The 51,255-nt window shown below is 42.0% G+C and carries 46 protein-coding genes and 5 pseudogenes (1 of these 51 cut by a window edge); 20 read left to right on the top strand and 31 right to left on the bottom strand.

Translation table 11 applies throughout. The features are described from left to right. The first annotated feature begins 805 nt into the window (after positions 1-805). Positions 806-1,557, top strand: a protein-coding gene (locus F967_RS13505; RefSeq protein WP_155756392.1) for an IS5 family transposase whose coding sequence is annotated in 2 segments (ribosomal slippage) — positions 806-1,142 and positions 1,142-1,557 — 753 coding nt in all. Because the reading frame shifts where the segments join, the coding sequence is not laid out codon by codon here. Positions 1,558-1,719: 162 nt separating this feature from the next. On the opposite strand, the gene F967_RS02485 is transcribed toward F967_RS13505, so the two are convergent. The 15 genes from F967_RS02485 to F967_RS02415 form a co-directional block, all read right to left on the bottom strand. Beyond that, a complete protein-coding gene (locus F967_RS02485; RefSeq protein ID WP_004797978.1) occupies positions 1,720-2,382 on the bottom strand; it encodes a hypothetical protein in 663 nt (220 codons plus the stop codon). A gap of 59 nt (positions 2,383-2,441) precedes the next feature. After that, positions 2,442-4,967: a DUF927 domain-containing protein gene (locus F967_RS02480; protein ID WP_004797976.1), complete on the bottom strand. Its 2,526-nt coding sequence runs from the start codon at positions 4,965-4,967 to the stop codon at positions 2,442-2,444. Next, entirely contained in the window at positions 4,964-5,296 is a 333-nt protein-coding gene (locus F967_RS02475) for a CHC2 zinc finger domain-containing protein (RefSeq protein WP_004797972.1), read from the bottom strand. The genes F967_RS02480 and F967_RS02475 overlap by 4 nt, the downstream gene beginning before the upstream one ends. 4 nt (positions 5,297-5,300) lie before the next feature. After that, positions 5,301-5,840: a hypothetical protein gene (locus tag F967_RS02470; RefSeq protein ID WP_004797971.1), complete on the bottom strand. Its 540-nt coding sequence runs from the start codon at positions 5,838-5,840 to the stop codon at positions 5,301-5,303. Continuing rightward, positions 5,833-6,174, bottom strand: coding sequence for a hypothetical protein (locus F967_RS02465; RefSeq protein ID WP_004797970.1), 342 nt, complete (start codon positions 6,172-6,174; stop codon positions 5,833-5,835). The genes F967_RS02470 and F967_RS02465 overlap by 8 nt, the downstream gene beginning before the upstream one ends. Beyond that, positions 6,171-6,806, bottom strand: coding sequence for a hypothetical protein (locus tag F967_RS02460; RefSeq protein WP_004797968.1), 636 nt, complete (start codon positions 6,804-6,806; stop codon positions 6,171-6,173). Before F967_RS02460 ends, F967_RS02465 begins: the two co-directional genes overlap by 4 nt. Before the next feature lie 3 nt (positions 6,807-6,809). After that, positions 6,810-7,115, bottom strand: a complete 306-nt coding sequence (locus tag F967_RS02455; RefSeq protein ID WP_004797966.1) for a helix-turn-helix transcriptional regulator — start codon at positions 7,113-7,115, stop codon at positions 6,810-6,812. Between the two features lie 166 nt (positions 7,116-7,281). Next, entirely contained in the window at positions 7,282-7,947 is a 666-nt protein-coding gene (locus F967_RS02450; protein WP_004797964.1) for a hypothetical protein, read from the bottom strand. 8 nt (positions 7,948-7,955) lie between these two features. Beyond that, a complete protein-coding gene (locus F967_RS02445) occupies positions 7,956-8,459 on the bottom strand; it encodes a GNAT family N-acetyltransferase (RefSeq protein ID WP_228127264.1) in 504 nt (167 codons plus the stop codon). After that, on the bottom strand, positions 8,443-8,706 hold the full coding sequence (locus tag F967_RS02440) for a type II toxin-antitoxin system TacA family antitoxin (protein ID WP_034430959.1): 264 nt from the start codon (positions 8,704-8,706) through the stop codon (positions 8,443-8,445). The genes F967_RS02445 and F967_RS02440 overlap by 17 nt, the downstream gene beginning before the upstream one ends. A gap of 497 nt (positions 8,707-9,203) precedes the next feature. Then, the gene (locus tag F967_RS02435; protein ID WP_034430993.1) at positions 9,204-10,487 is read right to left on the bottom strand and encodes a tyrosine-type recombinase/integrase; all 1,284 of its coding nucleotides are present in this window, start codon (positions 10,485-10,487) and stop codon (positions 9,204-9,206) included. A 201-nt stretch (positions 10,488-10,688) separates the two neighbouring features. Further along, a complete protein-coding gene (locus F967_RS02430; protein WP_004675452.1) occupies positions 10,689-11,693 on the bottom strand; it encodes a putative solute-binding protein in 1,005 nt (334 codons plus the stop codon). Between the two features lie 288 nt (positions 11,694-11,981). Beyond that, on the bottom strand, positions 11,982-12,989 hold the full coding sequence (locus F967_RS02425) for a putative solute-binding protein (protein WP_004797956.1): 1,008 nt from the start codon (positions 12,987-12,989) through the stop codon (positions 11,982-11,984). A gap of 206 nt (positions 12,990-13,195) precedes the next feature. Next, positions 13,196-14,197 (bottom strand): putative solute-binding protein, encoded by a 1,002-nt coding sequence (locus tag F967_RS02420; RefSeq protein WP_004797954.1) that lies wholly within the window; start codon positions 14,195-14,197, stop codon positions 13,196-13,198. Positions 14,198-14,414: 217 nt separating this feature from the next. Then, positions 14,415-14,873: a putative solute-binding protein gene (locus tag F967_RS02415; protein WP_004675447.1), complete on the bottom strand. Its 459-nt coding sequence runs from the start codon at positions 14,871-14,873 to the stop codon at positions 14,415-14,417. A gap of 337 nt (positions 14,874-15,210) precedes the next feature. Here F967_RS02415 and F967_RS02410 point away from each other — a divergent pair, with 337 nt between their 5' ends. Continuing rightward, positions 15,211-17,139: an ATP-binding cassette domain-containing protein gene (locus F967_RS02410; protein ID WP_004797944.1), complete on the top strand. Its 1,929-nt coding sequence runs from the start codon at positions 15,211-15,213 to the stop codon at positions 17,137-17,139. A 248-nt stretch (positions 17,140-17,387) separates the two neighbouring features. On the opposite strand, the pseudogene F967_RS02405 reads toward F967_RS02410, so the two are convergent. The 5 genes and pseudogenes from F967_RS02405 to dnaA form a co-directional block, all read right to left on the bottom strand. After that, positions 17,388-17,513 (bottom strand): annotated as a pseudogene (locus tag F967_RS02405) (transposase); the annotation flags it as partial. A 141-nt stretch (positions 17,514-17,654) separates the two neighbouring features. Continuing rightward, a complete protein-coding gene (gene gyrB / locus F967_RS02400) occupies positions 17,655-20,123 on the bottom strand; it encodes a DNA topoisomerase (ATP-hydrolyzing) subunit B (RefSeq protein WP_004797942.1) in 2,469 nt (822 codons plus the stop codon). A gap of 47 nt (positions 20,124-20,170) precedes the next feature. Continuing rightward, positions 20,171-21,265 (bottom strand): DNA replication/repair protein RecF, encoded by a 1,095-nt coding sequence (gene recF / locus F967_RS02395; RefSeq protein ID WP_004797940.1) that lies wholly within the window; start codon positions 21,263-21,265, stop codon positions 20,171-20,173. A 28-nt stretch (positions 21,266-21,293) separates the two neighbouring features. After that, complete coding sequence (dnaN, locus tag F967_RS02390) at positions 21,294-22,442, bottom strand: DNA polymerase III subunit beta (protein WP_004797939.1); 1,149 nt, start codon at positions 22,440-22,442, stop codon at positions 21,294-21,296. 89 nt (positions 22,443-22,531) lie between these two features. After that, complete coding sequence (gene dnaA, locus F967_RS02385; RefSeq protein WP_004675436.1) at positions 22,532-23,923, bottom strand: chromosomal replication initiator protein DnaA; 1,392 nt, start codon at positions 23,921-23,923, stop codon at positions 22,532-22,534. Between the two features lie 665 nt (positions 23,924-24,588). On the opposite strand from dnaA, the gene rpmH reads away from it, so the two are divergent. The 6 genes from rpmH (at position 24,589) to F967_RS02355 (ending at position 29,351) form a co-directional block, all read left to right on the top strand. Further along, positions 24,589-24,723 carry a 50S ribosomal protein L34 gene (rpmH, locus tag F967_RS02380; RefSeq protein ID WP_000831329.1) on the top strand — a complete coding sequence of 45 codons (135 nt, stop codon included), beginning with the start codon at positions 24,589-24,591 and terminating at the stop codon, positions 24,721-24,723. A 27-nt stretch (positions 24,724-24,750) separates the two neighbouring features. After that, complete coding sequence (gene rnpA, locus F967_RS02375) at positions 24,751-25,146, top strand: ribonuclease P protein component (RefSeq protein ID WP_004675434.1); 396 nt, start codon at positions 24,751-24,753, stop codon at positions 25,144-25,146. A gap of 9 nt (positions 25,147-25,155) precedes the next feature. Further along, complete coding sequence (yidD, locus tag F967_RS02370; RefSeq protein ID WP_004675433.1) at positions 25,156-25,479, top strand: membrane protein insertion efficiency factor YidD; 324 nt, start codon at positions 25,156-25,158, stop codon at positions 25,477-25,479. Positions 25,480-25,481: 2 nt separating this feature from the next. Continuing rightward, the gene (yidC, locus tag F967_RS02365; RefSeq protein ID WP_004683887.1) at positions 25,482-27,242 is read left to right on the top strand and encodes a membrane protein insertase YidC; all 1,761 of its coding nucleotides are present in this window, start codon (positions 25,482-25,484) and stop codon (positions 27,240-27,242) included. Between the two features lie 114 nt (positions 27,243-27,356). Beyond that, the gene (gene mnmE, locus F967_RS02360) at positions 27,357-28,712 is read left to right on the top strand and encodes a tRNA uridine-5-carboxymethylaminomethyl(34) synthesis GTPase MnmE (protein WP_004797936.1); all 1,356 of its coding nucleotides are present in this window, start codon (positions 27,357-27,359) and stop codon (positions 28,710-28,712) included. Positions 28,713-29,003: 291 nt separating this feature from the next. After that, entirely contained in the window at positions 29,004-29,351 is a 348-nt protein-coding gene (locus tag F967_RS02355; protein WP_155756391.1) for a hypothetical protein, read from the top strand. A gap of 134 nt (positions 29,352-29,485) precedes the next feature. Here the strand turns inward: F967_RS02355 and F967_RS02350 are convergent. Further along, positions 29,486-30,651 (bottom strand): annotated as a pseudogene (locus F967_RS02350) (PilT/PilU family type 4a pilus ATPase). A 498-nt stretch (positions 30,652-31,149) separates the two neighbouring features. Between F967_RS02350 and F967_RS02345 the strand changes: the two are divergent. After that, positions 31,150-31,848, top strand: a complete 699-nt coding sequence (locus F967_RS02345; RefSeq protein ID WP_004797929.1) for a DsbC family protein — start codon at positions 31,150-31,152, stop codon at positions 31,846-31,848. 50 nt (positions 31,849-31,898) lie between these two features. Here the strand turns inward: F967_RS02345 and F967_RS02340 are convergent, their stop codons facing one another. The 7 genes and pseudogenes from F967_RS02340 to F967_RS02305 all read right to left on the bottom strand — a co-directional run bounded on the left by F967_RS02340 (position 31,899) and on the right by F967_RS02305 (position 37,383). Then, complete coding sequence (locus tag F967_RS02340; RefSeq protein WP_004683884.1) at positions 31,899-32,150, bottom strand: GlsB/YeaQ/YmgE family stress response membrane protein; 252 nt, start codon at positions 32,148-32,150, stop codon at positions 31,899-31,901. Between the two features lie 200 nt (positions 32,151-32,350). Continuing rightward, a complete protein-coding gene (gene hpt, locus F967_RS02335; protein WP_004797927.1) occupies positions 32,351-32,881 on the bottom strand; it encodes a hypoxanthine phosphoribosyltransferase in 531 nt (176 codons plus the stop codon). A 224-nt stretch (positions 32,882-33,105) separates the two neighbouring features. Next, positions 33,106-34,422: a guanine deaminase gene (gene guaD, locus F967_RS02325; protein WP_004797921.1), complete on the bottom strand. Its 1,317-nt coding sequence runs from the start codon at positions 34,420-34,422 to the stop codon at positions 33,106-33,108. Positions 34,423-34,603: 181 nt separating this feature from the next. Next, positions 34,604-34,798 (bottom strand): annotated as a pseudogene (locus F967_RS02320) (glutathionylspermidine synthase family protein); the annotation flags it as partial. Positions 34,799-34,869: 71 nt separating this feature from the next. After that, positions 34,870-35,067: pseudogene (locus F967_RS02315) on the bottom strand (hypothetical protein); the annotation flags it as partial. A gap of 139 nt (positions 35,068-35,206) precedes the next feature. Then, a complete protein-coding gene (locus F967_RS02310; RefSeq protein WP_004797916.1) occupies positions 35,207-36,163 on the bottom strand; it encodes a TerC family protein in 957 nt (318 codons plus the stop codon). A 269-nt stretch (positions 36,164-36,432) separates the two neighbouring features. Beyond that, entirely contained in the window at positions 36,433-37,383 is a 951-nt protein-coding gene (locus F967_RS02305; protein WP_004797914.1) for a LysR family transcriptional regulator, read from the bottom strand. Positions 37,384-37,489: 106 nt separating this feature from the next. Here F967_RS02305 and F967_RS02300 point away from each other — a divergent pair, with 106 nt between their 5' ends. The 4 genes from F967_RS02300 to F967_RS02285 are packed head-to-tail and all read left to right on the top strand — an operon-like array spanning position 37,490 to position 41,314. Continuing rightward, the gene (locus F967_RS02300) at positions 37,490-38,719 is read left to right on the top strand and encodes an acyl-CoA dehydrogenase family protein (protein ID WP_004797911.1); all 1,230 of its coding nucleotides are present in this window, start codon (positions 37,490-37,492) and stop codon (positions 38,717-38,719) included. A 14-nt stretch (positions 38,720-38,733) separates the two neighbouring features. Then, a complete protein-coding gene (locus F967_RS02295) occupies positions 38,734-39,855 on the top strand; it encodes a phosphotransferase family protein (RefSeq protein ID WP_004797909.1) in 1,122 nt (373 codons plus the stop codon). Next, positions 39,852-40,550 (top strand): histidine phosphatase family protein, encoded by a 699-nt coding sequence (locus F967_RS02290; RefSeq protein ID WP_004797907.1) that lies wholly within the window; start codon positions 39,852-39,854, stop codon positions 40,548-40,550. The genes F967_RS02295 and F967_RS02290 overlap by 4 nt, the downstream gene beginning before the upstream one ends. A gap of 20 nt (positions 40,551-40,570) precedes the next feature. Beyond that, a complete protein-coding gene (locus tag F967_RS02285) occupies positions 40,571-41,314 on the top strand; it encodes an SDR family oxidoreductase (protein WP_004675409.1) in 744 nt (247 codons plus the stop codon). A gap of 248 nt (positions 41,315-41,562) precedes the next feature. Here F967_RS02285 and mpl read toward each other — a convergent pair whose 3' ends face one another. Next, the gene (gene mpl, locus F967_RS02280) at positions 41,563-42,924 is read right to left on the bottom strand and encodes a UDP-N-acetylmuramate:L-alanyl-gamma-D-glutamyl-meso-diaminopimelate ligase (protein WP_004683869.1); all 1,362 of its coding nucleotides are present in this window, start codon (positions 42,922-42,924) and stop codon (positions 41,563-41,565) included. Between the two features lie 184 nt (positions 42,925-43,108). On the opposite strand from mpl, the gene F967_RS02275 reads away from it, so the two are divergent. From F967_RS02275 to F967_RS02260, 4 genes are all read left to right on the top strand, one after another. Next, the gene (locus tag F967_RS02275) at positions 43,109-43,462 is read left to right on the top strand and encodes a DMT family protein (protein WP_004760281.1); all 354 of its coding nucleotides are present in this window, start codon (positions 43,109-43,111) and stop codon (positions 43,460-43,462) included. Between the two features lie 134 nt (positions 43,463-43,596). After that, complete coding sequence (gene purE / locus F967_RS02270) at positions 43,597-44,109, top strand: 5-(carboxyamino)imidazole ribonucleotide mutase (RefSeq protein ID WP_004797904.1); 513 nt, start codon at positions 43,597-43,599, stop codon at positions 44,107-44,109. 11 nt (positions 44,110-44,120) lie between these two features. Continuing rightward, positions 44,121-45,242 (top strand): 5-(carboxyamino)imidazole ribonucleotide synthase, encoded by a 1,122-nt coding sequence (locus F967_RS02265; RefSeq protein WP_004797902.1) that lies wholly within the window; start codon positions 44,121-44,123, stop codon positions 45,240-45,242. Positions 45,243-45,703: 461 nt separating this feature from the next. After that, positions 45,704-47,005, top strand: coding sequence for a lytic murein transglycosylase (locus F967_RS02260; RefSeq protein WP_004797896.1), 1,302 nt, complete (start codon positions 45,704-45,706; stop codon positions 47,003-47,005). 46 nt (positions 47,006-47,051) lie between these two features. On the opposite strand, the gene F967_RS02255 is transcribed toward F967_RS02260, so the two are convergent. Beyond that, positions 47,052-47,435 (bottom strand): hypothetical protein, encoded by a 384-nt coding sequence (locus F967_RS02255; RefSeq protein ID WP_171062072.1) that lies wholly within the window; start codon positions 47,433-47,435, stop codon positions 47,052-47,054. Between the two features lie 221 nt (positions 47,436-47,656). On the opposite strand from F967_RS02255, the pseudogene F967_RS14435 reads away from it, so the two are divergent. Further along, a pseudogene (locus F967_RS14435) lies at positions 47,657-48,112 on the top strand (IS3 family transposase); the annotation flags it as partial. Positions 48,113-48,165: 53 nt separating this feature from the next. Here the strand turns inward: F967_RS14435 and F967_RS02245 are convergent. Beyond that, on the bottom strand, positions 48,166-49,077 hold the full coding sequence (locus tag F967_RS02245; RefSeq protein WP_004797892.1) for a matrixin family metalloprotease: 912 nt from the start codon (positions 49,075-49,077) through the stop codon (positions 48,166-48,168). A gap of 181 nt (positions 49,078-49,258) precedes the next feature. On the opposite strand from F967_RS02245, the gene F967_RS02240 reads away from it, so the two are divergent. Both F967_RS02240 and F967_RS14030 read left to right on the top strand, forming a co-directional pair. After that, positions 49,259-50,137: an MBL fold metallo-hydrolase gene (locus F967_RS02240; RefSeq protein ID WP_004675399.1), complete on the top strand. Its 879-nt coding sequence runs from the start codon at positions 49,259-49,261 to the stop codon at positions 50,135-50,137. Positions 50,138-50,217: 80 nt separating this feature from the next. Then, positions 50,218-51,255, top strand: a protein-coding gene (locus F967_RS14030) for an IS4-like element ISAba33 family transposase (RefSeq protein ID WP_155756395.1) whose coding sequence is annotated in 2 segments (ribosomal slippage) — positions 50,218-50,758 and positions 50,758-51,255 — 1,092 coding nt in all; it runs 53 nt beyond the window's last position. Because the reading frame shifts where the segments join, the coding sequence is not laid out codon by codon here.

Raw genomic sequence — 51,255 nt, 5'->3', positions numbered from 1 at the left:
ACCTGACCACCTGACCACCTGACCACCTGACCACCTGACCACCTGACCACCTGACCAAAAGGATAGGTGCGCCGTGCCATTGGTCAAGGGGGTATGGGGGTTGAAAGTCTAAACGCCTATGCCTGAATAGACCGTCCCCCAATAAAAAAAACTCTCTCGATAATTTTTTGAAGGTTATAGGGGGGGTATCGGGTCAAAAGTCTAAACGCCCATACATGAAAGGACCGTCCACCCATGAAATTTTTACGTGGTCATAAGTCCATATAGGGGTATACCCTTTTAATTCATATAGTTAAGTTAAACTAATGAGTTTTTAAAATCATTCATTTTTTAGGGGTTACGTGGTGTTACAGGGGTTACAGCTTTGTATTTAAAAGCTTTTTATAGTTTTATCTAAAATACACATAGGCTAAATAATAGTATTTAATATATTATATATTTATAAATTTTATTATATATCAATAAGTTACATTTATTCTATTCTTTATTACTACTCTATTTACTTACAGTATTCATTATATGTATTTTTTTAGGTGTTACAGGTGTTACAGGTGTTACAACATTGAATATAAATAAGTTTTAGTGTAACACTTTTAGATTTTTAGCGTGTTACATGGGTTACTTATCAGGCTTTTGAATAGGCGTGAATCGTTTTAGCCAATGCTATAGCTAGGCTGGGGGGTACAAAAATTATTTAGGATTGCCCTAATCGGACACCGCCCTATACTCTCATTTATAAAAAACTTCCTGATTCTAGGGCTTGTTGAGAATTAACAAAGGCTACTGATTAATTTATAATAGTACTATGGATAGATACATACTTACTGATGCCCAATGGGCAAAAATGGAACCTTTTTGCCTAGGTAAAGTGACCGATCGAGGTCGTAGTGGAAAAGATAATCGATTATTTTTAGAAGCAGTCCTATGGATTGCCCGTACAGGCAGTCCATGGCGTGATCTACCTGCTCATTTTGGTAAATGGAATACCGTCTTTAAAAGATACCGTGACTGGGTGAAAGCTGGTGTATTTGAAACTATTTTTGCATCTGTAAATGAAGATGTTGATTTGGAATACGCCATGATTGATGGAACGATTGTTAAAGTTCATCGACATGGGCAAGGTGCAAAAGGGGGACTTTCAAACAGTCTATAGGTAAATCTCGAGGTGGAATGACCTGTAAAATTCTTGCCTTAGTGGATAGTCTAGGCAACCTCATTAAGTTTCGATTAATGCCTGGTCAATATCACGATTTAGTAGAAACTAAACCTTTAATTGAAGATGTTGATTTTCAAGCATTACTAGCGGATAAAGCATTTGATGCAGATTGGCTCATCCAAGAACTCAATGAACGTAAAGTGAAAGTGGTGATCCCACCCAAATCTAATCGAAAAGTAATAAGAGCATTTGATACGACTATGTATAAATGGCGTCATCTCATTGAAAACTATTTCTGTAAGTTAAAAGAATTTAAACGTATAGCGATGCGTAGTTGTAAAACAGATACGAGTTTTGAAGCCATGATTCAATTGTGCGCGAGTGTAATTAACTCTCGATAATTCTCAACAGACCCTAGTAAAAGTAAATAAATAACAGGCTGAATTTTAATAATTTTTATGTTTTCTTCATGTTTTAGAGTCTATCTCTATAGGCACAGTGCCAGTGTGTGCAAATTTGGCGGAAAAGATAACCCCTCCGCCTACGGCTTTAACACGGCGTTTTTATGGTTGTAGTTTGTCCAGGTTGTAGTGGCTAAATGGCTGTATCGCTGAATGGTCATAGTTTGGAAATAGATAGAACTTGAAACGGCTGTCATAATTAAACATACCTTGACCGATCATATTGTCTAAATAGCTTTGTGCCTGATATTGCTGAATACCAAGTTTGCCCATCAGGTCGCCCATGTAATCCTTTGGCGTAACTAAAGCATTTTGGATACTGCCATTAATCTTTCTTAAATTTTGCCGTTTGTGATCAAGGCGATCAAAGAACACTTGTACAAGTTGATGTTCAAAATCTCGCAATTGTGCTTGCCCTTGCTGGTCTTGTTCTGTGGACGGCGTTAAATATGCCAGTATCTGCGGTTTTAGCTGCTGTATCTGGGTAATCAATTGATCAGGAATATGGTAGGCATGGTCGAGTCTCAATTGCTGCCCATCAATCACCTCAATATTTGCTCCATATTGGTAAATGCTATCAATCAGGTCAGATATGGCACATTGCTGTAAATATTGGATGATTTCAGGTTTAAATTGGCGGATTTGTGTAATTAGGGCATCAGGGACATGATCAGCATGATTTAAGCGTAAACCTTGCCCCTCATTTAATTCAAATTTTGCCCCATATTGCTGTGCCGATTCATAAAGCTGCTGTGCAATGTTCATATTTAGGATAATCCATACAAAAGCACGGCGGGGTAGTCCCTGCCGTGCATTGGTTTTGGTTAAATATCTACGGTTTTGCCTATACTTGGTGGCTGTGTATAAGGGTTGGTTGCCTGTTCAATGTCATAGGTAAATACCGATTCATTAAAAACATACATCCTTACAGGTTTATTGGTTTCAATCCCTTGTATGCGTGTAGCTTTGCTGCTTTTGCCCTTTTCATGGTCTAACCACTTATGTTTCACAAGGGTTTTGGCGACTTTTTTAGGATTAAAATCACCACAAATGACCTCCTTAAACTGTTCGGGATGGACAAGGAACGCAATCAATTTACCTTGTTGGTTCAGTTGCCGATAACCGACACGGTACAAGGTTTTTGCTCGGATGGTTTGCTCGCTCTCAACACTTTCATTCATTTCAGAATATTCAGTCGGCGTGATTCGCCCTTGTCTCAAGGTATCAAAGCGTGCGTTGCCGTTTGCTTCAAAGAATGAGCGTACACGTTGCAATATTTGCCGATCTTCAAAGTCGCCGACCTGTTCAAAGTTGCTAATCCATAACTGGAATACAGCATAAGCTGCTTCAAACGCTCGCCCCTGTCGCCATCCCGTGATACCTGCCTGTGTTGCCAGTTCACCTGCTACGGCGATAATGGCAAAGGTATTGGCTACACGCTGAATATGTCCCTCTGGGTAACTGCTACTTAGGTCATGCTGGTATTGCTTTAGCAGTTGTTTTGCCTGTTTGGTCACAGCATCTTTATGACTGGTTAAATATTCAAGCCATGCAATGCCAGCCACGCCATAATATTGATTTGCTCGTTCGGTAATCAATCGTGATTGCTTTGCGCCATCCTGTGCAAAGTTGATCTGATCAAATACACCGTATGGCGAATGATCTACATCAATATCCAGTAAACGGATTTCTTGCCCTAGCTTGGTTCGCTGCCCATGTTGTTCCATGATCTGCTTTAGGCTTTCCTCTCCAGTCGATAAAAACATGATCAGCCATTCATAGGTCGCTTTAGCGGTTAAGCTGCGACTCATTCGGGATTTGCCTAAACCGTTCGCCAATGAATAGGCAAGGTTGCCAAGTTCTTTCGGGTTGGAGATTTCGCCAATCTCGTCCAGCCCTAAAAATCCATCATTGTGCATGTGTGCAGTATGATCTAGGGCGTTGCCTGTGGCTTTCCATGTCCGATAAAAACGGCGTGGCGAACCCCATACGCTATTGGCTACATACAAAGCGGTTGTTTTACCTTTAGATGAACCGCCTTTATAGTGAACCCCTGCCCCTTGTGTCTGCTCTAACAGGGTTAAAAGCTGCCCTGAAAATGCCGTACTAAGTGCAAAAACAAGCTTACTATGGCTCTGTGCCAGTTCAGATACTTCCGTTCGCCATTGCTCCAATGTGCCACTACACTGATAACGGCTGTCTATGCCACTCATGGACTGGTAAACAATCAATTCACCATCTTTGGGCTGTCCGATCACCTTGTTAGGCAATACAAACGCCTGCCCACTCCATCCCACACGATCAACACATAACGCCATTTTTTCGGCTGGGTAGCTCATCAGGTAGCATTGCAGTAAATCACGCCCACGTTTGTCAGGTACGATCTTCAAGCCATTGCTTGCCAATGTTTTACGCAATTCTGCCCCATCGGTTTGAAATAGTTCGGCTGGAACTGCCCATGTATGTAAATGGTTGGCATCATCTCGCCACTGGAGTAGGTTGCCCCATCCACCTGAATCTTTATCCCTTGTTTTGGCTAGGACTAAAATCGGGCTGGAAATGTATTTTTCGTGGTAATTGCCATTTTTATCCACGTCCACAAAAAACAAGCCTTTTTCAGTCACTTCAAAATGTCCGCGTTCCCACTCCATTGATTCAGCCAGTAAACCATTAGGCAAGGTTTTAGTTGGTTCAGGTGGCATGTAAGGAATGCGTTTAAGCTGCTGTAAATCGTCTAGGGTTGGATGCAATCCATTGGTTTGCTGGGCGTTGTGCCAGTCCACAATATCGCCTTTTTCGGGCAATTTAAGTGGGTCTAGGTCAACAAACTGCACCTTACAGCCAATTTGCTGCAATGCCTGTGCTAGTTCGTCACGGCATTTAAACCCAGCTTTGTCATTGTCCGCCCATATCACTACGGTTTTATCCGCTAATGGCTGTAGGTGGGTTGCTGCTACGTTGCCACTTCCGCCGCACGTGGATGCAATAACGCCTAATTGCTGGGCTAAATCTGCCTTTTGCTCGCCCTCAAATAACCATATTTCCGCATCTTTTGGGGCTTGGTCAATCTGTGCCAGTGCATACAACGGCTTTTTACCGTTGGCCACTGGATACAGGGCGTTAAAATCAGGCTCTTTGGTGATAAAACCACGTTGACCTTGTGAAAATATCCGTATCCATTTATCACCTGTATTGTGATTCTTGAGGCGTATTTTCCAGTAAATCGGCGTGTTTTGTTCATCGGCATAGGTGAATAGGTATTCATACTCAAAACCGTTCTGTGCTTCACGCTGTGCCATTTTAAGGGCATGTTGTTCCGCCTTTACCTGAATAGTGCTATGGTCGGTCATGCGTTATTCTCCCATGCGCCTAAGTCCTTACATGCCTCAATGAATGGCTTGCCTGTTAGCTTTTGATGAAAGGCGATCAAGTCGCCGCCTTTGGCTTCACACGCCATACATTTAAAGCAACCTTTACGGCTGTTTATGCGTAGGCTGGGCTTGCTGTCATCATGGAATGGGCAAACCATCTCACGCCATTCGCCACGCCCTTTGACGGCGTAACCTCTAGCGGTAAGGTATTCGACCACATCGGGAAGTAAGGCACGGTTTAAGCCAAACTTAGCCCCATCTGTGCCATTGTTTTTATATTTCCCTAGCGTAGGGTGCGCTTGTTTCATAGTTTTACACCCCTGCATTAAACATGGTTGGGTGTAACTGCTCTAAAACATCACATTCAGAAAAAATATCGGATTGTAATTGGTTCGTCATGTGCTTAATGGCGCTGATCATCCATTGAATAACGCTAATTTCAACGCCAACATGATTAAAGCAAGCTGGATTGATCTGCAAAATTGCATCATTGGCGATCTTGATTAGATTTTTTAAATGCTGTACGTCTACATCAAGGTGTTGAAAATCGTTGTAAATGGCACGGATCAAGGCGGTTGGGTCTGCTGTTTCTGCAATATCGGCAATGGCATCAATCTGCTGGTCTAACTGATCAATCCACGGGCTAATAATTTGCAATGAACCATATAAAACAGAATGCACCGTTTGAATGTCTTTTTTAAATTGTGGATTGCTTTCGTTGCCAATGAAATGGATCACGGCGTTATGTAGTGCCTGAATTTCTTTTAGGGTAAAGAAATAGTCTTTTGTTGGCTTATCTAGCTCTGTAAGCACTTGAAAGGCATTGTTTTTAGAAATGGTTTGATTAGGCATGATTATGCGCTCCTAACGATTGTTTAGAAGCCTTGCCGATTACTGTCAAATAATGGTGGCAAAGCTGAAAAGGGTTGACAGACAGGCTCGTTAGAAAACCTGCACATCCGAAGATGTCCCTCTCCAGCTTCGCCATAACATGCGAATGCATAGAGATATTACACATACAAAAAAAGCCCATGAAGCGGACTGTATGCGCTAACGAGTTGTAGCCTGTCAAAGCTAACCCAGCTGCTTTTTGTTGGGCATGTTTAGGATATAAAGCTTTGGCTTGCTTTGCAAGGCTTGAGTGCAACAATGCACCCAATCCATAGCCATCTTTTAAGAGGTTCATACTGGTAAACCTCCGTTAGTATTGGTTTTTACTGCATTATTCAGGCGTTTAACGGCTCTCAAGTGAAAGGCAATGCTATCTTGTCCTTGAATATAGTATTTTCTTGCATCTGCCCGTAACGTATGGGTAATCAGATTGAATAAATACCCATATACACCAATACAAGGGCTGTCACAACGTGGGGTTTTATACATCGTATGACCTAAATGGATATAATCGTTATAGTCCTGTGCAAACTCTGCATAACTGGAAAGCGTTTCGATCACATCCAATGGCAAAATAATGGCTTTATCCCAGTTATAACGCCCTTGATTATTGCGCCAATCCATTAAAATCTCTGCATCATAAACAGGAATACAATCAATGATCTGAATGGCTTTCCTGTTTCCAGCCCTAAATATAAAACCATCTTGGATATAGTTTAAATTAGGGTTGAACAAGGCATATTCTTGGTGTGCAAAGGCTGAATGGGATTCATGGGGTAAATCCTTATACGTCACCAGTAAACAGAATGGCGATTTATTGCCTATGTTTAAGATAGCCGTAGCTAGATAGTAATAGCCTTTTGCTTTGAATTTATCACCTGTATTTACTGCACTGTATTTAATCTGTTTTGGAGTCTCATTTTTCATCGTTCAGCCCTCCAATCCCTGTGCTTGCATCCAGTTATTAATATCAGATACACGCCAAACGGTAATATTTCCGCCTATGCGTATAGGTTGAGGAAAAGCTCCTGTTTTCACCCATTCCCAGATTGTTTTCTCAGATACGCCAATAATGCCCTTGCTTGCTGGGCGTGCGCCAATCACTCGCACCTTGCCCTTGTTTACACCTGTTTTATAGGTGTGTGTCTTGGGTTGGCGTTCAGGAATATTGGCAAGGTCTTTCATGCGTAAATAAGCATCTACGCCACTTGGATTGTATAAATTTGAGGTTGTCATATTTGCACCTATCAAAAGCTATGTATTGCTTTGTGTGAAACTTGGATACATTCCCATGTTTCGATAGGTGCATTTTCTTCTTGTTTTTTAATAATAAAAATATATGTTGCTAGTAGCTACTACTAGCTGCTGGTAACTTTGGGTTTTTGCTAGCAGAATCCCAAAACTAATCTGTATTTTTTGATTTATGGTATTTGCTTATATGCTTCCTTATAGCCTCATGTCCTAAGCCATCATTTTCTTCACTATGTATTGCCCAATTGGCAAAATTTTCATAACCTTTCTTTTTACCCCGCCAGTCCCATTTACCACTATCCCATATTTGTTCTAATTTTTGATATATTGGAGCTTTGCGTTCTGCTTCTTTCTTTGCCTTTGCTATTCCGCCCTCGCTTGCAACTGTATATTTATGATCACTGTCTACAATATGGACTAAATCAGCATGTTTAAATATTTTGCTCGCTCCAAGACATTCTTTAGCATCCATTAAAGCTTGTATAGCTTCATTGTATTGTTGTAATTCTAAAAATTTTTCTGCATGGGTGTAAAATATTACCATTCTAAAAAAATGATATTCTGCATATTTATCTCTTTTTTTTGTTGGATTATCATATTCCAGTTCACATTCATTTAAACATGATACAAAAATACTTTTAATGTCATTTACAGACACACCATCATGATCACCAATTTGACCTTTAATTCTCTGACTAAATAATAAGTAAGCTGATATATAACGAACATCAAAAGATTTATTACTACGCAATAAGTCTCCAAACATACTATCGTGAGCTTTTTTTATCTGATTTCTTACAAAATCATCAATATTCATTGATATACCTATGCAATACTTTTAACCAATAAAAACAGTCTTAAATCTGAATCATTGGCTGCAAAAAATCCGAACTTTTTATAAAACGCTGCTACATCTTGATTCTTTGCATCAATCACTACCACAGCAAGCCCAATAACATCTGATAAGCGTTTAATGGTTGCTAGCGCATGTGCCAATAAATAACGCCCTACACCTTGCCCTTGATGCGCTTCATTAATTGCCAAACGTCCAATTAATGCTGCTGGTATCGGCTGATAGGCTGAAAACTGCTTTAAATGATCTGGAGAATCATCACGGTGAATCTGGGTTGTAGAAAGACTGTAGAACCCTGCTATTTGCTCATTTTCATCTATGGCTAAATAGGTACGACTGACTGAACGCTTTTGCAATTGGCTCGCCTGTTGCTGCAAAAAACGATTGAGTAATGGCTCTCCACAATCAAAAGCGTTCTTGTCATACTTACTGCTTAATGGTTCAATCGAAAACAATAACTTAGACAAGCTGATCACCTAATGCCATCAATGCCTTGAGTTCTTCATTGGCTGGGCTTGGGTTTTCCAGTCGCTCATTCAGCATTTCCCAATCTTTTGCGCCTAAAGTAATACGCTGTTGCTGTGCGATCAGACTTAATGCCTTTTCATAAGACTGCTGCAACATAAATGCGCTGACTGTCGTGCCTGTTAAGGCTGCTGCCTGCTCAATAACCTGTTTCGCTTCACGTGTTGCACGTAAATTAATTCGTTCCATAGCACTCATATAAGAACCCATAGTGTACGTTAGTATTAAGTACATTATAGGAGCTATTTAACTACAGTGCTATACATTGCAATAACTGATTACTTTTTAGCTAAAAATGAGAAATAATAGATACCTAAAATTCTGTCATTTTGGTCAATTTAATATTTTAAAAGCCTAATAGGTAGCTTGTTTTAAGATTACGCTTAATTGGCTCGCCTATGCGTTTTTACCGTCTTTTTTATGATTAGGTGTTACGTTTGGATTAAAAATCCGTGTTTTCCCTATATCCATTTTGACATAAAATTATTATAAATCAGCTATGTAACCTGTGTAACACGTAGCAATTTACAACCAATTAATAAAAACTTATTAAAATACAAAGCTGTAACACCGTTACACCTGTAACACTTAAAAAAAGGCTATATCTGAAAAATAATAAATTTAGTGATTTTAGAAATAGGTGAAAAAATGGATAATTTAGTTCTCTGTCATTTCAGTCAATTCATACAATCCAATTAAGCCGATTCTCTACGTGTAAATTGAATAATATTATCCATCTCATCATCTTGAGGCTTGAACCTAGTTACATCCTGATCCAATCTCAGGGCATCCAGATAATCCGCCCATAGTTGCATCATCTTTTGCCGTTTCTTGAGAAATTTAGTGCGGTTGTATGCTGTGCCATTCGGGTCTCTCACCTTATGGGCTAGTTGATGCTCAATAATATCGCTTCGGGTATCCAGTTCTTCATCTAGTAACGTTCTCGCCGTTGCCCTAAAACCGTGTGCCGTTTGCTTACCTCCAAAACCCATACGCTTTAGCGCCCCTCCCATTGTGCTAGGGGAAAGGCAATAAGCATTGTTTTTAGGACTAGGAAAAACATAAATTGAATTGGTGTTCATTTCCTGAATCTGTTTGAGGATTTCATAAGCCTGACTAGATAAAGGGACTATGTGCGGTTGCTTGGTCTTACTTGCTGTAAATGTCAAATAGCCCTTATCAAAGTCCACATGCTCCCATAACAATCCTCTAACCTCATTAGGGCGCTGAAAAATATAGACTGCAAGCTTAATGGCTAGCTCAGTAATCTTATAGTTTCGGTGATTGTCCTCTGTGTATGACCATATTTTTTTAAGTAGGAATGTTAGCTCTAGCTCGCCTGTTATGGCTGGATTATTGCCTTTCTGTGGTCTCGGTAATGATATGTTTTCTGCTGGGTTATATTGAATGAGCCGCTTTTTTAAAGGAATATTTAAAACCATCTTCATGACTTTCTTCGCCTGTATAGCAACAATAATTGCGCCCCTAGCTACAATTCTATTAGTTACATCTTTTTCTAGTTGCTCTGGGGTCATTAATGTTATTGGCATATCACCAATATAGGGCAATATATCAATATTCAACATTCTAATGTTTTCAGCATCCTTTCGCCCCTCTATTGCTCGCTTATCCAGCCAATCTCGGACATATCGGCTAAATACATTTTCTGCCTGTGCTTTTTTCTTCTCTTTATTGGCATTACGATCTTCGGCTGGATCAATTCCATTCATCAGCATCTTTTTAGCGTCATCACGTTTTATACGTGCCTCTTCCAAACTAATGACAGGATATGTACCTAATGCAAGCGTATTTCTTTTTTGGGTGACTGGACGGCGGTAATCCATCCGCCAATGCTTTGAGCCATTCGCCGTAATCAATAAATATAAGCCACTACCATCAGCATATTTGTTACTGCCCTCAGTGTCATAGCTCAGATTTTTGACCGCTTTGGCAGTCAGTTTATTTGATAATCTTGTCATGTTGTGTTTGGCGGTATATGAATTGATACCGTCAAATATACCGTCAAAAGTTAAGTGATAGCAATGCACTTGCATACAGGCAACCACATTGCAACCACAAAAAATATTTTTATCAATCAACATCTTAGCAACTGCATCACATGATATTACACTGCAAAGCTGCTAAGAAGTTTAAAGGGAGTTTAAAGACTTTTTACAAGATTATTTATAGTTTTCATCTTGTAGCGCACACTCAAAGTTCTTGGCATCCTCACGACAGCGGAATTGCCATAACAATTTCATCATACGCTTGTCATAAATACCTTTTGCAGTCAGGTTGATACGCGCTTCACGCATCAGCTTTTGGTAGCCAGGCTTGTCAGCCGCAGGAACTTCCATCCAGTATTTTTGTGGAATATCCGCTTTCATCTTGCCAAGTATGCCAAAAGCACGTGGTAACTGTCCCTTGACCCATTCTCTTGATTTTTGACCAAAACCAGCAGGGAATTTCTCAGGATGAATAATCAGGTTACCCGTCACCTGCAAGATTGGGTAATTGACAATTGCACCCTTAGTACCCAGACCTTTGTGAAGTTCTAAAGGCTTAAATGCTGCTGCTGGCGCACCAATGATATCAACCTGACCATTGTTGAATTTCGCACCAAAGTTGGTGATGTCAGAACTAACCGCCTGAGCACCCACCTGAGAAGCCATAATTTTTTGCGCTTCATCATAGTCCAGTACCGCAATTTTCTTACCTGCCGCTTTGGCGACAGTATTGATATTACGGTCATTAACCAGCAGATAAGCATCCCCAATCGGAATCACGCCCACAACCTCATATTTGCCATTCACCATGGCCTTGGCAAATGCTGGGCTTGCCAATCCCTGCATCACTTTTACCGCAAGTTTTAGGTCTGTGATCGCACCAATCGCATCCAATGAGCCTGTAAACTGGTTAAACTGGCGACCACGCATGCCTGTGATGCTGACCCCATCACATTTACCTGCCTTGAAATCTTCCGCTATCACTGCTTCATTGGTGCCCACTTTCAACTCAATGTCCGCACCCCAGGTTTTTGCGGCAAGCTGATAGTCTTTCATCAGTGCATAGACATCGCCACTTTTACCGACAATGTCAAATACACAAATGGTCTGTTTTGCCTGAGCGCCCGCAGATACCGCAGCAATACCTGTCGCCAGTAGGAGTGTTTTAAACCATTGCATCTTATTTTTTCCTTTGCATCCATGGTGATTGTTGTTACATAACATTCAACACTAAAAAGTGCGTTATATCTTTCCAATATCTTCAAATGAACAATAGATTTGAAAATAGCCATCATTGCTTTTGATGGCTTTAATATATTCTTAAATCTTCTCTATTCCATTTGATTTCTTATGTCTCTGTATAATCATAATCTTAGCAGCTAAAGACAATGACTTAAATGACAATGCATAAAAAACAAAAAGCCTAGATAAATCTAGGCTTTAAGTGTTTACTTTAGCAATTACTGATTATTCACCAGGTAAAGCACATTCAAAGTTCGCCTTATCTACTGAACAACGAGCTTTCTTCAATACAGACATCATGCCTGCATCGTAAATACCACGTTTAGTTAAGTCCATACGACCATCACGCATTAATTTTTGATATTTTAATTTGTCTTCAGCAGTTAAGTTCATTTTGTATTTTGCTGGGATTTCAGCTTCATAACGTTTGATCATTGCGAAAGATTTTGGAAGTTGCTTCACAAAATAATCACGCGATTTTTGACCAAAACCAGCTGGGAATTTTTCTGGGCGTAACACAAGATCCGCAGTTACTTGTAATACTGGGAAGTTAAACATCGCACCGTTAGCACCTAAACCTTTGCTCAACTCTAATGGCTTATATGCATAAGCAGGAGCGCCTACCATATCTACTTGTCCGTTGTTAAATTTAGCAGCAAAGTTAGAAATATCAGAAAGTACAGCTTGTGCACCTACGCGTTGTACCATAATTTTTTGCGCGTCGTCATGACCCAATACCGCGAATTTTTTACCCGCTGCTTTTTCGATTGAGCTAATGCTCTTATCACGCACGAAAATATAAGCCGCACCTAATGGAGCAATACCACCAATTTCGTATTTATTACCACCAAGATTGGTGGTCATTTTTGCTGCATTACGTGCATCCAGTACATAGGTAATCGCACGTTGAGCAATCTCATTACTTGGCGCACCGCCTAAAGAGTCAATAGAACCCGCAAACTTGTTGTACGGACGTGCACGCATTGCTGTCATTGCTACAGCATCACATTTACCCGCCTTAAAGTTGTTGTCCGCCACCTGTTCATCAGTAATTGCCTGAAGGTTAACGTCAGCACCCCAGCTTTTTGCAGCCAGTGCCCAGTCCTGCATCATTTTGTATGATTCACCTGACTTTCCTAATAAGTCGAATACACACACATCAACTGCTGCCTGAGTAGAGGCAGATACACCTAAGATTGAAGTTGCTGCAATAGCTAACGCAATTTTTTTCATATTTTTCATCCTTTCACAAACTTTATGTTTGTTTCCTTGTTCGAAGCAAATATTAATCATGTTTATTGAAAAAAAATAGAGCTCGTACTCTATTTTTATATCAATATTGTTTATTTTTTGTCCTGCTTTATCTTATTCACTTATTTCCATGGGTAAATTTGTTATAAGCCGCACAATTTTTTTTAAATTGATAATTTTTACAAGTCTTATTCACCACTGAGTGAACACTCAAAATTGGTCCGCTCCACCGTACAGCGTGCACGCTTCAGCACGTTCATCATGCTGGCATCGTACACTCCCTGTCTGGTCAAATTCATGCGTCCATCACGCAGTAGTTTCTGATAGCGGATCTTGTCTTCATTGGACAGGGTGATTCTTCTGGCATCCATGCCAGCCTCTAGACGATGTACTGTTGCGAAGTTGCCTGGTAATTTGTTGATGAACCATTGGCGTGACTGGGTACCAAAATTTGCAGGGAATTTTCCAGGCTTGATAATTAAGTCGCCTGTGATGTTCACAACTGGAAAATTAAATAATGCACCATTTGCCAATCCCTTGCTAATTTCCAAGGGTTTATAGGCATAGGCAGGTGCGGCAATCACATCAACCTGTCCACTATTAAACTTTTTCACAAAATCTGAAATATCAGAGGGTACAGCAACAAGATTTATGCTTTCAACAATCGTCTTTTGTGCCTGGTCATAGTGGAGGTAGGCGAATTTTTTGCCTTTGGCCTTTTCAATGGTGTCAATATTTTTGTCCCGAACAAAGATATAGGCCAGTCCGACCTGAATAATCCCTGCAACCTCATGTTTCTCACCCCCAACTGACGCGGTTAGACGGTGCTTGTTGCGATTATCCAACACAAAGCTAATGGCTTTTTGGGCAATGGCATTACTGGTAACCGCGCCCACAGCATCAATTGAACCCGCAAACTTGTTGTATTTACGGGCACGCATGGAGGTCATATAGACACCGTCACACTTCCCTGCATCGAAATCCTGTTCTGCTTTTTTCTCATCCTGATAAGGAATCAGCTCTATATCACCCTGCCAGTTTTTGGCGGCCAGCTTCCATTCCTCGATCAGTTTGTAAGACTCTCCAGCCCTACCCAACAAATCGAATACGCAAATTTCTTGTTTTGCCTGTACAGGAGTAGTCATGACAAATAGAGTCGCAGCACTCAATGCCAAAAGTCCTTTTTTCATTTTGTTTTCCCTTATTTGCTGTTTTTGCATATTTTTCCACCAGCGAGAGACGAATATAGTCAGATCTTGACTAAAAGCCTAGTCCTTTTATTTACATACATCGGGTTTTATTGATTTTTAATAGCCCTCATCATATTTTACTCATTGATGAAATATCTATTTTCCCTATCAAATGATTTGTTCAAATCACCACACAATTCAATCTGGATTCAGATTTTTATTCACCTCCCAATGAACATTCAAAACGGGTTCTTTCCACTGAACAACGTGCCCGTTTCAAAACGCCCATCATCACTGGGTCATAAATACCATCTTTGGTAAAACGAATTCGTTGCTCCCTGAAAAGTTTTTCATAATTCTCAACCTCTTCCTTAGAAATCGAATATTTATATTTTGTTGGAATGGCATCCTCAAGCCGTTTAATAATGGCAAAACTTGTTGGAATTTGTTGTATAAACCATTCCCGTGAATTCAGAGAGAAACCTGCGGGAAAAGATTTTGGGCGAATAATCAACTCAATCGTAATATTCACAACAGGAACGTTGTCAAACATTGCCCCTGTTGTTCGCAGTCCTTTCTCAATTTCCAGAGCTTTATAGGCCTCACCAGATTTTCCTAAAAAGTCAAAAACACAAATTATAGCGTCTGCGTTGGCCTGCATACTTGCCCCCAGCATCAGCATTGCCCCACGGCAAAAATCCCTTTCCTCATCCCTAATCCTGTCACTATACTTCTAATCTTGTTACTTACTTTTGCATTAAAACTCAATAATAATCTGATTTGCATCACAAAAATAGAGTAAAAACTCTATTTTTAATGATTGAATTGCTGGATTCAATCGAATTGATCTTTAGGGCAGATGGATTACGGTATTTAGATTTCATAACACACTCGACAAGGTTTGAAGCCAGAATATAATTTATGAATGAATATTGAATGGCTACCAGATAAAAATTTGCTTTCATGCACGTTCACCTTAAAATGCAGCCAACTCTTTGTAATTTTGCATGCTCATGATCCAGTTTGACCAAGTTTCATTGCGCCGTGGTGGGCGAGTCCTCTTTCAGAAAGCATCAATGCAGCTCCATCCTGGCTGGAAAATTGGCCTTACAGGCGTGAATGGTGCGGGTAAATCGACTTTGTTTGCCGCATTTCTGGGTGGCTTGGTTGCAGATGAAGGGAATCTAACTCGTCCAGCAGTTTGGACTGTGGCACACATGGCTCAGGAAATTAAAGCCTTAGAAATGCCAGCGATTGACTTTGTTTTATCTGGTGACGAAGAATATTGGGACATTCAAGAAAAATTAGCACATCCAGATCAACTGAGTAATGATGATTTAGCCAAATTGCATGGTCGTTTTGATGAAATTCATGGCTATGCAGCACCTGCGAAAGCAGCCCAATTAATGGCAGGTTTAGGATTTCTTGATCATCAAATCCGTTTAAATGTGGCAAGCTTCTCTGGTGGTTGGCGGATGCGTTTAAATCTTGCACGCACCTTAATGAGCCGTTCAGACTTACTATTATTAGATGAGCCAACGAACCATTTAGACTTAGATGCTATTTTATGGCTAGAAGATTGGCTCAAAGCCTATGAAGGAACGCTGGTGCTGATTTCACATGACCGTGATTTTCTCGATGCCATTACAGATCATATTCTTCATATTGAAAATCAGGAATTGACGTTATATACAGGCAACTACTCCACCTTTGAAACGACACGTAGCGAACGCTTGGCACAACAGCAACAGGCTTTTGAGAAACAACAGGAAACACGCGCACATATTCAAAAATATATTGACCGCTTTAAAGCCCAAGCAACTAAGGCTCGCCAAGCGCAAAGCCGTATCAAACAGTTGGAACGCATGCAACAGCTTGCGCCTGCGCATGTGGATACGCCATTTACCTTTAGTTTTCGTGAACCCACGAAAATGAGTTCACCCTTGCTGAGTTTAGATGCAGCGACCATTGGTTATGGCGATAAAGTGATTGCTGAAAAAATTCGCCTGCAAATCACACCAAGTTCTCGGATTGGTTTACTGGGGATGAACGGCGCGGGTAAATCAACCCTGATCAAAACATTGGTGGGTGATTTACCGCTCTTGGCAGGCGAGCGCAAAGCCTCTGAACTCTTGAACATCGGTTATTTTGCCCAACATCAAATGGATGCACTGGATGCCAATGCCAGCCCAATGCTGCAATTGGCCCGCATTGCAGATAAACAAATCAGTGAAGCTTCCTTGCGCGCTTTTTTGGGTGGGTTTGGCTTTAGTGGCGAGCGTATGGACACCGCATGCGAGAGCTTTTCAGGTGGTGAACGTGCACGTCTGGCATTGGCCCTGATTGTATGGCAACGCCCAAATGTGTTGATTCTGGACGAACCCACCAACCATCTGGACCTCGATATGCGTCATGCATTAAGCATGGCTTTACAGGATTTTGAAGGCGCAGTGGTTCTGGTTTCGCATGAACGCCAGTTGATCGCCAGTGTCTGTGATGACCTGTTACTAGTCCATGCAGGTCGATGTACAGAATTTGAAGGCGATTTACAGGATTATGCCAAATGGTTGCGTGAGGCGCGTCAGCAGCAGATCAATGCCCAAAATGCCCTACAGCAGCAAAGCAGCAATACACCATTATCAACAGCAAAGGTGGATAAGGAAGCCCAGCGCAAAGAGGCTGCCCGTCGCCGTGAACTGACTCGCCCGATTCGTAAGAACATTGAAAAGGTTGAGGGACAGATTGACAATATTCAACCACGCTTGGCAGCAATTGAACAGGCTCTGGCAGAGAGCGCATTATATGAAGCCCAACGCAAAGATGAGTTGATCAAACTGATGAATGAGCAAAATGATTTAAAGGCAAAATTGGAACAATTCGAAGAACAGCTTTTAGAATTGATGATGGAGCTGGAAGAACTAGAAAGTTCATTCGAAACCTAAAAACTAAAAAAATATCAGCCTAACTGGCCAACATCGTCTGGTTAGGTTGGCGCTACTTAAACACCAATAAACATGCCATGCAACCACCAATAATTTCAGCTAAGCTGGAACTGGAATTTGCCCTTAAAATTGAGCTTTGGGTTCAGGCTCACTATATAGTCAAACTACTTTATTATTCATACAGGATTCGAAAAAAACTCGAAATAACTCATCGACTGAGTTGTATTAGTTTTATAATGATTTGACTATATACGTTTCTTCCATTCAACAATGGTATTTTTATTAATTTCAAATTGTGCAGCTACCGCTCGAATAGAATAACCTTCCTCAAGCTTAGCTAAAATTTTACGTCTAAAATGTTCTGAATAACTCATTGCACCATTGTATTGGTTTTATAATGATTTGACTATAAGCCACAAACCTCTCAATAATTTCCAATAAAACAAAAGAATCAAAGACGGGGCTAAAATGATTAGCCCCGCCTTTAAAATAAATTTGAAAAATGCCTAACTTACTTAAGCATCAATATCGGCATTCAACGCATTTTCCTCAATGAATGCACGACGTGGTTCCACGTCATCGCCCATGAGGCATGAGAACATACGGTCTGCCTCAATCGCATCATCAATGGTGACCTGCAACATATTGCGGTTTTCAGGGTCCATTGTAGTTTCCCAAAGCTGCTCGGCATTCATCTCACCCAGACCTTTATAACGCTGGATCATCATGCCACGGCGTGAGTCCTGCAAAATATGCTGCCATACCTGATGGAAACTGTTGACCTGAATACGGCGCTCACCTTTTTGCAGGTAAGCCCCCTCCTCAAGCAACTTGAACCAGCTCTTGGCATTTTTCAGCAAACGTGCATATTCAGCAGAATTGAGCAGACCTGCATCCAGCAAATAGGCATGTGGCAAGTTATGTACATATACCGTGACACGTGGCCAGTAGTGTGCCGATTTTTCACCTAGGGAGTTTTCACGTTCAAATGATTCCAAGGTAATTTCAGGGCGCAAACTTGGCTGTAGTTTTTCAATTGCCACACGCAATTGCTCAGCCCATGATTCGACATAGTCACGCTCATGGTTGTGGTCAGCCTTAAATGCCTCCAGCTCAAGCAGGGCATCCAGCAGGCTTGCAGGATAACGCTGAGTCAGGCGCTGCAAGCTCTTCTGTGACACCTGATAATCCGCAATCACACTCGCCAATGCCGCACCTGTAATTGCAGGTGCTTCCGCACTGATATGCAAGGCAAGCTCATCAATCGCGTTGGAGATCAAAAACTCTTCCAGTGCATCATTGTCCTTGATGTATTGTTCGTGCTTGCCTTTCTTCAATTTGTACAGTGGTGGCTGGGCAATATAGATATAACCACGCTCAACCAGCTCTGGCATTTGACGGAAAAAGAACGTCAACAACAAGGTACGGATGTGTGAACCATCCACGTCCGCATCAGTCATGATGATGATTTTATGATAACGTAACTTATCTGGATTATATTCTTCACGCCCGATGCCACAGCCTAAAGCCGTAATTAGCGTCCCGACTTCCTGACTGGAAATCATCTTGTCAAAGCGGGCACGCTCAACGTTGAGGATTTTACCTTTCAACGGCAAAATCGCCTGCATCTTACGGTTACGACCCTGCTTGGCACTTCCACCCGCAGAGTCACCCTCGACCAGATACAGTTCAGACAAGGCTGGATCTTTTTCCTGACAGTCCGCCAATTTTCCTGGCAAACCCGCAATATCCAGCGCACTCTTACGGCGGGTCATTTCACGGGCCTTACGCGCCGCATCACGGGCACGCGCTGCATCAATGATCTTACCTGCAATCGATTTCGCTGCTTGTGGATTTTCCAGTAAATAAGCAGAAAACTCTTTGTTCATGGCCTGCTCTACCGCAGGTTTTACTTCACTCGAAACCAATTTTTCTTTGGTTTGCGATGAGAATTTTGGATCTGGCACTTTCACTGAAATAATTGCAGTTAAGCCTTCACGCGCATCATCACCTGTAACAGCAACTTTTTCTTTCTTTAAAATATTTTCACTTTCAAGATACTGGTTCAAACCACGGGTTAACGCCGCACGAAAACCTGCAAGGTGTGTACCACCATCTTTCTGTGGAATGTTGTTGGTAAAGCAGCGTACATTTTCCTGATAGCTGTCATTCCACTGCAAGGCAACTTCGACGGTAATCCCGTTTTCAGCATCAGCCGTGAAATGAAAAATATCATTCAGATGGGTCTTGCCTTCGTTAATGTATTTAACGAATTCAGACAGGCCACCCTCATAATCGTAGACGTGTTCAAAGTTGATCCGTTCATCACGTAATACAATTTTCACACCCGCATTAAGGAAAGATAACTCACGCAAACGACGAGCTAAAATATCTACATTGAAAATCGTTTGGCTAAATGTGAGTTCACTTGGCCAGAAACGTACAACTGTACCTGTACGCTCTGTTTCACCCACCACCTTTAATGGATATTGTGAATCACCATGCTGATATTCTTGCTCGTGAATTTGACCCGCACGATAAATCGTCAACTGTAGTTTTTTCGACAAGGCGTTGACAACCGACACTCCTACACCATGCAAACCACCCGACACCTTATAGCTGTTATCATCGAACTTACCGCCCGCATGCAGGATAGTCAGGATCACTTCTGCCGCAGACACGCCCTCTTCAGGGTGTATGTCGGTTGGAATACCACGTCCGTTATCCGACACGCTGACCGATTCATCCTCATGGATGGTCACCAGAATCTCGTCACAATGACCCGCCAGGGCTTCATCAATGGCATTATCCACCACCTCAAACACCATATGGTGCAGACCAGTACCATCATCGGTGTCACCGATATACATCCCAGGACGTTTACGAACCGCATCTAATCCACGTAATACTTTAATACTAGAGGAATCATAAGCCTTTTCATTTGTTTGTTCTGTTTGAGAGACTGATTGAGACTCTGAACTCATGGTTACTCCCTAGTAATATTGATCTATTTGAAGATGAGAAAATAAAATTATGGTGCAGCAAGACTGACTTGACCGTGAACAACATGGAATAATTGAAAAGGAATCGACAAATCATGTAAGTGTTTTAATACCGACGCATGTTCCAGGGTGGTCATAAAAACCTGACTTCCCAGCTGACTCAGTCGCTCAATTAAACGCTGTTGTGCGGCTACATCCAACTCTGCTGTCAGATCATCCAATAATACCACAGTTTCCTTGTTGCTCGCATGCAGCATTGCAATTTGTGACAGTTTTAATGCCATGATTAACAACTTTTTTTGCCCACGGGACAATACATCCGCAGCATCACTGCGCAGGGCATCGCCACCCGTTTTTAAACGCAGGTCGGCACGGTGTGGACCATACTCAGTATAGCGCCGTTCCAGGTCTTTTTGATGCTGCTGCACCAGATCGTGTAGCAGTCCCTGCTCGGTATGAAAACCTGGATTGTATTCCAGCACAATCTCCAGATCAGGCAACAACTGCTTTAAATCTTCCTGAAAAAAATAGTTCCATTGCTCCACAATGCTGACCCGTTGTGAATTCAAAATTTCACCATAGTCACTCAGCATCTTGTTCCATGGTTCCAAATCAGCCAAGGTCAAGTTACGCCGTGACTTCAGCAGACTGTTCCGCTGCTTTAATGCACGTGAATAATATTGCCAGGCAAAATAGAACTCAGGTTCCACGTGGAACATCAACCAGTCCAGCAGTTGCCGCCTTGGTTTAGCTCCATGATCAATGATATCTGTACTTTGTGGGTCAATATGCTGCAAAGGCAGCAGTTTTGCCAACTGCCCCTGCGTGGCAATGGTATCACCATTGACCTTGATCAACTGCTCACCAGAAGCCAGCTTTTGCATACCAATCCGTTCACTGGCGGATTGGGCAAAAACAAGCGCATCGTCTGCATTGTACTGAATGTAATGTTTTGGTATATGGGTACGGAATGATCGGCCTGTCGCCAATAAATGAATGGCTTCCAGAACTGAAGTTTTTCCAGAACCATTTGCGCCGTAAAAAATATTAAACGGTTGCAACTCGCCGAGTGCAACCGCCTTTAAATTACGTACACGTTCGATATTTAAACGCGTGATTTGCATGTTTTAAAACTCAAACCATCAATCGCAATTAAACCCGCATCGGCATTACGACATAGGTTTGGTCTGGATGGGCTGGGTCTTGCACCAACACCGACTGATTGGCTTCGGTCATGCTCATCTTGACATCATCACCATCCAGCACACTCAGGACATCTAAAATATATTGTGCATTAAATGACATTTCCAGCGGCGCATCCTGATATTGAATGACCAGATCTTCACTGGCCTCATCCTGCTCAGGGTTATTGGCACGCAACTGCAAGGTATCCTGGCTAAAATTCAGGAAAACCCCACGCAGCTTCTCATTACTCAGAATCGCCACACGTTGCAGTGAATGTTTAAACAGATCATGGGCAATCAGCACATGCTTATCACCACCACGCGGAATCACACGGCGATAATCTGGGAACTTGCCATCAATCAGCTTGGTGGTAAAACGAACAGTGATATCACCCTGCTCCTTATCACGGCTTGGCGTATTGATGGTGATATTTAACAGTTCACGGCCAATCAACAAGGTCAGTTGCTCATCCTCAATGCTGAGTAAACGCTGTAATTCACCAACCGCCTTACGCGGAACAATCGCTTGAATCGATGCAGATGCTGTCGATGAAGCCGACACTTCACACAATGCCAAACGGTGACCGTCTGTTGTGACTGTACGCAATTGATTTTGATCAATTTCCAACAATGTACCCGTCAGATAGAAACGAACATCCTGAACCGCCATGGCGAAAGAGGTTTTTTCAAACAATCTTTTTAATTCACGCTGTGTGACCTGCACCTGTGTACCCTGACTGTTTTCAGTCGTCAGTAATGGATAATCCTCGGCAGGAAGCGTACCCAGAACAAAGCGGCTATTGCCTGATTTCAGGATACAACGCTGGTCTTCAGTAATTTGTAGGTCAATCAAGGCTGCTGTCGGGAGGGATTTACAAATTTCGACCAGTTTACGTGCTGGAACAGTCGTTTCGCCAGCCTGCAAACAGGCACCCTCAGCCAGCGTGGTGCTTGCCACCAGTTCAACTTCCAAATCAGAACCCGTAATGGTTAAAGCCTGTTGAGTGGTTTGAATTTTGACATTAGAAAGAATATTCAAGGTGTGACGACGCTCAACCGCCCCCACCACATGCGATAAAACATTGAGTAAACTTTCTTTAGCGATTTTCAAACGCACGATTTATTCCTCTTACAACAGAAGCCGATATGAATGTTAGCAGTGTACTATGCTGCACTTAAAAGCAGTTTGCAACTCTGAAAAATGAATTAACTTTGTAAAAGACGCAGCAGGTTTTTATAGTCTTCATTAAAAATTGGATCTTGCTCACGTAGGCTAGCCACTTTTTCACAGGCATGCATCACGGTACTGTGGTCACGCCCACCAAATGCCATACCAATCTCTGGAAAACTGTCGCCTGTCAGTTCACGCGCCAACCCCATTGCCAACTGGCGTGGGCGTGCATAGATACGAGTACGTTTTGGCCCCACCAGTTCCTTGAGTGGAATACGGAAATATTCACTGACCACACGCTGAATGTTTTCCACACTGATGGTACGGGCACGAATTGCCAACACATCTTTCAAGGACTCACGCACCACATCCAGATCAATGGCTGTCCCCTTGAAACGGGAAATGGCCACCACCTTATTCAGTGCCCCCTCAAGCTCACGCACATTGGCAACCACTTGCTGGGCAATAAACAGGGCACAGTTGCGGGGTAAATCGACACCACTGTTTTCAGCTTTCTTCAATAGAATTTCAATACGGGTTTCAATATCTGGTGGTTCAACCCCCACCGACAATCCCCATGAAAAACGAGAGACCAAACGCGGATCAAGCTCAGTTAATTCTTTTGGATAACGGTCAGATGTTAAAATAATTTGTTTAGATTCATCGAGTAAAGCATTAAAAGTATAGAAAAACTCGACCAAACTCGCCTCTTTACCTGCGAGTAAATGAATATCATCGACCAACAACAAATCTAAAGAACGACAATTTTTCTTAAATTCTTCGACCTTACCTTTTTGTAGTGAACTGACAAAATCCTGTACAAAACTTTCCGAGGTCATATACATCACACGCGCATTTGGCTTGGCTTGTAACAGCGCATTTCCGACAGCTTGCATCAAGTGTGTTTTACCCAAACCTGTTGGACCATATAAAAATAAAGGATTGTGCTGAGACGCACCAAGCTGGGTCAAAACCTTGCGGCAGGTTTCCGCAGCCATCTGGTTGGAACGGCCTTCCACAAACAGTGAAAAAGTAAATTGCGGGTTGAGCTGTCTTTTCTTTGGTGTTTTCGCTGTGTTTTGACTTGGCTGGACCAGATCAGGCTCTTTCTTGATACGTGTTGGAGTGGTCTGGGTATTTAAAGCGGCAGTCGTGGTTGCTGGCTGCTCACTGGAAGACAAAATCGTACCAGGGCGGGAATCAACCAGGATCTCAACCTGACGAATCCGCCCTTCAGACAACTGTTCCGCCAAAATTGAAATGAGTTCCAGATGATTATCTTGAATATAGCGTGTCCAATAAGGGTTAGGTGCGTATAAACGCATGACTCCATCAACCTCTTCGGCAACCAAAGGACGAATCCACATCGCAAAGACGTTATCAGAGAGCTCTTGTCGCAAGCGAGTTAAGCAGTCTGTCCAGAGCATGTGCATCCCCTATCTATCCATTTTAAATTCAAAAATAAAACCGTTACCCTCATCTTTCAAAGGGGTCGCCATTCTAACCAAGTTATCCACATCTGTCAGGACAATTTATGAGACTTTCGCTGAAAAAGACAGCATTTGTTTATAAATTTAAATTCAAAACCGCATGTGTATAACTTTTTGCACAAGCTGTGGATAATTTTAAGCTCAAAGTTATCCACAAACTATATTATTGATAAAAACATGCTTATCCACAGCATAAATTTATGTTTATTCAAAAAAAAACACCACTTTCCACAGAATAAATCGACACTAATAAGAATAAATTTAAATTTTAAAATTTGAATTTACTTATAAGGTTTACCTGTTTTGTGGATAACTGAGCATATCGAAATTTAAATTCAAAATCCAAGAATTAAATTTAAATTAGAAAGCGGGTTGTTGATAAACCTGTTTGTAAACTAGGAAAATAAACGAATGCTGATATAATTTAACCAGATAGCTTGTGTATATTTTTTATTTTCAATAAAAGCATGTAACTGCATGCAGGTTTATTGCTTCAAAACAGAACAAACAAAATGTAAAGTTTTTGATTTTCCATTGACAGCGTAAACATTGCACAATAAAATCGCGGACCTTTATAGAAAGATCATTTTGGGAGTTTCGATATGAAACGTACTTTCCAACCATCTGAATTAAAGCGTAAACGCGTTCATGGTTTCCGCGCTCGTATGGCTACTAAAGCAGGTCGTCAAGTTTTAGCTCGTCGTCGTGCAAAAGGTCGTCATAGCTTAACTGTTTAATACTGTTAAGCTGACCAGATTTGGGTGATGGCACTTTACAGTTTCGGCATTGAATCTCGTATTCGTTGTGCTGCAGATTATAAAAGTGTGTTTGATGGTGCACTTTTTAAAGTGCACCAGCCCCATTTCCTTTTTTTAGCAAAATTAACCGAACAGCCAAATAGCCGTTTGGGTATTGTCGTTGCTAAAAAGAAAGTACGTCGTGCTCATGAACGAAATCGAATAAAACGTCTTGCTCGGGAGAGCTTTCGCTTACACAAAGTGCAATTTAATGCTGATATCGATATTGTGGTAATGCCTAAAGTTGGTATAGAAGCAATCGCAAATCAAGAATTACATCAACAATTAGAGTTTGCTTGGCAAAAATTACAACGCTTAGCAAAAAAGCATTCAAAAGCTGTTATAACATCTTCACAAAATTAGAGATCTCCAATGGTACAATTACTACATTGGTTGATAAGATGTTACCAGATTGCTATTAGTCCATTATTGGGTCCTCGTTGTCGCTATATTCCTACCTGCTCGCAATATGCGATTGAAGCATTGCAAACACACGGTGCGGTCAAAGGTGTCTGGTTATCGACTAAACGAATTTGCCGTTGTCATCCTTGGGGCGGCTCAGGCTACGATCCAGTACCACGCAAAGCACTTCGTTTTATTTCGTTTCATCAAATAGATTCTCAAATGCATCACGTTGCTGTACCCTTTCGTGATCGTTTATTCAAGCAAAATCTCTCTAACCATTTGGGATTATAGATATGCAACAATGGGCCAGATTTGCAATTCTTGGAGCCATGTTTGTTACCGCATATTTGCTTATTTTGGCTTGGCAAAAAGATTATGGTCATGCTGCACCAGCACCGCAACAACAAGCGGCTGCTGTGACTGCACATGAAGTATCTGCAGATTTGCCAAACGCTCAAAATGCAACAGCGGCTTCAGACTTGCCACAAGCAAATGTGACTGCATCACAAACCACAGAACATAATACATCTGTGAGTCAGCAACTGATTTCAGTACAAACTGATCTTTATCATCTGTGGATCAATCCAAAAGGTGGTGATATTGTCCGTATTGAATTGTTAAGCCATGATGAAAGCAAAGACAGCGATAAACCGTTTGTCATGCTGGAAAGCGATGCGAAACGTACCTACGTCGCTCAATCGGGGTTAATTGGTTTAAATGGACCAGATAGCAGCCGTGGCGGTCGTCCAATGTATGATGTTGAGAAAACAGCATACACCTTGGCAGATGCGAAAAGTGTAGCGTCGAAAGATGGTAAAACACATCAAGTATTGACTGTGCCGTTGGTATTTAAAACACCTGAAGGTGTGGAAGTGATTAAATCGTTCACTTTCACGCAAGGTGATTACCCAATTACTGTTAAACATCAAGTTGTTAACCGTAGCCAGCAAAACTGGCAAGGTCAAATGTTTGGTCAGCTGAAACGTGATAATTCTGATGATCCAGGGAAGTCTTCTCAAGGTATTTTCACACTAGGTACCTATCTAGGTGGAGCATGGGGTACACCTGAAGAGCCATATAATAAGTTAAAATTTGCCAATTTTAATGACGAAAAATTAAATGTTGAAGCCAAAGGCGGCTGGGTTGCCATGGTTCAGCATTATTTTGTGAGCGCATGGATTCCTGGGAATTTAAAACTCACTCAGGCCGATGGTCAGCCATATAATGCAAAATTAGAGTCACGTCAGTCTACGGACGGCATGAATATCATAGGCTTCACCTCTCCAGTGATCAATGTACCTGCAGGTACTTCAATGGAAGTGGATGCTAAACTGTATTCAGGTCCAAAAATCCAATCTGAACTCAAAGACTTGGCTGCTGGTTTAAACCAAACTGTTGATTACGGTTGGTTATGGCCAATTGCGAAATTATTGTTCTTGGGCTTGCAATTCTTCCATAACATTATTGGTAACTGGGGCTGGTCAATTATCTTATTGACGATCTTGGTGAAGTTGATTTTATGGCCACTTTCTTCAAAAAGTTATCGTTCGATGGCGAAAATGCGTGTGATTGCACCAGAAATGCAACGCATGAAAGAAGAATTTGGTGAAGACCGCATGCGTTTCTCACAAGAAATGATGGCGCTCTATAAGCGTGAACAGGTTAACCCTCTGTCTGGTTGCTTGCCATTGCTATTGCAAATGCCAATTTTCCTAGCCTTGTATTGGGTATTGATGGAATCGGTTGAACTGCGTCATGCACCGTGGTTAGGTTGGATTCAAGATTTATCTGCGATGGATCCATGGTTTATCTTGCCGTTGATCATGGGTGTCACCATGTATGTTCAGCAGATGCTTAACCCACAACCAACGGATCCAATGCAGGCAAAAGTATTCCGTATCATGCCAATCATGTTTACGGTATTCATGTTGTTCTTCCCTGCGGGCTTAGTGCTTTACTGGATCGTCAACAATAGTATTACCATTTTGCAACAATGGTTTATTAACAAAAGCGTCGAAAAAGACCGTCTCAACAAGGTTGAGCCGAGCGCTTAAGTCCGAACTTTTACTGAATAAATCCGCTTAAGATGGTAATCTTGGGCGGATTTTTCTTTGTCTGTATTTAGGGTTCCTGTTTTATAACCCTTGTGTTTTTTAGGTGAATTTAACATGCAACATCAAACCACAATTGCTGCGATAGCTACCCCATTAGGTCGTGGTGGTGTGGGCGTGATTCGACTTTCTGGACCAAAAGCTTATGCGATTGCAGAACAGTTGACCCATAAACAATTACCTGCTCCACGTATGGCAGGTTTCCGTCAGTTTTGTGATGCCGATGGCTCAGTGATGGATGAGGGGATTGTGTTGTGTTTTCCAAACCCTCATTCGTTTACGGGCGAAGATGTGGTGGAATTACAGGGGCATGGTGGCCCTGTTATCCAAAATGCTTTGCTGGCACGTTTGCTCGATCTGGGCGCGAGTGCTGCAAAAGCGGGTGAGTTTTCTATGCGTGCCTTTGAAAATGGCAAAATGGATTTAGTACAAGCAGAAGCAATTGCCGATTTGATTGATGCCACTTCACAGGCGGCAGCACGTTCTGCCGTTCGCTCTTTGCAAGGTGTATTCTCAACCAAAATTAATACAGTTTTAGAAAAACTCATTCACTTACGTTTGCATGTTGAAGCTGCGATTGATTTCCCTGAAGAAGAAATTGATTTCCTTGCTGATGGCAAGATTTTGGCTTTGTTGGATGAGGTACAGGACTCAGTTCAAGCGGTACAGCAGTCTGCTCGTCAAGGACAGCTATTACGTGAAGGTTTACAGGTGGTAATTGCGGGTAAACCAAATGCGGGTAAATCGAGCCTGTTAAACGCACTGGCGGGCCATGAACGTGCTATTGTGACGGATATTGCAGGCACCACCCGCGATGTGCTGCATGAAAAGATCAGTTTGAATGGTTTGCCGATCACCCTAACTGATACTGCTGGTTTACGTGAAACGGGCGATATCGTTGAGCAAGAAGGAATTCGTCGTGCGATCAAGGAAATTGAACAGGCGGATTTATTGCTGTTGGTGTATGACTTGAATCAAGGTGATGAGCCATTGCAATTAGCGCATGAATATTTTTCAGAGCATCTTGAGCCAAAACGTTTGCTATTGATTGGCAATAAATGCGATTTAACGGGGCAAGATGCTACATTAAGTGATTATCAAGGCTTCCGTCATATCAGTGTCTCCGCAAAACAAGATATGGGGGTTCAGGCACTCATAGAGGCGATTACAGCGCATGCGGGCTTCCAGCCTGAAGAAGACACCTTTATCGCCCGAACACGTCATTTAGATGCAATGAAGCGTACTCAGCGCTATTTGTCTGAAGCACGTGAGCAGTTAGTTGTTTTTAATGCAGGTGAACTGGTAGCTGAATCATTGCGACTGGCTCAAAATGCGTTGGGCGAAATTACTGGTGATTTCAGTGCTGATGATTTACTCGGAAAGATTTTTGGTTCATTCTGTATTGGAAAGTAATTTCAATTTGAGCCTATATTTTCATTCATTTAGCAATTAAAGCTGTTCTAGGCATTAAGCTATAGCTGAATACTTAATTTATCATCACAGCTAAAATCATAGGAAATGAGGTTTTAAAGATATTTCTATGTGCTAATATTTTTAGAATTTAGCTATATATCGACTTAATGGTTTATATATTTTTTTATTTAAACATACTTTAGTTGATATATAATTTATTCGATTTCATCACAGTAGAATAACATTTTGTTAATCTATTAAAAATTTAGAAGTTTATTATTAAAGAATATTATGTCATATCTAGTAAATAGCCTTGCTTTTGTTGTGATTGGAGGAGTGTTGATGAATTCCTCGTATGCAACTACAGAAGTGTATAAATGTACGGAAAAGGGCTCAATCATATATCAATCAAAGCCTTGCCAAGGTACGGGGCAAACAGTGGCGGATAAATTACAGCAGGAACAGCAGGCAAAAAAGAAGAGAATTGCTGAACTGCGTGAAAAAGAAGATAGATTACAGGAGCAGTTAAAACAGCAATCAAATAAAGACATGACTCTCATTAAAAAGATGAAGCACTTTAAAAATAAGATTTCTCGTTCGTGGGGAAATTTTAAAGATAGATTTACGGTTGATTCCTGAAAATATATGAATCTAATAAATAAGACCTATAATCACATGATGGGTATTAAATAATGATTATTATTTTTTATAATATAGCCAGAATTAACAACGAACAGCTTAGATAAATCATACTTATCTAAGCTGTTTAACTTTTAAGGCTCTTGTTGTTCAGTTTCTTCTTTCACCATATTTAGGGGTGTCATCACAACTGAGCTTTCAGGGCGATTGCCTTTTAACTTAATCTGTAGGCGTAACTCATTCACAGAATCGGCATTGCGCAATGCCTCATCGTAACTGATATCTCCCTCATTGTATAAATCAAACAGCGCTTGATCGAATGTTTGCATACCCAGTTCACGGGATTTGGTCATAATCTCTTTCAGGTTATGGAAGTGGCCTTTGAGAATATTTTCGGCAATCAAGGGGGTGTTGAGTAGAATTTCTACTGCTGCACGGCGGCCTTTACCATCCTGGGTGCGTACCAAACGCTGGGAAATAATGGCTTTCATGTTGGATGAAATATCCATCAGCAGTTGGTTACGACGTTCTTCAGGGAAGAAGTTGATAATACGGTCAAGGGCCTGGTTGGCATTATTGGCATGTAGCGTACCCAGGCAGAGATGCCCTGTTTCAGCAAAGGCAATCGCATGCTCCATGGTTTCGGTATCACGGATTTCACCAATTAGGATCACGTCAGGCGCCTGACGCAATGTATTTTTTAAGGCATGGTGCCAAGTATGGAGTCAACCCCAACTTCACGGTGGGTCACCATCGATTTTTTATGTTTATGCACATATTCCACTGGATCTTCAACGGTAATGATATGCCCTGCCGAGTTTTCGTTACGATGGTCAATCATTGCAGCCAAGGAGGTTGATTTTCCTGAGCCTGTACTTCCCACCACCAAGACCAGGCCACGCTTTTCCAGCATGACATTTTTAAGGGAGTCTGGAAGTTTCAGCTTTTGAAACGTTGGAATTTCGGAAGTAATGGTCCGAATCACCATCCCTGTCTGAAGTTGCTGTTTAAACACATTGACACGGAAGCGTGAAACGTTGGAAACATTGATGGCAAAATTACATTCCCACTCATTTTCAAATTCCTGCCGCTGCTTTTCATTCATCAGACTATAGGCAAACAACTTGGTTTTTTCCGCTGTTAGGGCCTGCTGCCCCAAAGGACGCATCAGGCCCTGCAATTTAATGCTTGGTGGAAAGTCTGCCGTAATGAATAAATCCGAGCCTCCATACTCCACCACCTTGGTGAGCATGTGAAACATAAAGGTTTTGGCTTCTTCTAGTAGTTCCGCGTTGTACATTGCTATACCTAAACTGGATAAAATTGAAAATACTCGGGTGATCTGGGCTTGAATCTCATTGTGCAAAAAACATCTCCCTGTTTCTTTAAAATGAGATTCCTTGAAAATAGGTTTTATCAAAACGAATTTTAAGCATCATTGTGAATCTGGATGTGACCCAATGCACGGTTGTGGTGGAATTATTCCAAAATTTAATGCGATGATCTACCTTATTCTGGTTTTATATTTATATGTCAACCTGGTGTGATATTTATTGTCAGTTTATTACCAAACTGGAATGTGTATTAAGGAGTTTCTTTGAGAATCAACGGAAGTGTTTCACGTTGAACACAGATACAACTGGGTCTTTGAATATGAAAATCTATGATTTTAGAATGAATGTTCCACGTGGAACTTTTTGACACAGGTTAGATTTTGGTTGCTGCTCGGTAAGTTTGGCTGTTTGTGAAATGGAGCTGGATTACAATAACCAGCGTAACAGTGCCTGAGTGAATATCCATGTTAAAAAAAATTGCCATGTTTTCATTATTGAGCTGTGTTTCAGCCATCAGCTTGGCCAATGTGGAGACATTAAAAATCAATTTAAGCAGGTATTATCCCAATATTCAGGTCAGCAACATTCAGGCCACGGAAATGCTAGGTCTATACAGCGCCAGTCTGGATAACCAGATTATTTATCTGGATGAAAATGCGCAATATATGTTGGTTGGATCAATGGTGCGTTTAAAAGACCAGAAGAACCTGACCAAGGACTTGGTTCTAAAGCAAAATTCAATTGACTGGAAACAATTACCTTTAAAAGATGCAATAAAAACGGTAAAGGGCAATGGCAAACAGCAGCTCGCTATTTTTTCAGATCCGAATTGCCCCTATTGTAAGAAATTAGAAGCTGAACTGGATAAGCTCAATGATGTCACCATTTATACGTTTATCTATCCATTAAAAGCACAATCAATTACGGTTTCAAAATCGATTTGGTGTGATCCTAACCAAGCTTACGCGTGGAAAAACTTATTGCAGAAGAATGCACAGCCTAAAGAAAAAACCTGTGCCAACCCGATTGAGCGTAATCTGGCACTGGGACGTAAACTGGGCGTTGAGGGCACCCCTACCCTGATTTTTGAGACGGGTTTTAAAATGACGGGTGTACGGAGTGCCGAGGAAATTCAGTTGATCTGGAAAGAACTGGGCTTATAAATAAACAACTCCCAAACCATTACACCATGAATTGGGAGTATTCAAACGGTTTAGGCTTTTTTGCTGACCAGATTGTAAATAAACAGAACAATCACTGCACCAATCACAGAGGCAATAAATCCTGCCGCCGAATTTTCGCCGTATAGGCCCAGCAAACGGCCACCGTAGGTTGCCAGCAACGAACCTGCGATACCCAGCAGGGTGGTTACAATAAAGCCTGCCTTGTCATCTCCAGGGTGCAACGCACGGGCAATCAAACCCGCAAAGAAACCCACTACAATCGCCACAATTAGAGACCACATTGTCTTTTCTCCTTGTTTTAACAACGGTATTCATAATTATCCTGCTTGATTAGAGCAGCTTTTGTCTGTAGTGGATTGCCCACTTATGTCGTATTTTTGTGCAGTCTTTAGCAGTGTTTGATTAATGGGGCGATATAAAAAAAGGAGCTTTGCAGCCCCTGAGTAGAGCACGGCCTTTGGCCGCGCACAGGAATATGGATTTAAAGACCAATCTCACCAATAAATGGCAAGTGACGGTATTTCTGGTCAAAGTCGAGGCCATAACCCACAATAAAACGGTCCTCAACCTCAAAGCCTAAAAACTTCACTACAAGGTCAATCTCACGGCGTGATGGCTTGCTTACCAGCGTACACAGTTCAATTGAGTTTGGATTACGGGTTTGTAGAATTTCCATCACTTTACTTAGCGTGTGTCCAGAATCAATAATATCTTCCACGACCAACACATCTTTACCGCGAATTTCACCATCAAGGTCTTTTAAAATTTTAACATCTCTTGAAGAGATCGTTGTTCCGTTGACATAGCTTGAAACGGTCATAAAATCGAGTTCATGCGGCTTTTCAATGGCACGGCACAAATCTGCCATAAAAATGACTGAACCACGCAGTAAACCAATCAATACCAGTTCCTTGTCACTTTGAGCATAGTGTGCATTGATTTTTTCACCGAGTTGTTTCACTTTGGCTTGAATCTCTTCACTGGAAATCATAATGCGCATTGCAATGGTCATTGGCAGATTCCTAAAACGTAAAAAATGGGAAATAAAAAAGGTGTTGACCTGCAACACCTCGAAATCTTGAGTGAATATGCGGATTTTAAAACAAAATCACCATTCATGCACCTTTTGATGGTGCAGAAAATGTATCATTTTTCGGCTGATGACTGTCACGTCTCAGTAGTGCAGCACAGCAGCTTGCCAGTAAAATCCACCCAATTTTTCGTTTATTCAAAACTTTAGCTTTGGCTATAGGCTTTTTGTCCATAGATATAGGTTGCCTCAATATTTCGGTCATCGCCCATGGTAAACAAGGCAAATAGACTATCTTCAAGTGATTTAGCACGAGACTGACGTAATTGCTGCAATGCGGTTGGCTTGAGATTTAACACCACAAAATCAGCTTCTTTACCCACATTAAAGTTACCAAGTTTGTTATCCAAGTCGAGGGCTTTTGCACCGCCCAGTGTTGCATGGTACAGCGATTCAAACGCGGACAATTTATCACCCTGCAACTGTTGCACCTTGTAGGCCTCATTGACGGTCTGCAACAAGCTAAACGAGGTCCCTGCCCCAATGTCGGTACCGAGACCGACTTTAACTTGCTGTTGCCATGTTTTTTTCAATGGAAATAAGCCACTGCCCAAAAACAGGTTTGAGGTTGGACAAAAGGCAATTGCGGAGTCGGTCTCGTGCATACATTGCCATTCAGCATCTTCCAGATGCACACAATGTGCAAACACCGAACGGTTTCCTGTTAAACCATAATGATGATAAACATCTAAATAACCCTTTTGCTCAGGAAATAAATCCTTGACCCATGCAATCTCATCCTTATTTTCACTTAAATGGGTATGCACATACACATCGGGAAATTCGGCTTTGAGCTGCCCTGCCCGCTCTAATTGTTCAGGCGTTGAGGTCGGCGCAAAACGTGGGGTAATCGCGTATAAGGCACGACCCTGACCATGCCATTTTCCAATCAATGCCTTGGAATCTTCATAGGCACTCTCGGCTGTGTCACACAGTGCTTCTGGTGCATGACGATCCATCATCACCTTGCCCGCAATTAAGCGCATCTGCTGCTGTGCTGCGGCTTCAAACAAGGCATCCACCGATTCAGGATGAACTGTACAGAATACTAAGGCTGTGGTTGTGCCATTTTTAAGTAATTCCTGAATAAAAAATTCAGCAATTTTTTGGGCATAACTTGGGTCTTGAAACTGGATTTCGGTGGGAAAAGTGTAGGTATTGAGCCAGCTTAATAACTGTTCGCCATATGCCCCAACCATTTCTGTTTGTGGGAAATGGATATGCGTGTCGATCATGCCAGGAATGATCAATTGCTCTGGATAATGCTGAATTTCAACGTTTGCAGGTAAATGCGCTTGGGCATCATCCCAGCTGCCAAACCAGCGAATTTGACCTTGTTTAGCGATTAGTACGCCATCTTCGATATAACGAACCTGATCAATAATATCTTGTGCCTGGGAAACAGTTTTTTGGATATCCAGGAAGCGACCACGAACGACCGTGATGGGAGTAGTCAAAGTCATAACAACCTACAATGTTTTTCGTCGATTGTACCCGATTTTATTCAGCTTACTGGATTATTCGCCTAATTTAGACTATTAAAACGTATGTAAATTTGAGTAATGTATTGAATCAATTCACTTTATTTTTGGGCGGAAATGGGTAAATTGTCAGCAATAATTATACCCTTTGAGAAAAATACATATGTATTACTGGAATACCAAGGCTTTCCCAGATCCATTCCCACGAGTAAAGCTTAAACAGGTTATGAATCGGGCGATTGTTCAGGTCAACAAAACCCTGCCCATCCCAGCCAATATTCTCCATCGACAGTTCAGAGACCTGTAGTTGCGCCTGATAAGCGGTATCCATCAGGTATTCCAGATTGCCCCAATCTTTTGGTGCTCAAGCTGCCAGTCGGTACGCGGTGCGAGGATTTTTCTTTTCATACAAAATTTCAGTTTTCCTGATCAGCCAGCAAACGAAGAACCACCACGGCCAAAACCACCACGAACAGGTGAGGAGGCAGAGTAACTTTTTGCCGTGGTTGAGATCATGGGCTGCCCGACACTAAGGTTGCTGCGCGGACATAGGGTATTGCCGCGAAAGGATACTTCCCGATTGCCCTGATAATACTGTGGGCCGAGGTAACGTCCAGAACCAAAACTGCCGTATTATGTTTCTGATTAGGAAAGATAAAAGCTTTAAGCCGCCATATGATATTGATCTGTTTTTTTTACGGACAGTCTATTTTTATGATTTAACTGTTCAGGCACCTGAATTGATCAAATGCCTGAATTCAAATGATTAAGATTGCAACTGCTTTTTATTATGACGTAATGATAGATAAGCGGTGATACTGAGCACCAGCACAATAAAGCCCAATGAAATCCAGATTGGCATGTGGAACACATCCAGCAATAACATTTTCGCACCAATAAACAATAAGATGATGCCCAGTCCATATGGTAGGTAATGCAGTTTGGTTGCGGCACCAGCCAGCAGGAAGAACATGGCACGTAGGCCTAGAATCGCCATCAGGTTTGCAGTCAGGACAATGAACGGATCACTGGTGACGGCAAAGATTGCAGGGATGGAATCCACCGCGAAAATCACGTCGGAACCTTCAACCAAAATCAGAACTAAAAATAATGGTGTCGCCCACAACAAACCATCACGGCGAACAAAGAATTTTTCACCCTCAAGCTGTGGCGTGATACGCATATGTTTGCGTAACCATTTTAAAGTTTTGATATCTTCGATATTGCTTTCTTCGTCTTGTCCTTTCAGGAATTTGAAACCTGTATAGACCAAGAACGCACCGAAGATGTAAAGAACCCATGAAAACTCTTGAACGAACCATGCACCGATAAAAATAAAGATGGTTCTTAATACGATTGCACCTAATACGCCATAGAGTAAGATTTTACGTTGCAGTGCAGGTGGAATGGCAAATGCGGCGAAGATCATCAGCCAGACGAAGACGTTGTCAATCGCCAGTGATTTTTCCAGTAGATAACCTGCGAAGTATTCCATGGTTTTTTGGTTGGCGATGGTTATCCCGATGGTTTGGTGTAGATAGAGCCACAAACCTCCACCAAACAGCACCGCCACAGTGACCCAGGCCGCACTCCAGTAGGCAGCCTGCCTGATCGGAACATCCTGACCCTGTTTTTGTTTAAAGCCTAAAAAATCGACCAGTAGCATGACCGCCACAATGCCGAAGAACACCACATACAGCCATAGATTGCCGATAGTTTCCATCACAACTCCCTATCTGGCAAATGGACATAAAAAAACCCTGACCAGTTGCCAGATGAATGAAATAAAACATCTGTTTCAACATGATCAAGGTCTTGCCTACACCACGATAGATTGTGATGCTCAGAGTCCGACTTTTTGCAAAGTGTAATGACGAAGCTCTGACACCTAAGTATTTAAACTACACTACCTAGGTTTGGAGGAGGCTACTCCCCTTGTCAAATTCTGTTATGGATGATGACATCCAAATGTAGCTATAGAATTACACACTTTTAAACAATGTGCAAATCTTCATCAAATAAATTGTGATTAAAAATCTTTAGGATTTCGTTGCGTAAAAATTGATGGCGAGGATTGTGCCGAACTGTGTCATGCCAATACATGCCCATCTTAATTTTAGGTAATTCGATGGGTAGCGGATGAATATTTAAATTTTCTGCATAATGCAGATGTTTAAGGATACTTTGTGGAATGGTCAGGATGGCATTTGGATATTGCGCCAGTACCTGCAAGGCGGTTGCATAGTGCTGGCAACGCAGGAAAATTTGACGGGACAATTGTTGGCGGTTGAGATAAATATCTTCAAGCAATAAGCCTGTGCGCCTTGATGATACACCGATATGTGGTGCGGAGAGATAGTGTGTTAAATCCATCTGCATTTGCTGTGTACACACCACAAAATAATCGTCAATTAAGTTTTCAAACTGTAAATTGGCTTGATACGGTTGCACCAGATCAATCACAAAATCAATTTGTTGTGCTGAAAGATCAGCCAGCATATTTTTACGGTCCAGCTTGGAGCTCAAAAACTGAATATTCAGATTGAGTTGACTAAAGTGATGCACCAGTTGAGGAAAAATAATAGGTTCAATTTCATCATGTATGGCAATTTTAATGCTTTGCAGCAAGCTTGGTACAAAGTCTTGCTGTGGAATCGCAATATTCTGAATCGTGAGCAGCGCATTTTGAATCGGCTGATAAATTTGCTCGGCAAAAGGTGTGGGAAGCATTTTTTGCCCACTGCGCACAAATAATTCATCTTTAAGTTGCTGACGCAAACGTTTTAAAGCATGACTGACCGCAGATTGACTAATACAAAGAAGTTGAGCTGCCTTAGAAATACTTTTTTGTTCAAAAATCGCAATAAAAAGAGGATACAGATTGATATCAATACGATGAAAGTGAGCCACTTCCAGTGGGTTGGTATTATGAATCTGATTCATAGTTTTGCATAAAATAAAATCATTTCATTCATAATAAATTTTCGCTTATGGTGATGTAAAGCAGCGAATCAAGCTTCGCCAAATTTTTACTTTAAGGGAAATGATGATGTTTGCATTATCTGAACGTGCGCAGGATTTTATTACACGAACGCAAGCTTTTATTCAACAAGAAATAGAACCCATTGAAAAAGCATTTTGGGATGAAGTGCATCAACTCAATGTCGATGGTGACTGGACTAAATGGCAGTGGCCAGCTCAACTCGAACAACTCAAAACCAAGGCTAAAGCAGCAGGCTTATGGAATATGTTCTTGCCTGATACTGAACTGGGTGCAGGTTTATCGGTACAGGAATATGCACATATTGCTGAATTGACGGGACGTAGTTTACTTGCTCCGACAGTATTTAACTGTAATGCCCCTGATAGTGGCAATATGGAAGTGTTATGGCGCTATGGTAGCGATGAGCAAAAACGACAATGGCTACAACCGCTGCTTGCTGGTGAAATCCGTTCAGTGTTCTGTATGACGGAACCCGCCGTGGCTTCCAGTGATGCCACCAATATGCAGGCCACGGCAGTGGTGGATGGCGATGAAATTGTTCTGAATGGGCGTAAATGGTGGTCATCTGGCTTGGGTGATCCCAATGCCAAAGTGATTATTTTTATGGCCTACACCCCTGACCCGAGCAAAGACCGTCACCATCAACATTCGATGGTACTTGTGCCGATTGAAACGCAAGGCGTAACGATTGAACGGATGTTGCCTGTATTTGGTGATTACGATGCACCACATGGACATGGACAGGTCAGTTTTGACAATGTGCGTGTGCCAGTGAGCAATTTTATTGGTGGTGCGGGTCAAGGATTTGAAATTGCTCAGGGACGCTTAGGGCCTGGTCGTATTCACCATTGTATGCGTTGTATCGGTGCAGCGGAAAAAGCGTTAGAACTCATGATTGATCGTGGCATGTCACGCAAGGCATTTGGTAAAGAAATTCTTAAACTTGGCGGCAATTTAGAACGTGTGGCAGAAGCCCGCGTGCAGATCGATCAAGCTCGCTTATTGACCCTGTACGCCGCTTATAAGATGGATACACAAGGCAATATGGCAGCACTCACTGAAATTTCTGCCATTAAAGTGGTTGCGCCAACAGTCCTACAAAATGTGGTGGATATGGCGATCCAGATTCACGGCGGAGAAGGTGTATCACGCGATACTCCGCTGACAGCATTTTTCAATCAAGCACGTAGTTTACGTTTGGCTGATGGACCTGATGAAGTACATAAGGGCATGATTGCTAAATTAGAATTGAAAAAACGTGGCTATGGTCGTTAATAAGGATAAAAAAAATGACAATGATTGATATCGGCGGTCAGGTTCGTCACGGTGAAGAATTGGATATTTCCGCTGTTGAAAACTGGTTAAAAGAACAAGGTGTAGATCTGCAAGGACAGGCACAAGTCACTCAATACTCAGGGGGTGCTTCGAATTGGACCTATCGTTTGCAATACGACAATCAAGATTTAATTCTACGTCGTCCACCGAAAGGCACCAAAGCCAAATCAGCGCATGATATGGCACGTGAATACAATGTGCAGAAGCATCTTGCACCGTTCTACCCTGTCCTGCCTGAAATGATTGCATTGTGTCAGGATGATAGTGTAATTGGCTGTGATTTCTATGTGATGAAACGGATTGAGGGTATTATTCCACGTGCCAATCTACCTAAAGAATTACAATTGGATCAGTCACAAGTTCAACAGTTGTGTTTGAATGTGCTGGATAAGCTGATTGAGTTGCATCAAGTGCCGTATCAGGGTACTGAGCTGGAAAAACTGGGCAAGGGCGATGGTTACTGCCGCCGTCAGGTGGAGGGTTGGGATGCGCGTTATCAAAAAGCCTTAACACCGAATGTTCCCGATTTTGCTTTTGTGCGCCAGTGGTTGCTGGAACATATTCCTGCCGATTCTAAAACTTGTGTGATTCATAATGACTGGCGTTTTGATAATGTCATTTTAGATCCACAACAACCGACTCAGGTGATTGGTGTACTGGATTGGGAAATGGCGACACTGGGCGATCCGTTGATGGATTTAGGCAGTGCCCTCGCCTACTGGATTCAGGAAGATGACGATGCCCTGATGAAATCCAGCCGCCGTCAACCGACCCACTTAAAAGGCATGCTGACACGTCAGCAAGTGGTGGACTACTATCTGGAAAAAACAGGCCTACAACCAGAAAATTGGGCTTTCTATGAAGTGTTTGGTTTATTCCGTTTGGCGGTGATTGCACAGCAGATTTATTATCGTTATTACCACCAGCAAACCGATAATCCTGCCTTTAAGGATTTCTGGATTTTGATTCATGCCTTGCATATTCGGGCGTTAAAACTGATTGCAGCAAACAATGCTGAAGCACAGCAATTGATTCCTGAATATGGCGCAAAACTACAGGATATTTTAAAACGATGAGCACAATTTATTTGGTGCGACATGGGCAGGCGTCATTTGGTGCGGCAAGTTATGATCAGCTTTCGGCCAAAGGTGAACAGCAGGCACAGGTGGTGGGTGATTTTTTTAAGCAAACCCTGAAACATCCCCCACTGGTGGTTGCAGGTTCAATGCAGCGTCATCAGCAAACAGCGCAATTGGCCTTGTCAAAAAGTTTCCATGATGTACCGATTCAAACCCAATCATCATGGAATGAGTTTGATCACCAGCATGTGTTTTCCCAATACGAACCACGGTTTAATCAACCTGAATTGCTGAAACAGGATGTTGAACTGGTTGCCAATCCTCGTGCCTATCTGGCCAAAATTTTTGATGGTGCGATTGACCGCTGGATTGGAGCGCAATATGACCATGAATATCATGAGACTTGGTTAGGCTTTCAGACCCGTGTAGAAACTGCTTTGCAAACCCTGTGTGAGCATCTTGATGCAACCCAACAGCGTCAAGCCGTGGTATTTAGTTCAGGCGGCGTGATTTCTGTGGCGGTTGGCAAGGTTTTGGGTTTGCATGCCAAACAGATTTTTGCACTGAACTGGTCCATCACCAATGCCAGTATCACCACGCTGCGTTGGGTGGATGGGCGTTTGCAGTTACTCAGTTTTAATGAGCATCACTACTTAAAAGCACATGATGCTGAACTTTTAACATGGATTTAAAAAAACAATAGGTGGCAGACATGGCAAAGACGATTTTAATTACAGGTGCAAGTTCAGGTTTGGGTGCAGGTATGGCACGTGAATTTGCAGCCAAAGGCTATAACCTTGCGTTGTGTGCGCGGCGGCTGGAACGGCTGGAAACACTCAAACAGGAGCTACAAAGCCAGCATTCGGTGCAGGTCGGTATCAAGGTACTGGATGTGACTCATTATGATGATGTGTTTACGGTGTTTAAAGCCTTTCAGCAAGAATTTGGGACGATTGACCGTATTATTGTCAATGCGGGTGTGGGTGATGGCCGCCGTATTGGTAAGGGCAATTTTGAAGTGAACCGAGCAACAGCGGAAACCAACTTTATTTCGGCATTGGCGCAGTGTGAGGCGGCCGTTGAAATCTTTAGGGCGCAGAATAAAGGGCATTTGGTGGTGATTTCCTCGATGAGCGCACTACGTGGCCTACCAAAGCATTTATCGACCTATGCGGCCAGTAAGGCGGCGGTTGCACACTTGGCAGAGGGCATTCGTGCGGAGCTGTTGAATACGCCAATCAAGGTATCCACGATTTTTCCAGGCTATATTCGTACGGAAATGAATGAGGGTGCGAAAAAGCTACCATTTGAGGTGGATGAGAAAACGGGTTGCAAGGCTTTGGTGAAAGCGATTGAGAAAGCCCCTGTAAAAGCGTATGTACCACAGTGGCCGTGGTTGCCAATGGGGATAGCCATGAAGATTTTGCCTTTAAAACTGGTGAATAAATTGAGTTGATTGCAATTTTAAATGCATGGACAAATATGTTTATTCGGCAATATTTCATAGCCTCATATAGGCTGAATAGTCGAGTTGTTTGGGTATAGGCGTTTCCTTACTTTTCAAAGATGAAAAGTAAAAAAAATCTTTTGTTGAGCAGAGGGTACATCCATGTCACCCCTGCTCAACGGGCGGCATCCATGCCGCCTGTCACGGTAGTAAATACCGTGACAAGATTGAATTATGAAAGTGTGCTATAGGCTAGATTACGATAAAGCGGTAATCAACTTCTGATGCAACCCACCAAAACCACCATTGGACATGATCACAACAGCATCGCCCTCGCCTGCTTCATTCACCACACGGGCAATGATCTCATCCAAAGAACGGCTGACTTCGGCCTTGTTTGAGGATGCGGCAATCACAGGTTGTAAATCCCAGTCCAAGCCCTCTGGTTGATACCAGATCACTTCATCGGCTAAACGCGCTGAATGTGCCAAACCATCTTTGTGGCTGCCCATACGCATGGTGTTGGAGCGTGGCTCAATGATCGCCCAAAGTTTACGCTCGCCTAAACGCTTACGTGCGCCGTCCAGTGTGGTTTCAATTGCAGTTGGATGATGGGCAAAGTCATCATAGACTTCGATGCCACGCACCGTTCCCAATAGCTCCATACGGCGTTTTACTCCACCGAAGTTAGATAGGGCTTTACAAGCCTGTTCAATGGTTACACCCACATGCTGAGCAGCGGCAATGGTGGCTAAGGCATTGGCAACACTATGCTGTCCTGTCATATTCCATTTCACTTCGCCAATTACTTTGCCGTGTTCAAGCACGTTAAAATGGCTGCCATCGGCACTGATCAATTCAGCAGATAAAGCGGCTTGGTCATTTGCTTCAAGACTGGTACGAATGACAGGTGTCCAGCAGCCCTGTGCTAGTACTTCATCAATATTGCTTTCAGTAATCGGGGCAATAATACGACCCTCACTTGGAATGGTACGCACTAAATGGTGGAACTGTTTTTGAATGGCAGCCAGATCATCAAAAATATCGGCGTGGTCAAATTCAAGGTTGTTTAAAATCGCTGTTTTAGGGTGATAGTGAACAAACTTAGAACGCTTATCGAAGAAGGCAGAGTCGTACTCATCTGCTTCAACACAGAAGTATTTACCACCACCTAAACGTGCGCTTTCGCTAAAACCCAATGGTACGCCACCGATCAGGAAACCAGGATTTAAACCTGCCTGATCCAGCACCCAAGCCAGCATGGTCGTGGTTGTGGTTTTACCATGTGTCCCCGCCACACCAAGTACATGTTTGCCTTGCAGTACATGGTCTGCCAAGAATTGTGGACCTGAAATATAAGGCAAACCCTCGTTTAGCATATATTCAATCGCATCAATACCACGTTTCATGGCATTGCCCACAATTACAAGATCGGGATGCGGTTGTAAATGGCTACGATCATAGCCCTGCATCAGTTCAATGCCTGCATTTTCCAGTTGAGTTGACATTGGTGGATAAACATTGGCATCTGAACCTGTGACTTTGTGTCCCAAATCTCGTGCCAATAGAGCTAAAGACCCCATAAATGTGCCACAAATACCCAAAATATGCAGATGCATCGTGCTTCTCTCTTCTATCCAATCACGCAATCAACGTGTGTTATGCAGTTAAAAATTTGCCTCAAAAGATAGCAAGGCTGCTATGGAAAAGATAGTCAAAATTCGTTGTTGTTCTTTACTTATAATGACGTTGAGGAATGATAAAATTCCATTATTTTTAAAATATTATTTTACAAAGGACATTATGTTGAGCTTCCCTCTGCTGGCGTTATGCCTATTGATCATTTCCAACTGTTTTATGACTTTGGCATGGTATGGGCATCTTAAAATTTTACACGATGCCCCGCTTTGGCAAGCGATCCTGTTTAGTTGGTGTATTGCCCTGCTGGAATATAGTTTTATGATTCCTGCAACCAAACTGTTAAGTCAGCATGGCTGGAGTCTGGGGGAAATGAAAATTACACAGGAAGTGGTCACGCTGATTGTATTTGTGCCCTTTATGATTTTCCTGTTTAAGCAGCCTTTTAAACTGGATTATGTCTGGGCGATGTTTTGTTTGATGGGCTGTGTCTATTTTGTGTTTCGTAACCAAAGCTAATTTTTCGGATACTGCCCAGATGTTCTTTATTTGGGGATGCCTGAAAAAACCGCTATAATATTTGCCAGTTTATTCCTTTGTGCTTGGCGTGAGTCGAGACATTTTCCTATTTTTATCATGTTTTGGAAAAGCCAATGAATGCGGTCGCAACAGATAGCCAACCTTTAGTCGGAATTATCATGGGTTCTCAATCAGATTGGGCAACCCTTGAACATACCGCTAACATGCTCAAACAATTGGGTGTTTCTTTTGAAGCTGAGGTGGTTTCTGCGCACCGTACGCCAGATCGTTTATTTGAATATGCTGAAACAGCACGCGATCGTGGTATTCAGGTAATTATTGCGGGTGCTGGTGGCGCTGCACATTTGCCTGGGATGTGTGCTGCTAAAACTGATTTGCCTGTGCTTGGCGTGCCTGTTAAATCTTCAATTTTAAATGGCGTGGATTCATTGCTTTCGATTGTACAAATGCCAGCGGGTATTGCGGTAGGTACTTTGGCTATTGGTCAGGCTGGTGCAACCAATGCGGCAATTCTTGCAGCGCAAATTCTAGGTTTAACCCGCCCAGATATTGCTAAAAATGTAGCTGATTTCCGCACAGCTCAAACGGAAAAAGTATCGAACAATAACGTTCCTGGTCAAGTATAACGGGGCCAATCATGAATAAAACCATCGGTATTTTTGGTGGTGGACAGCTTGGCCGCATGATGGCGCAAGCAGCTTTACCACTCAATATTCAATGTAGCTTTTTCGAAGCCGAAACAGACTGCCCAGCAGCTATTTTAGGTCCTGTATTTTCAAGTAAAAATCCAGAAGCATTACAAGATTTCATCGCAAGTGCCGATGTATTCAGCCTTGAATTTGAAAATACGCCTGTTGCTGATGTAGATGTTTTGACCCAAACTAAGACACTGCACCCTCCTCGCCTTGCCTTGGCGACGGCACAAAATCGCTTGGCAGAAAAAAGTTTGTTTGACGAACTTGGTATTCCAGTTGCGCCGTATCGTGCTGTGGATAGCTTAGAGAGCTTAAAGCAAGCCGTGGCTGAGCTTGGATTACCTATCATTTTAAAAACCGTAACAGGTGGCTACGATGGTAAAGGTCAGTTTGTATTACGTTCAGAGGATCAAATTGATACGGCTTGGGCTGAATTAGGGCCTGCCAAAAGCTTGATTGCAGAAAGTTTTGTGAAATTCAGCCGTGAAGTATCCATTATTGCGGTACGTGGTCAAGATGGTGATGTCAAAACATGGGCACTCGCCGAAAACCATCATCACAATGGTATTCTCTCTCACTCGATTGTTCCTGCACCAAATAGCACAGATTTACAACCAGTTGCACAAGACTATATTACTCGGTTGTTGAATCATCTTAATTATGTGGGTGTGCTGACGCTTGAATTATTCGTAACTGAACAAGGGCTTTATGCCAATGAAATGGCATGTCGTGTTCATAATTCAGGACATTGGTCGATTGAGGGCGCAATTTGCTCACAGTTTGAAAATCATATTCGTGCAGTAGCAGGCTTGCCGCTTGGAGCAACCGATGTTGTGCGTCCAACAGTGATGATCAATATCATTGGTCAACACCCTAAATCAGAAGATGTTTTAGCACTCAAAGGCGCGCATTTACATCTTTATAATAAGTCTGAGCGTGCTGGTCGTAAGCTTGGTCATATTACTTTGATGCCAAACAATAGTGATGAATTGACCGTGTTATGCTGCCAATTAGCTCAGATTTTACCTGTGCCATTGGCATTAACAACGGATATGAACCTCTAAACTTATCCACAATAGATAAAAAAGCGATCTTCGGGTCGCTTTTTTATTGACGGATGTTTAAATTTAAAGTTTTAAATTTAAAACCTGAAATGGATGCAAAATATTGAGCGTGTGGATAACTTGGTTTTGCAATTTTGAATTTAAAACGATGTAAATGGAGCATTTGCAGTTTAAATTCAAAATATCTGTCAGTTTTTAAATTTAAAATCATGATGGTGTTTTTATTTTAAGTTAAATGATTAGTCTGGATTGTGGATAAATTTATTTTGTGTTTTTGAATTTAAAGTACAGGGTGAAATTTGAATTCAAAATATAGGAATTATTTTTAAATTCAAAAATGATTGCAGGTTTTAAATTTAAAACACAATAAATGAATTCAAAGTTACGATTGCAAACGGAACATGGTGCAGTTGCATGTTAAGGTGAATAAGAAATTTAAATTTAAAAACTCTGGTTAAGACATGAAACATCATTTTTGTTTATTTATAGGCACTGCCTTATTTGCTTTCTTTAATCAAGCACACGCAGAACTCATTATTAATGGTGCAAAGGTGGCAAGCAACACCGCTATAACGACGGCACCTGTAACAGGCAGCTATATGTCAACTTCCAGTTTTCAGGGCTGTCTGGCAAATTTACGCTCCCAGGCAATTGCTTCAGGTGTTTCTGGCTCAACCTATGATCGCTATACACAAAATTTAAGTCCTGATTATTTAGTCATTGATAAATTAAATTATCAGCCTGAGTTTTCGACCCCGATCTGGGATTATCTGTCTGGGCTTGTGGATAACGAGCGTGTGCAGGCTGGGCAGCAAAAACTGGCCCAGCATCGTGTGGTACTGAACCGTGTGGAACAGACCTATGGTGTTCCTGCTGAAACGGTGGTGGCAGTGTGGGGTGTGGAAAGTAATTACGGGGACATTTCAGGTAAATATCCTTTATTGCAGGCTTTGGGGACACTGAGCTGTGAGGGCCGCCGCCAAAGTTATTTCCGTGGCGAGTTCTTCGCCACCATGCGGATTTTACAACGCGGTGATTTAACTCAGGATCAACTCTATGGTTCCTGGGCAGGTGCTTTTGGTCATACCCAATTCATGCCATCCACCTATGAGCGTCTGGCGGTGGACTTTGATGGGGATGGCCGCCGTGATTTGGTTTCAAGCACCACAGATGCTCTCGCTTCAACTGCCAATTTCCTAAAACGGGCAGGGTGGCAAACTGGCATGCCATGGGGCTTTGAAGTCAAAATTCCACAAGGTGTGTCAATTGCAGGCGAAAGCCGTCGTAATAAAAGGTCACTGAATAGCTGGATTGCGCAGGGCGTAACCCGTACGGATGGTACGGCATTGATTCAGGGCAATTTGTCAGGCAGTACGCCAGCAGGACTGATTACACCCGCAGGTGCCAATGGCCCAGCATTTTTGGTATTTAAAAACTTTGATGCGATTTATAGCTATAACGCAGCGGAAAGCTATGGATTGGCAATTGCGCATCTATCCGACCGTTTAAGGGGTGGAACACCTTTTTTAACTGCCTGGCCAACAGATGATGCTGGTACCTCACGTGCAGAACGTCGTGAAATCCAGCAGTTCCTGATTCAGCGGGGCTATGACATTGGGGCCGTAGATGGTTTGATTGGTGATAAAAGCCGTCAGGCGATTCAGCAGGAACAAACCCGTTTGGGTTTAAAACCAACAGGTCGGGCAGGGCAGCAGATTTTACGGGCGTTCCGTCAGGAACAAGCCAAGCAGATGATGCAATAATAATGTGTTCATCAAAAAAGGTCTGCAAAATGCAGACCTTTTTTACTTATGGCGCATCGTCCAGTTTAACCGCTTCCAGAATATCAAAAATCACCGCGGTCACATCCTGACTTAAATCACGGTCATTAAAAATTTCATAGGCCGTGATGGTCACATCAGTGTCACTTGGCAACTGTTTTTGTTCTTCTTCAATCAGATGTTCAATCGGTAAAAGGGTCTGCTTCACTTCCAGATGCAGGATTTCGTCATAAGCAACGTTTTCATCTTCAAGCTCGATTTCCTGCTCATTGAAATAAGGGATTAAAATAGAGTGGAGATAAGGACTAATATCCTGAATATCCAGGATTTCAACATCACGAGTCTGTTCAATGGTACTGATGTGGTCATTCACTTCAATGAGGATATGATAATAACTCATGCTGATCTCCATTAAGACTAAGATGATGTTTTGACACCACAATAACATGAATAAATCAAAAGAATCGACTGATTGTTACGATCTTTTTAAAAACATCAGCTTATAGATTTCTCATATCCTTATAACAGAGACTCAACGAGAAAAGCTGAGTAGTTCCAGATCGACATCTGCGAGTTAGAAGTTCTTCGCATCTTGTTGCTTGATACGTGGATACATGAGGGATTTTGGATCGTGGGTGTGTTTTACTTGCAGCGGTAATCGACTTATATTCACGCAAGATTGTGGGTTACAGTATGTCAAATCGCATGACTGCGGATTTGGTGTGTGCAGCGTTACAACATGCGATTGCGACACGACAACCGCCTAAAGGCTTGATTATGCACACGGACAGAGGCTCACAGTAGTGCTCGACACAATATCAGGATTTACTCAATAGATATAGGATTGAGTGCAGTATGAGCCATAAGTGGCTTTGTTACGATAATACGGTAATGGCACGATTCTTTTTAAACCTGAAAATGGAACGTGTTTGGTGGCAGGACTATGCCAACCATGATGAAGCGATTACAGACATTACGCACTACATTGCGAGGTTTTATAATCAGGTGCGATTACATTCCACACTCAATTATTTGTCCCCCAATTTATTTGAACAAAAAATGAGTGATTTTGAATATGCCTGTGTCTGATTTTACTTGACCATTACAATTTCCATCTTTAACAGAGTCGGACTATGCGGTAATTATCTTGCCAGCAGTAGGTCGCGGTCTGCTTGGGTTAAACGAAAGTGGGCAATATCCTGATCTTTCATGACTGGATGCATCAGTGCATGGGGATCATCAGTATGTTGCAGACCCAGCGCGTGGCCCAGTTCATGTGCCAGTGTCAGGCGTAGGTCATCCTCCGATTCAAATTCATAGATCAGGATTTGTTTGCCATTAAATAGACCTTTATGAAATAAATGGGGCTGAAAACGCTGTTTATATTGCTTAACAGAGGCATTTAATTGCTGGTCAAGCGCATTCAGTTCATCAATTTGCTGGTTGAGTTGACTGATTTTTTGGTTGTATTGACCAATTTCCTGCTGTAGTTGCTCAATATTTTGCTGTAGATGCTGTTGTCGCTGCTGGAAGTATTCAGCATTGACAGAAGAGGAGGGACTACGTTGGGCAATCTGTCGCTCCTGATTATAGTATTGAATCTGTTGGTCCAGTTGTAGCTGTTTTTGTTCCAATATCTGTTTATTTTGCAGGACTTCTTGTTCGATCTGGTCAAGCTGCTTCTTTTTATTTAGCCATTGCTGTTGATTGGTTTCGAGTCGGCTTAAATGTTCCCGACGTTGCTCACTTTCATACTGCCGTTCATCATAGATTAAATGAATCGCGAGCTGTGCATTCGGGTCATAAACAAAATAATCCTTTCCAGTGCCATCTTTCCAGACCTGCGTGGCTTGCTGGCTAATCGCCTCGACCTGCTCAACACTGAGTTTAAAACGTGGGTCAACTTCGGCAATACGATAACGTAGCCGTGTATCAAGAGGGTGGGTGATACGATCTGTGAGCGAATTAAACTTGAGTTGAGGATGTTGGCGGGTTTGATAACCCGACCACAATAGAAAAAATGCCAACCCCAACATTAAAAAAACACGAGTCATTCTATTTTATGTTCTTCTGGTTAATATGATGCAAAACAGTGCAAGACATCTCTGTCTAAACGCTCAGTCGGTCAACTATAACAAAATTGCAAGAACACTGAAAAATATATAATCATTCTTCTGATTCTGTTTTAATGAATTGATAAAACATGGATGAATAGAAAAAGACCAAGGAATGAGGATGCTGAAATATTTACTTAAAGCTCCCGAGGCGGGATGGGCTGCTGCATCGCCAGCTCAGGCAACAGTTGAAAATTTAAAAATCAGGTATTTGGGGACAGCGGGATTTATCCTGTCTGACCAGCATCGCACGGTGGTGCTCGATCCCTTTATTAGCCGTCCAAGCCTGTGGCAGACCTTTACCCAACCTTTATTGAGTGATCCAGCATTGGTAAGGCAATATATTCCCCAGGCGGATGAGGTGCTGATTGGCCATGCGCATTACGATCATATTCTGGATGCACCAGAGGTGTGTAAACAAACGGGTGCGCGCTTAATTGGTTCACAGGCCAGCTTAATGTATGGACGCTCAGCAGGGCTGTTTGAACAGCAGATGCTTGAAACAAAAGGGCGGGAAACCATTGACTGTGGAAAATGGCAAGTTGTGGGTTTGCCATCCATTCATGGCAAAGCCTTGTTTGGTCGCGTGCCTTTACCAGGGGATATGACCATACCTCCGCCTTATCCGCCGAAATTTCATCATTTACGGCATGGTCAGGTCTTCAACTGGTGGATTCATACGGGCAAGCTCAGTGTGGTGCATATTGATTCAGCTGATTTTATTGAACAAGAATTACAGGGGAGGCAAGCAGATATTGTTTGTCTATGTGCGATTGGACGCAAATATCGCCCGAACTATGTCAAAGATGTCGTGCGCTTGCTGAAACCTAAATATATTATTCCATGTCATTGGGATACGATGCTCACGCCTATTGATCAACCACCAAAATTATTACCTGGTGTAAATATTCCCGAATTTTTAGAAGAAATAAAAGCTTCTGGAGTCGAACCATTATTTATGCCGATTTTGGGTGAGTTGTATTTTGATCAAAATAAATAAAATAGAAAGCTTTGTACACGACAAAAAAAGATAACTCATTGAAATAATGGCATAATACTTGTTTTCTGACGACGAATATGATGACACATTTCAATGAGTTACATCTCATCTTAAACAAATATCTAAAGTGGAACAAGTCACATGTAAAATGTTTTACACTGATTATGATTGCATTAATTGTAAAACAGACATGTAATCTTTCTTCTGCATCTAAAGCCTTACCCATCAAGTGCTTACCACAATCATTTTATCGACGTATACAACGCTTCTTTGCAGATCAGTATTTTGATTATCGTCAAATTTCTCAGTTAATTTTCAATATATTTTCATTCGACAAAGTGCAACTGACTTTAGATAGAACCAATTGGAAATGGGGAAAACGAGATATCAATATCTTGATGTTAGCCATCGTCTATCGTGGAATAGCGATACCTATTGTTTGGACATTGCTCAATAAACGTGGAAATTCAGATACAAAAGAGCGTATTGCTTTGATTCAACGCTTTATCTCTATTTTTGGTAAAGACCGTATTGTGAATGTGTTCGCAGACAGAGAATTTATCGGTGAGAAATGGTTTACATGGTTAATTGAAAATGACATTAACTTCTGTATACGTGTTAAAAAAACTTTATTGTGACCAATCACTTAGCCAGGAATCATAAAATTAGTGATTTATTTCGTCATCTTCAAGTTGGTCAAACTGAATGTCGTAAACGACGTATTTGGGTTGGTCGAGTAAAACTGTATATTAGTGCGCTACGATTAGAAGATGGAGAACTTTTACTTGTTGTTTCTCCTATGTTTAATGCTTCTGCTATTCGTGATTATGCATTACGCTGGGAAATCGAAACCTTATTTAGTTGTCTCAAAGGACGTGGATTCAATCTTGAAAATACTCGTTTAACAGACCCTGGACGAGTCAAGAAATTGATAGCAGTGCTAGCTATCGGTTTCTGTTGGTGCTATTTAACAGGTGAATGGCAACATGATCGAAAAAAAGCGATAAAAATAAAGAAGCATGGACGACTTTCAGTAAGTTTATTTCGCTACGGTTTGGACTATGTTCAAATGGCTATTCTACGTTTGATTGGTTTTGGAAAAAAAGAAGAATTTAAGA

The sequence above is a fragment of the Acinetobacter sp. CIP 102637 genome (genome assembly GCF_000368425.1).
In the GTDB taxonomy this organism is placed as follows: domain Bacteria; phylum Pseudomonadota; class Gammaproteobacteria; order Pseudomonadales; family Moraxellaceae; genus Acinetobacter; species Acinetobacter parvus.
The sequence above is the reverse complement of the archived record's forward strand: the minus strand, read 5'-3'. Positions and strand labels throughout refer to the sequence as shown.

Bases quoted from the DNA above. Each gene is read 5' to 3' on its own strand.
- F967_RS02415 (WP_004675447.1), bottom strand. From the start codon at position 14,873: ATGCTGGGGGCAAGTATGCAGGCCAACGCAGACGCTATAATTTGTGTT.
- rpmH (WP_000831329.1), top strand. From the start codon at position 24,589: ATGAAACGTACTTTCCAACCATCTGAATTAAAGCGTAAACGCGTTCAT.
- mnmE (WP_004797936.1), top strand. From the start codon at position 27,357: ATGCAACATCAAACCACAATTGCTGCGATAGCTACCCCATTAGGTCGT.
- F967_RS02425 (WP_004797956.1), bottom strand. From the start codon at position 12,989: ATGAAAAAAATTGCGTTAGCTATTGCAGCAACTTCAATCTTAGGTGTA.
- rnpA (WP_004675434.1), top strand. From the start codon at position 24,751: ATGGCACTTTACAGTTTCGGCATTGAATCTCGTATTCGTTGTGCTGCA.
- F967_RS02295 (WP_004797909.1), top strand. From the start codon at position 38,734: ATGACAATGATTGATATCGGCGGTCAGGTTCGTCACGGTGAAGAATTG.
- F967_RS02285 (WP_004675409.1), top strand. From the start codon at position 40,571: ATGGCAAAGACGATTTTAATTACAGGTGCAAGTTCAGGTTTGGGTGCA.
- purE (WP_004797904.1), top strand. From the start codon at position 43,597: ATGAATGCGGTCGCAACAGATAGCCAACCTTTAGTCGGAATTATCATG.
- F967_RS02435 (WP_034430993.1), bottom strand. From the start codon at position 10,487: ATGACAAGATTATCAAATAAACTGACTGCCAAAGCGGTCAAAAATCTG.
- F967_RS02305 (WP_004797914.1), bottom strand. From the start codon at position 37,383: ATGAATCAGATTCATAATACCAACCCACTGGAAGTGGCTCACTTTCAT.
- yidC (WP_004683887.1), top strand. From the start codon at position 25,482: ATGCAACAATGGGCCAGATTTGCAATTCTTGGAGCCATGTTTGTTACC.
- F967_RS02245 (WP_004797892.1), bottom strand. From the start codon at position 49,077: ATGACTCGTGTTTTTTTAATGTTGGGGTTGGCATTTTTTCTATTGTGG.
- F967_RS02345 (WP_004797929.1), top strand. From the start codon at position 31,150: ATGTTAAAAAAAATTGCCATGTTTTCATTATTGAGCTGTGTTTCAGCC.
- hpt (WP_004797927.1), bottom strand. From the start codon at position 32,881: ATGACCATTGCAATGCGCATTATGATTTCCAGTGAAGAGATTCAAGCC.
- F967_RS02470 (WP_004797971.1), bottom strand. From the start codon at position 5,840: ATGCCTAATCAAACCATTTCTAAAAACAATGCCTTTCAAGTGCTTACA.
- F967_RS02430 (WP_004675452.1), bottom strand. From the start codon at position 11,693: ATGCAATGGTTTAAAACACTCCTACTGGCGACAGGTATTGCTGCGGTA.
- F967_RS02265 (WP_004797902.1), top strand. From the start codon at position 44,121: ATGAATAAAACCATCGGTATTTTTGGTGGTGGACAGCTTGGCCGCATG.
- recF (WP_004797940.1), bottom strand. From the start codon at position 21,265: ATGCAAATCACGCGTTTAAATATCGAACGTGTACGTAATTTAAAGGCG.
- F967_RS02460 (WP_004797968.1), bottom strand. From the start codon at position 6,806: ATGAAAAATGAGACTCCAAAACAGATTAAATACAGTGCAGTAAATACA.
- F967_RS02465 (WP_004797970.1), bottom strand. From the start codon at position 6,174: ATGAACCTCTTAAAAGATGGCTATGGATTGGGTGCATTGTTGCACTCA.
- F967_RS02450 (WP_004797964.1), bottom strand. From the start codon at position 7,947: ATGAATATTGATGATTTTGTAAGAAATCAGATAAAAAAAGCTCACGAT.
- F967_RS02240 (WP_004675399.1), top strand. From the start codon at position 49,259: ATGCTGAAATATTTACTTAAAGCTCCCGAGGCGGGATGGGCTGCTGCA.
- dnaA (WP_004675436.1), bottom strand. From the start codon at position 23,923: ATGCTCTGGACAGACTGCTTAACTCGCTTGCGACAAGAGCTCTCTGAT.
- F967_RS02290 (WP_004797907.1), top strand. From the start codon at position 39,852: ATGAGCACAATTTATTTGGTGCGACATGGGCAGGCGTCATTTGGTGCG.
- F967_RS02480 (WP_004797976.1), bottom strand. From the start codon at position 4,967: ATGACCGACCATAGCACTATTCAGGTAAAGGCGGAACAACATGCCCTT.
- F967_RS02410 (WP_004797944.1), top strand. From the start codon at position 15,211: ATGATCCAGTTTGACCAAGTTTCATTGCGCCGTGGTGGGCGAGTCCTC.
- F967_RS02485 (WP_004797978.1), bottom strand. From the start codon at position 2,382: ATGAACATTGCACAGCAGCTTTATGAATCGGCACAGCAATATGGGGCA.
- F967_RS02310 (WP_004797916.1), bottom strand. From the start codon at position 36,163: ATGGAAACTATCGGCAATCTATGGCTGTATGTGGTGTTCTTCGGCATT.
- F967_RS02440 (WP_034430959.1), bottom strand. From the start codon at position 8,706: ATGAGTGCTATGGAACGAATTAATTTACGTGCAACACGTGAAGCGAAA.
- F967_RS02455 (WP_004797966.1), bottom strand. From the start codon at position 7,115: ATGACAACCTCAAATTTATACAATCCAAGTGGCGTAGATGCTTATTTA.
- guaD (WP_004797921.1), bottom strand. From the start codon at position 34,422: ATGACTTTGACTACTCCCATCACGGTCGTTCGTGGTCGCTTCCTGGAT.
- F967_RS02275 (WP_004760281.1), top strand. From the start codon at position 43,109: ATGTTGAGCTTCCCTCTGCTGGCGTTATGCCTATTGATCATTTCCAAC.
- yidD (WP_004675433.1), top strand. From the start codon at position 25,156: ATGGTACAATTACTACATTGGTTGATAAGATGTTACCAGATTGCTATT.
- F967_RS02260 (WP_004797896.1), top strand. From the start codon at position 45,704: ATGAAACATCATTTTTGTTTATTTATAGGCACTGCCTTATTTGCTTTC.
- F967_RS02475 (WP_004797972.1), bottom strand. From the start codon at position 5,296: ATGAAACAAGCGCACCCTACGCTAGGGAAATATAAAAACAATGGCACA.
- F967_RS02255 (WP_171062072.1), bottom strand. From the start codon at position 47,435: ATGGAGATCAGCATGAGTTATTATCATATCCTCATTGAAGTGAATGAC.
- mpl (WP_004683869.1), bottom strand. From the start codon at position 42,924: ATGCATCTGCATATTTTGGGTATTTGTGGCACATTTATGGGGTCTTTA.
- F967_RS02355 (WP_155756391.1), top strand. From the start codon at position 29,004: ATGTCATATCTAGTAAATAGCCTTGCTTTTGTTGTGATTGGAGGAGTG.
- F967_RS02420 (WP_004797954.1), bottom strand. From the start codon at position 14,197: ATGAAAAAAGGACTTTTGGCATTGAGTGCTGCGACTCTATTTGTCATG.
- F967_RS02300 (WP_004797911.1), top strand. From the start codon at position 37,490: ATGTTTGCATTATCTGAACGTGCGCAGGATTTTATTACACGAACGCAA.
- F967_RS02340 (WP_004683884.1), bottom strand. From the start codon at position 32,150: ATGTGGTCTCTAATTGTGGCGATTGTAGTGGGTTTCTTTGCGGGTTTG.
- gyrB (WP_004797942.1), bottom strand. From the start codon at position 20,123: ATGAGTTCAGAGTCTCAATCAGTCTCTCAAACAGAACAAACAAATGAA.